The organism is Anabaena sp. AL09, assembly GCF_001672255.1.
GTDB lineage: Bacteria > Cyanobacteriota > Cyanobacteriia > Cyanobacteriales > Nostocaceae > Dolichospermum > Dolichospermum lemmermannii.
The window spans coordinates 1-41,841 of record NZ_LJOQ01000035.1 but is presented as its reverse complement, the minus strand read 5'-3'; the positions used below and the strand labels follow the sequence as shown (position 1 = coordinate 41,841).

36 protein-coding genes and 2 tRNA genes are annotated in these 41,841 nt (G+C 37.8%); 27 read left to right on the top strand and 11 right to left on the bottom strand.

All coding sequences use genetic code 11. The features are described 5' to 3' along the window. The first annotated feature begins 560 nt into the window (after window positions 1-560). The 4 genes from AN490_RS06015 (at window position 561) to AN490_RS06000 (ending at window position 4,271) form a co-directional block, all read left to right on the top strand. A complete protein-coding gene (locus AN490_RS06015; RefSeq protein ID WP_300000872.1) occupies window positions 561-1,130 on the top strand; it encodes a photosystem I assembly protein Ycf4 in 570 nt (189 codons plus the stop codon). 140 nt (window positions 1,131-1,270) lie between these two features. After that, the gene (locus tag AN490_RS06010) at window positions 1,271-2,050 is read left to right on the top strand and encodes a peptidylprolyl isomerase (RefSeq protein ID WP_300000876.1); all 780 of its coding nucleotides are present in this window, start codon (window positions 1,271-1,273) and stop codon (window positions 2,048-2,050) included. 253 nt (window positions 2,051-2,303) lie between these two features. Further along, on the top strand, window positions 2,304-3,440 hold the full coding sequence (locus tag AN490_RS06005; protein WP_300000870.1) for a beta-ketoacyl-ACP synthase: 1,137 nt from the start codon (window positions 2,304-2,306) through the stop codon (window positions 3,438-3,440). 9 nt (window positions 3,441-3,449) lie between these two features. Continuing rightward, window positions 3,450-4,271 (top strand): class I SAM-dependent methyltransferase, encoded by an 822-nt coding sequence (locus tag AN490_RS06000; RefSeq protein ID WP_300000868.1) that lies wholly within the window; start codon window positions 3,450-3,452, stop codon window positions 4,269-4,271. A 134-nt stretch (window positions 4,272-4,405) separates the two neighbouring features. Here AN490_RS06000 and gcvH read toward each other — a convergent pair whose 3' ends face one another. Next, entirely contained in the window at window positions 4,406-4,795 is a 390-nt protein-coding gene (gene gcvH / locus AN490_RS05995) for a glycine cleavage system protein GcvH (RefSeq protein ID WP_300000866.1), read from the bottom strand. Window positions 4,796-4,871: 76 nt separating this feature from the next. After that, window positions 4,872-6,032: a glycine cleavage system aminomethyltransferase GcvT gene (gene gcvT, locus AN490_RS05990; protein ID WP_256380207.1), complete on the bottom strand. Its 1,161-nt coding sequence runs from the start codon at window positions 6,030-6,032 to the stop codon at window positions 4,872-4,874. A gap of 172 nt (window positions 6,033-6,204) precedes the next feature. On the opposite strand from gcvT, the gene AN490_RS05985 reads away from it, so the two are divergent. The 4 genes from AN490_RS05985 (at window position 6,205) to phnE (ending at window position 9,995) form a co-directional block, all read left to right on the top strand. Further along, the gene (locus AN490_RS05985) at window positions 6,205-6,702 is read left to right on the top strand and encodes a pentapeptide repeat-containing protein (protein WP_148760357.1); all 498 of its coding nucleotides are present in this window, start codon (window positions 6,205-6,207) and stop codon (window positions 6,700-6,702) included. A gap of 482 nt (window positions 6,703-7,184) precedes the next feature. Continuing rightward, a complete protein-coding gene (locus AN490_RS05980) occupies window positions 7,185-8,156 on the top strand; it encodes a phosphate/phosphite/phosphonate ABC transporter substrate-binding protein (RefSeq protein ID WP_300000864.1) in 972 nt (323 codons plus the stop codon). A gap of 234 nt (window positions 8,157-8,390) precedes the next feature. Next, window positions 8,391-9,167: a phosphonate ABC transporter ATP-binding protein gene (locus AN490_RS05975; RefSeq protein WP_300000862.1), complete on the top strand. Its 777-nt coding sequence runs from the start codon at window positions 8,391-8,393 to the stop codon at window positions 9,165-9,167. A gap of 33 nt (window positions 9,168-9,200) precedes the next feature. Beyond that, window positions 9,201-9,995 carry a phosphonate ABC transporter, permease protein PhnE gene (gene phnE / locus AN490_RS05970; protein ID WP_300000860.1) on the top strand — a complete coding sequence of 265 codons (795 nt, stop codon included), beginning with the start codon at window positions 9,201-9,203 and terminating at the stop codon, window positions 9,993-9,995. Between the two features lie 96 nt (window positions 9,996-10,091). On the opposite strand, the gene AN490_RS05965 is transcribed toward phnE, so the two are convergent. The 7 genes from AN490_RS05965 to alr form a co-directional block, all read right to left on the bottom strand. Beyond that, a complete protein-coding gene (locus AN490_RS05965) occupies window positions 10,092-10,901 on the bottom strand; it encodes an alpha/beta hydrolase (RefSeq protein ID WP_300000858.1) in 810 nt (269 codons plus the stop codon). A 94-nt stretch (window positions 10,902-10,995) separates the two neighbouring features. Continuing rightward, entirely contained in the window at window positions 10,996-11,490 is a 495-nt protein-coding gene (locus AN490_RS05960) for an NUDIX hydrolase (RefSeq protein WP_300000856.1), read from the bottom strand. 42 nt (window positions 11,491-11,532) lie between these two features. Further along, window positions 11,533-14,442, bottom strand: a complete 2,910-nt coding sequence (locus AN490_RS05955; RefSeq protein ID WP_300000854.1) for a hybrid sensor histidine kinase/response regulator — start codon at window positions 14,440-14,442, stop codon at window positions 11,533-11,535. A 50-nt stretch (window positions 14,443-14,492) separates the two neighbouring features. Beyond that, window positions 14,493-17,117: a methyl-accepting chemotaxis protein gene (locus AN490_RS05950; RefSeq protein WP_300000852.1), complete on the bottom strand. Its 2,625-nt coding sequence runs from the start codon at window positions 17,115-17,117 to the stop codon at window positions 14,493-14,495. 60 nt (window positions 17,118-17,177) lie between these two features. After that, window positions 17,178-17,678, bottom strand: coding sequence for a chemotaxis protein CheW (locus tag AN490_RS05945; protein WP_300000850.1), 501 nt, complete (start codon window positions 17,676-17,678; stop codon window positions 17,178-17,180). A 189-nt stretch (window positions 17,679-17,867) separates the two neighbouring features. Then, window positions 17,868-17,949: transfer RNA gene (locus AN490_RS05940), tRNA-Leu, on the bottom strand. An 84-nt stretch (window positions 17,950-18,033) separates the two neighbouring features. After that, the gene (gene alr, locus AN490_RS05935) at window positions 18,034-19,221 is read right to left on the bottom strand and encodes an alanine racemase (protein WP_148760343.1); all 1,188 of its coding nucleotides are present in this window, start codon (window positions 19,219-19,221) and stop codon (window positions 18,034-18,036) included. Between the two features lie 379 nt (window positions 19,222-19,600). Between alr and AN490_RS05930 the strand changes: the two genes are divergently transcribed. The 11 genes from AN490_RS05930 to AN490_RS05880 all read left to right on the top strand — a co-directional run bounded on the left by AN490_RS05930 (window position 19,601) and on the right by AN490_RS05880 (window position 30,072). Beyond that, a complete protein-coding gene (locus tag AN490_RS05930) occupies window positions 19,601-20,098 on the top strand; it encodes an HNH endonuclease (protein WP_168632120.1) in 498 nt (165 codons plus the stop codon). Window positions 20,099-20,752: 654 nt separating this feature from the next. Next, entirely contained in the window at window positions 20,753-22,066 is a 1,314-nt protein-coding gene (locus AN490_RS05925; protein WP_300000847.1) for a bifunctional oligoribonuclease/PAP phosphatase NrnA, read from the top strand. A 194-nt stretch (window positions 22,067-22,260) separates the two neighbouring features. Next, window positions 22,261-22,671, top strand: a complete 411-nt coding sequence (locus AN490_RS05920; protein WP_300000846.1) for a RusA family crossover junction endodeoxyribonuclease — start codon at window positions 22,261-22,263, stop codon at window positions 22,669-22,671. Beyond that, window positions 22,668-23,894: a hypothetical protein gene (locus tag AN490_RS05915; RefSeq protein WP_300000844.1), complete on the top strand. Its 1,227-nt coding sequence runs from the start codon at window positions 22,668-22,670 to the stop codon at window positions 23,892-23,894. The genes AN490_RS05920 and AN490_RS05915 overlap by 4 nt, the downstream gene beginning before the upstream one ends. A 125-nt stretch (window positions 23,895-24,019) precedes the next feature. After that, the gene (gene sixA, locus AN490_RS05910; RefSeq protein ID WP_300000842.1) at window positions 24,020-24,514 is read left to right on the top strand and encodes a phosphohistidine phosphatase SixA; all 495 of its coding nucleotides are present in this window, start codon (window positions 24,020-24,022) and stop codon (window positions 24,512-24,514) included. Between the two features lie 87 nt (window positions 24,515-24,601). Next, window positions 24,602-25,738, top strand: coding sequence for a citrate synthase (locus AN490_RS05905; RefSeq protein ID WP_148760335.1), 1,137 nt, complete (start codon window positions 24,602-24,604; stop codon window positions 25,736-25,738). Window positions 25,739-26,223: 485 nt separating this feature from the next. Beyond that, entirely contained in the window at window positions 26,224-27,342 is a 1,119-nt protein-coding gene (gene nuoH, locus AN490_RS05900; protein WP_015080283.1) for an NADH-quinone oxidoreductase subunit NuoH, read from the top strand. An 88-nt stretch (window positions 27,343-27,430) separates the two neighbouring features. Further along, window positions 27,431-28,006, top strand: coding sequence for an NAD(P)H-quinone oxidoreductase subunit I (ndhI, locus tag AN490_RS05895; RefSeq protein WP_015080282.1), 576 nt, complete (start codon window positions 27,431-27,433; stop codon window positions 28,004-28,006). A 117-nt stretch (window positions 28,007-28,123) separates the two neighbouring features. Beyond that, the gene (locus AN490_RS05890; RefSeq protein ID WP_015080281.1) at window positions 28,124-28,735 is read left to right on the top strand and encodes an NADH-quinone oxidoreductase subunit J; all 612 of its coding nucleotides are present in this window, start codon (window positions 28,124-28,126) and stop codon (window positions 28,733-28,735) included. Between the two features lie 104 nt (window positions 28,736-28,839). Further along, on the top strand, window positions 28,840-29,145 hold the full coding sequence (gene nuoK / locus AN490_RS05885; protein WP_015080280.1) for an NADH-quinone oxidoreductase subunit NuoK: 306 nt from the start codon (window positions 28,840-28,842) through the stop codon (window positions 29,143-29,145). A 6-nt stretch (window positions 29,146-29,151) separates the two neighbouring features. Beyond that, a complete protein-coding gene (locus tag AN490_RS05880; protein WP_015080279.1) occupies window positions 29,152-30,072 on the top strand; it encodes an NAD(+) kinase in 921 nt (306 codons plus the stop codon). 243 nt (window positions 30,073-30,315) lie between these two features. On the opposite strand, the gene gntT is transcribed toward AN490_RS05880, so the two are convergent. Continuing rightward, the gene (gene gntT, locus AN490_RS05875) at window positions 30,316-31,662 is read right to left on the bottom strand and encodes a guanitoxin biosynthesis MATE family efflux transporter GntT (protein WP_300000829.1); all 1,347 of its coding nucleotides are present in this window, start codon (window positions 31,660-31,662) and stop codon (window positions 30,316-30,318) included. A 658-nt stretch (window positions 31,663-32,320) separates the two neighbouring features. Here gntT and AN490_RS05870 point away from each other — a divergent pair. From AN490_RS05870 to AN490_RS05845, 6 genes are all read left to right on the top strand, one after another. After that, on the top strand, window positions 32,321-33,112 hold the full coding sequence (locus tag AN490_RS05870) for a GNAT family N-acyltransferase (protein WP_300000827.1): 792 nt from the start codon (window positions 32,321-32,323) through the stop codon (window positions 33,110-33,112). A gap of 233 nt (window positions 33,113-33,345) precedes the next feature. After that, entirely contained in the window at window positions 33,346-34,485 is a 1,140-nt protein-coding gene (gene gshA / locus AN490_RS05865) for a glutamate--cysteine ligase (protein WP_300000825.1), read from the top strand. A gap of 213 nt (window positions 34,486-34,698) precedes the next feature. After that, window positions 34,699-35,160 carry a tRNA (cytidine(34)-2'-O)-methyltransferase gene (locus tag AN490_RS05860; RefSeq protein ID WP_015080275.1) on the top strand — a complete coding sequence of 154 codons (462 nt, stop codon included), beginning with the start codon at window positions 34,699-34,701 and terminating at the stop codon, window positions 35,158-35,160. A gap of 765 nt (window positions 35,161-35,925) precedes the next feature. After that, entirely contained in the window at window positions 35,926-38,268 is a 2,343-nt protein-coding gene (locus AN490_RS05855) for a peptidoglycan DD-metalloendopeptidase family protein (protein ID WP_300000822.1), read from the top strand. Between the two features lie 146 nt (window positions 38,269-38,414). After that, window positions 38,415-38,488, top strand: a tRNA-Met gene (locus AN490_RS05850). Between the two features lie 134 nt (window positions 38,489-38,622). Next, the gene (locus AN490_RS05845; protein WP_300000820.1) at window positions 38,623-39,753 is read left to right on the top strand and encodes a tyrosine-type recombinase/integrase; all 1,131 of its coding nucleotides are present in this window, start codon (window positions 38,623-38,625) and stop codon (window positions 39,751-39,753) included. A 12-nt stretch (window positions 39,754-39,765) separates the two neighbouring features. On the opposite strand, the gene AN490_RS05840 is transcribed toward AN490_RS05845, so the two are convergent. Then, a complete protein-coding gene (locus AN490_RS05840; RefSeq protein ID WP_300000818.1) occupies window positions 39,766-40,014 on the bottom strand; it encodes a hypothetical protein in 249 nt (82 codons plus the stop codon). 94 nt (window positions 40,015-40,108) lie between these two features. Between AN490_RS05840 and AN490_RS05835 the strand changes: the two genes are divergently transcribed. Then, on the top strand, window positions 40,109-40,804 hold the full coding sequence (locus AN490_RS05835; protein ID WP_300000816.1) for a hypothetical protein: 696 nt from the start codon (window positions 40,109-40,111) through the stop codon (window positions 40,802-40,804). A 222-nt stretch (window positions 40,805-41,026) separates the two neighbouring features. Then, the gene (locus AN490_RS05830; protein WP_300000814.1) at window positions 41,027-41,563 is read left to right on the top strand and encodes a hypothetical protein; all 537 of its coding nucleotides are present in this window, start codon (window positions 41,027-41,029) and stop codon (window positions 41,561-41,563) included. Window positions 41,564-41,841 lie beyond the last annotated feature (278 nt).

Genomic DNA, 41,841 nt, shown 5'->3' with positions numbered 1-41,841 from the left:
AACCTACGAATACGAAGCGATCGCGCTTTAGCCAGTCGTCTAATACGTCAAACCACCCTCTACTGGGGGCGCGTCCAACTGCGATGGTCATTTAACTAAAATCCTCGTTTTTTACTAAAATTGCCCCGTTTTTTTAAGCAGTGTTTCCACAGTTTTACTGATTTATATCATCTGCCGTGAGGAATTCAACGTTTTTTTTGACAACCCCAGCAGCCTTGCAGAAGCTAAGATTGTGAGAACTGACTACTTGACAAAGTGATCATTTCTCATATGATCGGCTACCGTTAACTAGCAATCTAGATTGTGGTAACGCAATGATTCTTAACTTATCACATTCCTCAGAGTTTGGGCTGGATATGGAACAGGAAGTTAAATATTTTCTATCCATATCAGAATTTTAACAATTGGACATAGGTTTTCTCAGAAATCTTCCTAGGGGCGCAGGCCCTGCGGCCTAAAATCCTTCAAGTTCAGGATAAAATTTCTGCTCAATTCTTTGATAACTTGCAATCCAGACTGCTTCAGTGGCAGACTTGAGAAAGATAGTCCAAGGCAGTTTAATGACCGTATCAACAACAATTAACAAAAGCGAGAACCTCCTCTCTCAAAAGGTTCTTGGTTCACGTCGGTTTAGTAACTACTGGTGGGCAAGCATTGTAACTATGGGAGCCAGTGGTTTTTTCTTAGCTGGTATCTCTAGTTATCTCAAAGTTAATTTACTCATAGTTACTGATGCAACACAACTAATATTTGTCCCTCAAGGATTGGTGATGGGACTATATGGTTCTGCTGGCTTGCTATTAGCTACATATCTGTGGCTCGTGGTGCTGTGGGATTTAGGCGGCGGTTATAATCAGTTCAATCGGGAAACGGGGACATTAAAAATCTTTCGTTGGGGGTTTCCAGGGAAAAACCGTCAAATCCAAATTGATGGCCGGATTGCAGATGTACAATCTGTCAGGATTGTGATTAAAGAAGGTCTGAATCCTCAACGTGCTTTGTATCTTAGGGTTAAGGGTAGAAGAGATATTCCCCTCACACGAGTAGGTCAACCGTTATCTTTGGCAGATTTGGAAACCCAAGGTGCGGAATTAGCTCGTTTTTTAGGAGTATCTTTAGAAGGACTCTAGGAATTTTGGATTTTGGATTGGTGAACAATAAGATCCATAACATAAGATCCCCGACTTCTCTAAGAAGTCGGGGATCTGGGGATCTAAGGAATAATTGGCCAGAAAAGATGAAGATATTTTGTTTAATGCAGTCACTAACAATGCGGTTAAAATTTCCACAATTTTTTGTAGTTCTGTTGATGATTGGCTCTTTGACTTTGGGAGGATGTACTGGTAGTACAACATCTTCTAATTCATCCCCAACGGCAACGACTACCAGTGCTACTACTAGCGCACAAACAGTACCAGAAACTGTTAGTGAGAGTATTCCTGGAACCAAAGGTTTACCACGCCTTGAGGGTAAAGCTACGGTGGTGATGACGGTGAAGCGTGGAGAAGTCGTTAACCCCCAATCAATTACAATTGAAATAGATGGCACAAATGCACCAATTACTGCGGGTAATTTTGTGGATTTGGTTCAAAAAGGCGTTTATGACGGTTTAGCATTCCATCGTGTTGTGCGTGAACCTCAACCTTTTGTGGTTCAAGGTGGAGATCCCCAAGGTAAAGATCCGAAATTTCCCGAAAATAGACTGGGAACAGGTGGTTTTATTGATCCTAAAACTGGGAATGAGCGCCGGATACCGTTAGAAATTAAACCAAAAGGCGCAAAAGAGCCTATTTACAGTAAAACAATTACTGAGAAGCCTGTATTACAGCATAAGCAAGGGGCGATCGCTATGGCTAGATCACAACCAACTGATTCTGCTTCTGCTCAATTTTACTTTCCTTTAGCAGATTTATCGTTCTTGGATGGTAACTATGCCGTGTTTGGTAATGTTACCAAAGGTTTTGAGGTAGTGAACAAAATCGAGCAAGGCGATCGCATTGTATCGGCAAAAGTTACTCAAGGCGCGGAAAATCTAAAAACTGCTCCATAGTTTAGTTGTCAGTTGTCAGTTGTCAGTTGTCAGTTGTCAGTTGTCAAAATAATTGATAACTAGTACAATACGGCGTAAGTTAAGCAACCATTAAAAATCCATGAAAAGCTTATACCATCTACTTTTTAATTTTTAATTGTTAATTTTTAATTCCGCCCTGCGGTACTAGCCTAAAGTTGTTTCGTAATTTTACAAGTATTCTTACTCCTGACTTCTGACTCCTTCTTCATGTATTTTTATATAAAATCTAAAATTGGTTAGAGTTGTTGTGACTGGGATTGGTTTAGTTTCCGCTTTAGGTAAAAGCTTGGAGGCTAGTTGGCGAGATTTACTATTAGGAAAAACGGGAATTAAATTACATCAACTATTTCCAGAATTGGGAATAATTCCCCTGGGATTAATTGCTGAAAAACCCTCTTTATTAAATACACTCACGGAAATAGTTGTTAACTCAGCTTTACAAGATGCTCAATTAATAACACCTTTACCTGATTGCGCGGTCGTAATTGGTTCTAGTCGGAGTTATCAAGCATCTTGGGAGATCATGGCGCGACAGATGTATCAGGAAGAGGCAGAATTAAACTTAGATAATTGGTTAAATACTTTACCTCAGATGAATGCGATCGCTGTAGCGCGACAAATTGGGGCAACAGCAGCAGTTTTAGCCCCAATGGCGGCTTGTGCAACGGGAATTTGGGCGATCGCTCAAGCTACAATGTTGATCAAAACTGGGCAATACCAACGAGCAATTACAGGGGCAATAGAAGCACCCATAACCCCCCTGACAATTGCCGGATTTAGGCAAATGGGGGCTTTAGCCAAAACAGGAGCTTATCCCTTTGATTTGCAGCGAGAAGGCTTGGTACTAGGTGAAGGTGGTGCTGTTTTGATTCTCGAATCTGCGGAATTAGCCACCCAAAGACAAGCCAAGATTTATGGAGAAATATTAGGTTTTGGCTTGACAGCAGACGCATATCATGGAAATTCACCAGAACCATCAGGTAAAAGTGCAATCATGGCAATTAAGCAATGTTTAGAACGTAGTCACATTTCACCCACAGACATAGACTACATTCACGCTCATGGTACAGCTACCCAGTTAAATGACCGCATTGAAAGTAAAATTATTCAACATTTGTTTTCACCAAAATTAGCGATTAGTTCCACAAAAGGTAGCACAGGTCATACATTAGGAGCATCTGGAGCTTTAGGTGTAGCATTTTCACTTATGGCATTGCAAAATCAAATTTTACCTCCCTGTGTAGGACTTCAGCAACCAGAATTTAATTTAAATTTCATCACATCAGCACAAGAAAGTAAAATTCAGCAAGTGCTATGTTTTAGCTTTGGCTTTGGGGGACAAAATGCCGTGATAGCTTTGGGAAATTAAGGATTAATTATGAAAGAACTGGAACTACTAAAAAACTTATATTCTCAAGATTTAGAAACTAGAAAAAACTGGTATTCTCATGTAGCAGAAGTCTATAATAAATTCAGACCTCGCTATCCACAAGAAATTATTAATGGTGCTGTAGAAGTAGCTCAACTTTCCACCAAAGCCAATATTCTAGAATTAGGTTGTGGACCGGGAAATGCAACTTTAGCATTTGCTCAATTAGGTTTTTCTATGATTTGTTTAGAACCAAGTTTAGCAGCTTGTAATTTAGCAAAACAAAATTGTGTAATCTATCCACAGGTGGAAATTCAGCAAACAACCTTTGAAGAATGGGAACTAGAAACCGGAAAATTTGATGCTGTTTTAGCAGCAACTTCTTACCATTGGATTAATCCTGAATTTGGTAATAGCAAAATTTCTCAAGCTTTACGGAATCATGGTAATTTAATTTTGCTGTGGAATATGACACCGCAACCAGAATATGAAATATATCAAAATTTTCGGGAAGTTTATCAAAAGTATGCTCCACTTTTAGACAGATATGAAGATATAGAAACTCAAAAAGAGATAGTGCAAGCTTTAGGACAAAAAGCCATTGATTCAGGTAAATTCAAAAATTTAGTTTCCGAACAAGTTGTCTGTAGAGTTAATTATTATATGGATGACTTTTTACTGCTTTTAAGCACCTATACACAATACCTAAAACTAGATATAGAAACCAGAACTTGTTTATTTACAGCATTACGAAAAAAGATCGAAGATCATTATGGAGGAAATATCCAAATTACCTATATCTCAGCTTTTCAAGTTGCGAAAAAAGCCTAAGCAGACTGTAGCTAAAAACTTTATACAGATAAAAATCTTGATGCGTCTGGGTTGTAGGTTTATTCAGCAAACCCTATGTAGAGAAGTTACTGGGAAACATCTCTACATTTTGAGTAATATGAATGTTAAATTATTTACTCACCTTCTACCAAAGCGCGATATTCATCTGCTGTCATAGCGTCTTCTATTTCAGCAGCATCATTAGTACGTACTTTAATTAACCAACCTTCTCCATAGGGATCTTCTGCTATATCTTCAGGAGAGTCAATTACAGCTTGATTCCGTTCTATGACAGTACCGCTGATTGGTGAATTCAGGTGTTCTACGGCTTTTACTGATTCAATTGTACCAAATTGGTCATTTAGAGTGATAACATCATTAATTTCTGGCAGTTCCAAAAAAACAATATCACCTAATTGATCAACAGCAAATTCGGAAATACCGATAGTAGCAATGTCGCCATCTAGACGAACATATTCATGGGTGTCTAAGTATCGCAAATCCTGGGGATATTCAAAAGACATATCACTTTCTCTGTTAAAAAAATAGTGTTACAACAGTAACCTAAACCACATTATTCCTCAAAAACCGCAAAGATTATCAGTTAGGAACACGATTCTTTGAGCGATAAAATGGGCGTTTTACAACTACCGCAGGATAAGCCTTGCCGCGAATTTCCACATCTAGCTGCTGCTTGAGGGTTGCTAACTGGGTGGGAACATAAGCTAAGGCTATGGGATAACCAAGCGTAGGTGAGAGAGTACCACTTGTTACTTCGCCTACCACCTGATCTGATGATAATACGGGGTAGCCGTGGCGAGCAATATTTCGTCCTTGTGTTTGCAAACCTACGAGTTTACGGGACATTCCTTGGGCTTTCTGCTGTATTAAAACTTCCCGACCAATGAAATCACCTTTAGTATCTAAATGTACTAACCAACCCAAACCAGCTTCTAGCGGTGTGGTGGTATCATCAATATCTTGCCCATAAAGTGCCATTGCCGCTTCTAAACGCAATGTATCTCTACAACCAAGTCCGCAAGGCACAACACCAAGATCATATAAACTCTGCCACAAATCTATACCCACTGATGAATCTACCATCACCTCAAAACCATCTTCGCCAGTGTACCCTGTCCGGGCGAGGAATGCGTGTTTTCCGAAAATGGTTGTTTCTAAATGCCCAAAAGCCTTAATAGGTGATAAGTCTGCTGAAATTAAGGATTGCAGAGAATGAGTAGCTGTTGGGCCTTGAACAGCAATTAAGATTTTATCCTGTGACAGGTCTTGAAATTTAACTACATCAAGATCAAGATGTGCCAATAGCCATTGTTTGTCTTTGTCGGTAGTTGAGGCGTTAACAATGATGACTAAATTTTGCTTACCAGCACTGTCTGTATCCTGGTAATAAATAATGATGTCGTCAATGATTCCGCCCTGGGGGTTAAGTAAGACGGTATATTGCGCTTGTCCAGGCTGTAACCGACTTAAATCGGAAGGAACTAAATACTCAAGTTGGGAAATCAGGTTTTTACCTTGGAGGGTAAATTTGCCCATGTGAGAAATATCGAACATTCCCGCAGTATTTCTGACAGCGTGGTGTTCTTGGGTGATACCGCTGTATTGTATGGGCATTTCCCAGCCCCCAAAGCTGGTGAATCTGGCTTTGAGTTCTACACCCATTTGATATAAAGGGGTTCGCGTCAGAGATTGGGAGGCAGCGCGGTCTTGGGGGTTTCCTCCATGAGCGACTGCCGACAGGGGAGTATTTTCTTGATTAGCCACAGGTGGTTATTTATATTTACTTGGGATAGCACCTCAACATTTATCTATCCTACGGGATTGCTGGTAATTTAGCAGAGAATTACTTCTGCATCCTTCCTGCGGTTTAATGATTAATAGTGGAATTGTTGAGATTTATTAAGCAAAGATTATGAAGTATCGCTCAATATTAGCTAGTCTGATTTTAGCCTTAGTGTTGTTTGTGTTTCCCTTATCAGCGCAAGCTGCAAGCTCTTCGAGTGTAACTAATTCTCTTACTAACAAGGGAGTCGGAGGGAAGGACTTTTCTGGACAAAGTTTAATTGGGATTGAGTTTACAAGTGTGAAATTAGAGAATACTAATTTTAACAATGCTGATTTACGTGGTGCTGTATTTAACGGTACTTTACTGGATACTGTGAATTTTCACGGTGTAGATTTTAGTCAAGGTATTGCTTATTTATCAAGATTCAAAAATTCTGATTTAAGTGATGCAGTTTTTACAGAAGCCATGATGTTGCGTTCCACTTTTGATCAGGTTGATGTTACTGGTGCTGATTTTACCAATGCAATTCTAGATATGATACAGGTAAAAAAAATCTGTATTAATGCTAGTGGTGTAAATTCTAAAACAGGTGTAGATACTCGTGCATCTTTAGGATGTAAGTAAAACCCCAGGGTTATGAATTTTAGTCTCACGCCAAGGCGCAAAGGTAAGAGCTTTAAAGGTTAAACGTTTGAAAAAGCCTTGATTCGTAGGTTGGGTTGAACAAAGACCAAACCCAACTTCAGGCACTAAGTAGGTGAACAGAATAAAACCAATCTGTGTAAAGAAAAGTAAAATCGCCCAAAATCTCTTCACCCTTGCCTCAAGCCTAGTGCCATAACGACAATTTTCAATGCTAACCTACTTAAAACCAAAAAATGCGTTGGGTTGCGCTGTCGCTTAACCCAACCTACGAACAATGGCGAAGGTATTAATATTCAGTGCATTTTTAATAGAATTGGTATAAAAATCCGATAAAAAGATTTTTAACACTGTTATGAATAATTCTTTTTTTGCTTATTGACTTTTATTCTTAAAAAGGCTAAGGTTTTTCATGGCAATAATTGCCAGTAATTCGCAAAAATATTCTAATTGGAGTTAAAAAAATGACAATAAATAAAAAGGGATTTTGGGGGATTAGTGGAGGGCTGTTAGCCTTGACGGGAATGGCTTTGAGTGGTTTGGGTTCTATGCAAATAGCCATAGCTAACCCCTTGAAAAATCAACCAGCACCACGCTTAGTTGCTCAGAAAATGAACCCTTTAACTATAGTTTTTCCTAGTCGTTCTGATTCCACAGACTTGCAAAATAAAGCTAATAATGTGGCTGCTTTTTTATCTCAGGAGTTAGGGATACCTGTTAAAGCGCAAGTAGGTGATGAGACAGCCGCAGTAGAAGCTTTAAGAGCAAATCGGGCTGATGTAGCGTTTTTAAGTAGCCGTCCGGCTTTAAAGGCTGAACAATTAGCAAATTCTCGGTTATATTTGGCTGAAGTTCGCAAAAATTACTCTGGTAGGTATACTTATAATTCTATTTTTGTTGTTCCCAATAATAGCCAATTAAAAAGTAAAAATTCTCCAAAAGCAACTTTAGAACAACTCAGAGGAAAAACTATTGCTTTTACTTCTCCAACATCTGGTTCTGGGTTTCTTTTTCCTGTAAGTGAGTTAGTTAAACAGGGTTTTGTCCCTAACCGCGATCGCTTGGATAGCTTCTTTGGTAAAGTTAGTTATGGTGGAAATTATAGTAAAGCCTTAGATGCTGTAGTTAGAGGTCAAGCAGATGTAGCGGTAGTCTCAGAATATGCTCTTTTCCCTCCCTATTTGGCGGCTGAGAATAGAGATAAAGTCAGGATATTACATAAAATTTCTGGTGTTCCGGCTCATGGTATTGCGATTGATGATGATGTCCCAGTTATCATTAGAGAAAAGCTAATTAATGCTTTATTAAAGTTAAACAAATCCGAAAACAATCAATTACTAAGCAGTTTATATAATTCCACAGAATTGGTAAGAGTTGATCATAATCGTCATCTTCAACCAGTTAAAGAAGCGTTAAAAAATGTAGGGATTGAATAAGTAGGGGCCCAACCCCCTGTGGTTGCCCGAGTCCAACCCCCTGTGGTTGCCCCAAATACCGGGGTAGGCACGGGGGCGCTACCCCTACAGAGAACTCCAAATCTTTTATATAATTAATTTTGCCTGCCTACTTAATACTTTAAAGGTGAGCATTCAGAATTAAGAATATTGCCAATATAATTCTTAATTCTGACAAAATTATCATTTTCTGATGAAATTTTCACAAAACTAACCATGACTCCTTCCTCTGAAGTAATTACAAATTATCATTTATCTAAAAGTAACGTGAATTTTATTGAATGTTGTCATTTGGAAACAGGTTATATTGCATCTCTACACCGGCCAATTTTAAATAATATTAATTGCCAAATTAATCAAGGTGAATTTGTCGTATTGTTAGGATTGAATGGGGCAGGTAAATCAACATTATTGAAATCACTTGTGGGTTTAGTTCCCTTAGTTAAGGGAGAAATTACAATTAATGGTGTTTCTGTGGGTGATCAAAACTTACCGCAAATTCGTCGAGATGTGGGAATGTTATTTCAAGGAGGGGGATTAATTCGCCAATTATCAGCAATTGATAATGTTTTATGTGGAAAATTGGGAGTGAGAAAGACGAGACAAACTTTATGGGGATTTCCGCAATGCGATCGTACATTAGCCTTAGAATTATTAATACAATTAGGTTTAAAAGAACAAATATATCAAAAAACTAGTCAATTGAGTGGTGGACAACAACAAAAAGTAGCAATTGCTAGAGCATTAATGCAATCTCCACAAATACTTTTAGCCGATGAACCTACCACAGGTTTAGATGTGGTAGCCTCACAACAAGTCATGGCAACTTTATCAGAATTGCATCAACAAGGATTAACTATTATTACCGTTTTACATGATTTAGCACTAGCTACAGAATACGCTCAAAGGGCGATAATTCTAGATAGTGGAAAAGTAGTTTATGATGGTAAATGTGAAAATTTACAAGCGCAATTTTCATCACATATCATTTAAGAAAGTTGAATTTATATTTAGTTATTAAAAACAATGAAAAAAATTTCTAATTCACAAATTTTTCATCGTTATCCTTGGTTTATTCCCTCACTTGTATTTCTATTGATGATAGGAGTTTACATTTGGGCATTACAAGGATTAAAAGTTGATCTTAAATTATTAAAAGATAGCTTTCCTTTCATAATAGACTTTATTTCTCGGTTATTTCCTCCCAACTTACAAGTTTTAGATATTGCTATTAAAGGATTAATTGAAACCGTGCAAATGTCTGTCTGGGGAACATCCCTAGGTGCAGTTTTATCATTACCAATTGCCATAGCCAGTTCTAATAATATCGCCCCTTTATGGCTAAGATGGATAGCAAACCTACTGCAAAATGCTGTTCGTTCCGTACCTTCAATGATCTTAGGTTTAATCTTTGTTGCTGCTACAGGTTTAGGCGCACCTGCTGGAACATTGGCATTGGCAATATATACTATTGGTTATCTTGCTAAATTTTATCAACAAGCAATAGAATCTGTAGATCATCGTTCCTTAGAATCTTTACAGGTAATTGGGGCATCGAAAATACAAATTGTCCAGTATGGGATATTACCCCAAATATTACCTTTAGGATTAGGTTACACCCTATGGATGTTTGAATATAATATTCGTGCTGCTTCGGTTTTAGGAGTAGTTGGTGCTGGGGGAATAGGGTTTCAATTAAAAAGCTATATAGATGGTTTTGAATATACCAAAGCCACAACCATGATGTTAGTGCTATTAGTAGTAGTCACAGTTATTGACTGGTTTAGTAGTAAGTTACGCCGATATTTAGAGTCAATCTAGTCTTAATCTCAATGATCACTTTCCTAGATTTAAGACTATTCTTCCTTCTTTCTTCTTCTTTCTTCTTCCTCCTGACTCCTGACTCCTGACTCCTGACTACTTATTAATAAAATCCCAAATAGCTTCAGCAACAACCCCAGCACAAGTTTCTGGTAAATTACTTTCCCCATGAGCAATATTATGTAACTGAACTTGAGGAATTAATCGAGCATAAGTATTACTTTTTGATATAGCAGTTTTTGTATCTTGACTACCTTGTAAAATCAAACAGGGAACTTTAATTTCTGGTAAGTGGTTTTCTAATAATTCTGCTTCTATTTCTGGTTTCTTGCGGTTAAAAAGTAATTGACAAGCCGTAGAGGATTGTAATAATTCTCTTCTTAATTCTAAATCTTTAACAATTCTTTCTTCCCAACCAATCAATCTCATCAGCGGCAGAATGAAGCGTAAAAATTTAATTATCAATGGTGAACAGTTAAATAACCGCCGTCTTTTTTGCCATTCCTTTTTTTGTCCTTTTGCTGCGACACCCTCCGGCGCTAACAATATTAAACCAGATATTTGCTCTGGATATTTTAAAGCATAACTAGCCGCAATCCAACCACCAAGAGAATTACCAACTAAATAGACTTTTTCTAATTTCAAAGCTTCTAAAAAATCAGCTAAACACTGGACTTGCAAATCTATAGAATGGTGAATATTAGGATTTGCTGATTCACCAAAACCTAGCAAATCTGGTGAGAAGCAATGGATATTTTTAGCCAATAGTTCCATTATCGATACCCATTCACTGCCATCATTCCATGCACCATGTAGAAAAATCATGGGTATTCCTGTACCAACTTCACGCCAAAACAGTACCCCTTGACTAAGTTTGATTCGGGAGTTACGAAATAAAAGATTCATTTTAATTTACTAATTTAGTTGTCTAAGTTGGGCAATTTTTAATTATAGACTTTGGATTTAATTTTCAAACCCAAAATCTTTCATCTTTGATATTTTATGCAAGTGTTGTTAAGCCATTTAAATAGTCTTGCAACTGACGAAAATGATCATGAGACATATCTGGTTTTGGTAAAGAACTAGGAGGAAAAGCTTGAATTTCCATGACTTCTAAGGAATCTGTTATTGCCATTTTTCCCTGAACTTCGACTTCAACAGTAATACAGATAGAATGAATCCGAGGATCACGATTTGGTGAAGAGTAAACTCCCACTAAACGGCGAATTGTGACCACTTCTAGCCCTGTTTCCTCCATCAATTCCCGACGGACTGCATGAGGAACATCTTCTCCCCAATCCACCATACCACCAGGCAATGACCAACGACCATCATCCTTTCTTCTAATGAGAACAATCTGACCATCAGGTAAAATGGGGATAATACTTGTACCAGTAATGGGGTGGCGGAATATAATACCCAGTACCGTTTGTCCAAAGTGCCATAAGCCCCGTGTGGACTGAATTATTGGTTTAAAAACAGCCAAAATTTTCAAATTTAAAATTGCTTTATTGTATTTTATATATTTTTAATTCAATCATGTTGTTTCTGCAATCTGGAAAATTATTTCTTCTAATGTCCTTAATAATTCTTGCTCATTATATGGTTTGGAAAAATAGGCTTTTGCCCCTAATTGCATAGCTAACTGACGATGTTTACTACTACTACGGGAAGTTAACATGGCTACAGGAATATTTCTTAACTCTGTATTGTTATTAATCCGCTCTAAAAAGCTATAACCATCAATACGGGGCATTTCAATATCACAAATTACCGCTTGCACTTGTAAACCACTTTCCAGCTTTTCTAAAGCTTCTTGACCATCTTTAGCTTGTTCTACTTGATACCCACCTTTTTCGAGAGTTAGGGCGAGGTAACGGCGGACATTAATGGAATCATCAACAATTAAAATTACCCCTTTTTGGCGGCTAGGTTGTTTGACAGTTGCTACTTTTGGCGGTTTGAGGAATGCAGTTTGTAATCTAGTTGTTGGTAATTTATTACTGATATGGGGACGTTCACCTGTTGTAATCCATAAGACTAAATCATTAGTATTAATCAGGGGAACTACTCGACCATCACCAAGAATTGTACAGTTATTAAACCCACTGGGAAGGGGAATATTACCTTCTACTTGACGAATAGCTACCTCTTGCTCACCCCAGCAGCGTTCTACTTGAACTGCGACCTGTTGATGATCATGTTTGACTATCAATACACTTATAGCATTAATGATCGGCAAAGTTTCTAATTCCAGGTTATTGTAGCGGGAGCAGTTAAACTCAAAGTAACTATTTAGACGCAGCAATGGTAATTGATGGTTTTGCCAGTTAATAAATTCTTTGCCGTCTAGGAAGAAGATTTGCTCCTGTTCTAGGAGGAAAATTTCCTCGATTACGTCTGTAAAAAATGCTAACACTAAGCGATCGCTCTCAACCAATAAAACCCGCGCGACTGACAAGGTAAATGGTACTGATAAAGTAAATTTCGTCCCCACTCCGGCTTGGGTGTCAACATTCACATCTCCTCGCGCTAATTTCAGGTTATTACGGACTACATCCATGCCTACTCCCCGACCAGATAAAGCTGTTACCTGTTCCGAGGTGCTAAATCCTGGCTCAAAAATCAATGATAGTAGTTCTTCATCACTAGCGCTCGCCAATAAAGAATCATCCAAACCCATTTTTGAAGCGCGGTGACGAATTTTTTCTAAAGAAATACCTTGACCATCATCACGGACAGTAATAATTGTGCGATTACTATGATAAACTGCCTTCATTTCAATCAACCCTTGTTCGGGTTTTCCTTGAGTTCTACGAGTAGTAGAATCTTCAATTCCATGATCAAAAGCATTGCGTAACAAGTGCATTAAAGGCTCATTTAAAGCCTCTAAAATACCTCTTTCAATTAAAGTATTTCCACCTTCAATTTTCAACTGCACATTTTTTCCATATTCAACATTTAAATCTCTAATAGCTCTAGGAAAACGTTCCACTAAATCAGAAAAAGGACGCATTCTCACCTGAGTTAATTGTCTTTGCAATTGTTTAGAAGTTTTATTCAGTTTTCGCGCTATTTGGTCTGTATCATCCACACTTAATTGGATATCACTGGTAACTTCTGCAACTTGGACAATAGTTTCCATGACATTTTGAGATAAAAGATTCAATTTTTGATAGCTATCTTGTTCTATAAAATTATTTTCTGTTCCTTGATTACCATGATTAGCTGATTCCTCTACCAGATGATTATGAGTTATCATTTTTGCATAAGCTGTTCGCAGTTCTTGATTTTCTTGATCAAGAATTTGGACTCTTTGACTAAGATTACGCACCAATTTACGTAATCTTTCCATTTGCACATTTAACCCATTACGTTGAATAATCACTTCTCCAAACAAATCATTAATTTTCTCTAAATGTTTACTGGGAACTCTAACTGTATTTTCCTGATTTTCTCTTTCTTTAGGAAATAAATGAATATCAGTTTTGCGTTCGGTATATTTGTAATCTATTGGCAGATTCTCTGAAGCCAATCCGCTATCAGCACTAACAAAATCAGCACTTTCTGGAGATAATTCGACATTTTCTAATAATTGAAAATCAGAAATAGTTGATTTATTTAATAAATAATCCTGTTTATTTAATGGCTCAGAAAGATTATGATTAATAACTTCACCAAAATCAATTTTTGTTGGTAAATTACCTCGAAGATTGCTTAATACTAAAGTTTGAGATTGTCGCCATGCTTTTAATGCTAAATCAGCAATTTCCACAGCACTATCAGGATCAGTTTCTAAGTAATGACTAACTGATTGACATAGTTGGGTAAATTCCGTTAATTGCAGCATTTCTCCTAACCCACCTAACTCAGTTGCCATCATTACTAACTCTGCTCTTAAACCCGATTTGTTACTATTTTTTAATCTAGCTTCTAGGTGTCGTAAATACTCTTCAACTTCAGTTTCAAATAATAAAGGAATAATTTCTGGATCATCTTCTGATGATAGTAAAGTTGTGATATCTTCTGGGGTAGGTTCACCTAAACGCTCATAAAGTTCGTCAAAAATTGGGTAACAAAATTTTCCTAACCAACTATCATCTAAATCATTACCCTTGGCCAGTAATTCCACAATCTGTCGCAACCAATCAACACTAGATAGTAATAAACTTTGTAAATGAGTATCAAGTTCCAAGGAATCTTTCTGAGTCTTTAAAACTTTAAAAGCATCTTCCAATTTATGAGCTAAATCACTTAATACCCGAAATCCCATCATAGCTGCTCCACCTTTAATAGAATGAGCGGCTCGCATAGCAGCATTAATATGTTCTAGTTCGATGCGTTTACTGGTGTCAATTTCCAGTAATATTCCTTCTAAAGTATTGAGATAATCAGTTGCTTCTTCCAGAAATTGCATCTGGATTTCTAATTCTTTATCTTTCGTCATTAGTCATTAGTCCTTAGTCATTAGTTATTAATTCAGAACAAATGAGAATATCAATTAGGTGGAAAAGTCTCAATAGTATCTTTTAACTCCTGAGAAATATCTACTACTTTTTGTAAAGATTGGGAAACCTCAAGAGAATTATCACTATTACGGGCTGATATAATAGTAATATCCTTAATAGTTTGACTAACAATTTGTGATGTTTGGACTTGAGATGTAGTAGAAATCAAAATTGACTGAACTAAGGTATTTATTTGCTGTGATCCATTAACAATTTGTTGTAAACTATGTTTGGCATCTTCGATAATATGGCTACTTTGGGTAACTTGATTAGTTCCCATGATCATTGTTTTTAATACTTCACCAGTTTCTCGTTGAATTTTCTCAATTATTTCCTCAATTTCTTGAGTTGCGGCTGCACTTCTGGCGGCTAATTCTCCTACTTCTTCAGCTACTACCGCAAACCCTTGACCCTCTTCCCCAGCTCTTGCAGCTTCAATTCCGGCATTAATTGCTAATAGATTAGTTTGCATAGCAATTTGATTAATTACAGAAACTACACGGGAAATTTGTTGGGAAGATTCTCCTAACCGTCTGACTTTTTTAGCTATTTCATCAACTGTTTCTTGGACAGAGAAAATATTTTGCAATGTTAAATCCATCGCTGCTTCAGTTTTAGTAGCCCTATGGTTAACATCATTAACAATGGTAACAGCTTGTTGTGCTATATCAGCTATAGATTGAATAGCAATAGTCATATTGTCAATGGTTTCTAAGCTTAGGTGTATTTTTTCAGGTTCGATAATTGCTTCTGTTGTGAATTTTTCCAAATAAACATTTACTTCACCAATAGCTTGTTGAATTTGATTGACAATTTGCTGAATACTATTCTGAAAATTCTGGAGTTCTGAAGTGTCTTGATTAGTGTTTGTCTGACTATGTGCTTTTAATCTTTTTATCTCTACTAGTAAATGGGATTGTTCTAAAGCATAGCCAATTTGTGTAGCAATTTGGGTCAAAAAATTAATTTCTTCAGATTGCCAAATATGAGAATTATGGCAATGATGAGCAATCAAAAATCCTTGAATTTCTCCATGACTTAAAATTGGTGCTGTTAAACTGCTTTGCACAGAAAATTTCTTTAACCACTCGATATAACTACTCGTTAAACTTGACTCTTGTTCAATATTTGATATTGCCTCAAATTGACTATTTTTACCAAGTTCTCGCCAGTGGGAATCATTGTTATATCCACCGAGCATTTTTTGGCAATCATCAATTACTGATTCAGCAATTACCTTAACAGCTTGGGTTTTTCGATGCAGTTTATAAACGATGACTCTGTCTGTTTTTAGAACTTGACTAACTTCGGAAATGGCAGTTTGATAAATAACCTCAGACTGAAGATCTAGACGAATTTTTCTAGTAATTTCTAGGAGTAATTTTAGCCATTCAATTTCTTCTTCTTGTTCCTCTTCTTTATTAAATACATCTAAATGTATTTGCTCTTGAATTTCCTTAGAGGATGTTATAGATGTACTAAAAATTTTAGAATTAATCCACTGACTTAACCAAGCTATAAACAACGTCATCAATAATGCAATTAATGGTGTTGTACTAGCAATTAATGTCAAAAATTCTCTCTGCGGCTTAAAGGCAATTGCTGCATCTTTCGCCACAAGTAACTGCCAATTGATATTCGGTAAACCTGATAATATTGGCAATGGTACATAACTAATTAGTTCATGCTTTTGATTATTTTTGGATCTGGCTGTAAATGTATCAATATTTTTCGCATTCAAAACATTAGTTAAACTAGGATATATACCTATCAACTTCTCACCAAATAAATTTTGATCGGAACTAATTAAAATTCTTCCTGTTCCATCTAAAAAATAATATTGATTAGTCTCATCTATATAACCTTTTATTACTGGTTCTAAAGCCTTTACAGGCATACGGGTTCTGACTATACCAATAGTATTACCCCGCACTGGATCTTTAATTGGTGCAGCTATATAAATTACTGCGCCTATATTTTTAACTATTTCTGCTTGACTAATAATAGGAGTATTTTGTTTGATTACTTCTTGAAAATAGATCCGTTGTTTTTCGGAAATTAAAGATTCTCCGGCTGATTGAATAATCACTTTTCCATTAAGATCAAATACAGCGACACTATCATAAACCTTAACAGTTTTCATCAAGCGATCCAAGGATGCTTGTGTTTCTATATTAATGATGCTGACATCAACTTTACTTGTTTTGCTAGATTTTTCTGATCCGGCTTTGTTTCCGGAATTAGGAGGACTTAAAAAAGATATACCAGATAATACTTGAATATCTCCATAACGTTGTCCAATAAAATTATTAACTTTATCACTCAAGTTAATTGCTTTAGTTTCTTGGGATGTAATAATTTGCTTTGTAATTAATTTGCTCCCAAAAAGATAAGCGATCGCCCCAATTCCCAAAACTGGTAAAGTACCAATAGCTATGGATAAAATTATAGCTTTTGTACTCAATTTAAATTGTCGTAAATATCCTATTCCCTGATGCCACACCCTATTATAACTAGAATTTTCTCCTCTAATATCAACAACTTTTGCTGAAGAAATTAAAGATGCGTTATTTTGAGAATTGCCACTTTGTTTGATATCAGTTTTATTCAACATATATTCCTCACACCACATCTATAAAATAAAAAAATTACCCCTTCTTCCGAGTATTAATTATTAGTTAATACCAAGAATATCCGAACGTAAAATATGCAGTGCATCTAATACCAATAAAATTTCTTCCTGTTGCACCACACAACCACACAAGTAAGGTACTAAACTAGATGCTACTTGTCCTACGGGAGAACGAATATCATCAGCAATAAACTTAGTTGTGCCTTTAATTTCTTGGACAACTAAACCCAAAATCATTGATTCTATTTGAATAACAATGATATTATACTGACGCAACCGATGATCGAGACATTCTAAATTAAACATCTTAGGTAAATCAACTACCCAAATTATATGACTGCGCCAATTCATCAATCCTAATATACAAGCGGGCATATTCGGAATAGCTGTAACCGATGTCACAGGTACAACAACTGCTTCTTGAGTATGAGCAATGGATAAAACAGCACCAGTTTGTTGATTAAGTTGAAATTTAAGATAGCCATTTTCTCGGCTGTTGTATACGGCTGCTTGATGATTAAAGTCAATGTGTAATTCTTTCATGGGCGAGTATTATGAACATTAATTTATGGGGTTATATAGCAATACCTTTGCTGTTTTTTTGTAAAATATGTAAAATATATGTCTAAAATCACTCTGCTATGTTTTGATCAATGAGTATAATATACACAAAAAAGCACTATCAGGATTTAATTTTCCTGAGTGCTTTTAATTTGGCTATTTATTTAAAAGTGCGGATAAAAGGACTTGAACCTTCACTCCTTTCGGAACTAGAACCTAAATCTAGCGCGTCTGCCAATTTCGCCATATCCGCATCAATACCTTACCTTAGCACAATAAAATATTTATGGCAATAGGTAAAAATACAAAATTTAAAATCAGGGTATGGGGTATTGCTCTACATCACAGCTACACGAGGTAGACGGTGCTTGAAGCCGCAAAGAATTTCCCAAGAAATGGTATTGAGGCAATTTGCCCAATCATCAGCGGATATTTGTTCTTTTCCCTGTTCTCCTAGCAAAGTGACGATTTCCCCTTCTTGCAAATCGGGGATGGAACTCACATCTAACATAATTTGATCCATGGTAATTGCGCCAATTTGTGGCACACGCTGTCCACGGATTAACACCTGCATTTGGTTAGAAAGATGACGAGGAACTCCATCGGCATAACCAATGCCAACTACAGCCAGACGCATTTCTTGAGGAGCAATAAAATGATGACCATAACTAACTCCAGTTCCTGCGGCTATGGTTTTAACTTGGGTAACTCTAGCTTTGAGTTGTAAAACGGGTTGCAGTTTGATGTGATTTTGTAAGTGATTAGCAGGATAAAGCCCATAAATGGCTAAACCTACCCGCACCATATCATAGTGTAATCTTGAATCTGCCAGGGTAGCGGCTGAGTTGGCTAAATGTAAACTGGGAATTGTGATCCCTTTAGCTTTGATGTGGGCGATCGCCTCTTCAAATCTGCTATGCTGTTCCATCATCACCGTAGCGTCGGGACTATCTGCTGTTGCTAAGTGAGAATAAATACTGGCAATATCTAAATGGGGTAATCCTTGTACCAACTGCACAAACTCCGCCGCTTGTTGCCAATTAGTGCCTAATCTAGACATTCCCGTATCTAATTTGATATGGACAGATAAAGAAGAATTATAGTTAATAGTTTCTAATGTGTTGGAAAATTCTAAAGCTTGCTTAGGACTACACAGTGTGGGCTGAAGTTGCCAATGAGCGATCGCCTGAATTTGCTCTGGCGTGTTGGTTGCCCCTAAAATTAAAATCGGGGCTTTAATGCCATCTTCCCGCAATTGAATACCTTCAGGAACAGTCGCCACACCTAACCAACCAGCACCCGCTTCTAAGGCAGTTTTAGCAACTGCTACCGCCCCATGTCCATAGGCATCCGCTTTGACAACTGCCATTAATTGGGTGCGTGGTGATAAAAACTTGACCAACTGCTTGACATTATCAGACAACGCCCCTAAATCAATTTCTACCCAAGCCCGCTGAGAAAACCAAGCATAAGTATCACATTCCTGATTGTCAGCAAAAATCGGGGTTTGCTTGCGACTTAACATTGCACTTCACTCCTATCACACCACCGAAAAGCTTCTCACATCCCCTAGAAGCTATATCACTTTAATCAGGAAGTTTAACTTTGATCCGGTAATTTATACAAGATAGTAGCACGAGCAATATTATTAGTGTGTCTGAATACTCAATAATTTTTGTAATTATTATAAGATAGTTCTTCCTTATCAGTTTCATCATAACAAATTTGAAATCAAAAGTCAACCCCTAAATCCTCTTTTATGGCGATTTTAGGTAAATAAGATCCCGGACTTCTTTAAGAAGCTCAGATTCTCAGTCAAGCATCAAAGTATAAATTATTCTCATATCCCCAGCGGAGTATATTTGTGTTAATATGTGTAAAACTAATACCTTGAGCGCAGATTCATGAGGAAGGTTTTAGTCCTGAACGCCTCTTACGAACCGCTCAACATCACCAGTTGGCGACGTGCCACCGTGTTGTTGATTAAAGGCAAAGCTGAACGCTTAGAATACAACGGTAAATTCCTTTACTCGGATTTTCCCATGCCGACCGTGATCCGGTTGCGCCACTATGTCCGCGTTCCTTATATGGAAATTCCTCTCACTCGGCGAAATATCCTGCATCGTGATAGCCATACCTGTCAATACTGTGGTCACACAGGGGACGGGTTAACTCTAGATCATGTGATACCGAGATCACGAGGAGGTGGAGATACCTGGGAGAATATTACTACTGCTTGTGTACGCTGCAATATCAAAAAAGGCTGTCGTACACCTCAAGAAGCCCGAATGCCTTTACGTCATTTACCCCGTCAACCTTACAGTAGTCTCTACTTTGAGGTAACGAAGCATCTGAAAAGTGGACTTCACCAGGAGTGGCAAAAGTATGTCATAGGTCTTTGACATTACCCAAAATTAACTACAAAAGTTCAGGTCAAAATTCACCTGTAGATATATCCGTTTGACTAAATAAAGTCAATGATAGTGACTACAAGTAGGGGTTTCACTTGCTTTTGATGAGTATTTATTACAGCTTATGGCAAGTTTCCACTAAGCTGATATTTTCATGTCCGCAGCATCAAACAACCTTAATTTCCAGAATTGGCGTTTTGTTCTTTAAAAAACGATATATAGATAGATTTTGTTCTTAACTGATAATTTGTTACAATTATAAGTGGATGACTTGCCAGCTAGAAATTGAGATGTCAATTTGCACACGGAATGTCCAAGATAACACAAGTCAAATAAATATTCAAGATAATTATCAAATTTTTTTCATAAAAATCTGCATATTTGTTTAGACAAAATCACAAATTATGAGGTTGTATATAACCCAAGAGGTAAAGCATACCTGATTTTCAGCATCTCTGTAGCACTTGAGGTAGATGTAATAGATCCTTGACTCATGCTATTGACAAAAATAAACCGCCCGACAAAGTGCCAAGACAATTAATTTTAGATTTTTGCCAAGTCTCATGTAGCTTTACAAGCGCATTATTGCTTGGATTATGCCTGAATGGATAACCCCACTTTCCCCGCTTAAAAATACAGTTACTTATGTACGTGAATTATCCGGCTTCTCAATTTGAGAGTTTATCATTGACCACAGATCCGCATCCAGAGGAAATAGAGAAAGAGAAAGAGAAAGAGAAAGAGAAAGAGAAAGAGAAGGAGAAAGAGCTAATTGAGCTTCCACCTTTAACCCGGACTTCCTTATCATCCTCTAATGGTGATGGAGGTATCTATTTAGTTCAGCGTGGCAATTCTCTAGCATCTCAAAAATCAGAAGAGTTACAGAAAACGCTGCTTGCACATCGCCATGAACGTCAATTAGTGATTTTACAGGATTTTCCCGATCCTGATGCTCTTTCTTGTGCTTGGTCTTACCAACTAATTGCCCAACAGTATGATATTAAGTGTGATATTGTTTACGCGGGAACTTTAAGCCATCAGGAAAATATTGCTTTAGTTAAGCTAACTAATTTACCTGCTCAACGCTGGACGATGCAAACTTTAAAAAATAAAGATTTGTCGTCTTATCAAGGGTTTGTGTTAATTGACAACCAGGGAACTACATCTCAATTATTACCAGCAATCCAACAAGCGGGAATTCCCCTGATAGTGCTGGTGGATCATCATAGTTTACAAGGGGAACTCAAGTCAGAATTTGTTGATGTTCGTCCTTACGTACGAGCTACAGCCACAATTTTTACTCAATACTTACAAGCAGGATTATTAACTTTAGATAACAGCATTAGCCAGCACGTTAAATGTGCTACAGCGTTAATGCACGGTTTGCGCTCAGATACAAATCGGTTGATGCAAGCCCAAGAAGAAGATTTTATGGCTGCTGGGTATTTGAGCAGGTTTTATGATGCTCAGTTACTAAATGCTATTTTGCAAGCAAATCGTTCTAAGCGGGTGATGGATGTGATCGAGCGATCGCTTAAAAACCGCATCGTTCAAAATAACTTTTCCATAGCTGGTGTTGGTTACTTGCGCTATGATGACCGGGATGCAATTCCCCAAGCGGCTGATTTTCTGGTGACGGAAGAAAATGTGCATACCGCAGTAGTTTATGGAATCGTTCATGATGAAGATGACGAACTAGAAGTAGTGATAGGTTCTCTGAGAACCACAAAACTTACTTTAGATCCTGATGAATTTATTAAAGAAGCCTTTGGACAGGATAGCACTGGGCGATTTTTTGGTGGTGGAAGAACAGGTGCGGGAGGCTTTGAAATTCCCATGGGTTTCTTATCTGGTGGTAATGAAAATTCGGCTTATGCCAAAATCAAATGGGAAGTTTTCGACGCACAAATCAAACAGAAATTATTGAGATTGGTGAATCCTAGAGATAATCCAATTTAGTCTTGAAACCGGATTAAAAGACTTGATTGATTTAGGGTTTAGCAGTGCTGAACCCATGCAAATGAATTTAGCTTTTGCTGTCAAAGAAGCAGGTATAAATTTGGTACAATTTAGAAATATGCCAAAGACTTGAGGAGTAAGTTTTGGAAAGTGCTTATAAGTTTGTTAAGTTATAATCAAGAGATGCACTGGGAATGCCAATAATACCTTTTGAATTTCTCATTTCCAGACGGCCTGTTTCATTACAAGCAAAACCAAAAGGACTGAATGAATGGAAAAATTTTGTTCGTTCTGAAGCCGAAAAGTTTTGGAAAGGTGACAGTCCAATTAAAGGATCTTATCTACAGCTTACGCTAGTTTACATTTGTAGTGATGATTCTCCACCTGATACTGATAACATTATCAAACCAATACAGGATGCACTTATAGGCTTAGTTTATGAAGATGATAATTTAGTATTAGATGTAGATAGTCATCGTCGGTTTATGTCAGATCCGATTGATATAACAAATTTACCTTTATTATTGCGGGAAGGTGCCATCATTGGCGAAGAGTGTGTTTATGTCAAAGTAAGTGAATCTCAACCATTGGAACAATACTTATGATAGACAATACTAAAAGTTTACGTGATGATAAAGTTGAATCTTTGATCAAAAAGTATCGTGATGAAGGATTTACAGTTATACAAAACCCGAAGGCGGATCAATTACCCTTTGATTTGGATAACTATCAACCCGATATTCTTGCTACTAAAAATCAAAATGAATCTGGTTTAATAATTGAAGTAAAAACCAGCATTAGTCCAGTTTCAGTTGAGCGTTTACAATCTGTAGCGGAAGAAATTAGTAGACATCCGGGCTGGCGTTTTTTATTGGTAACACTTGAAGATATAGAAGCCGAATCATTACCTGGAACATCGGAAGAACTACCTTCCTGGGAAGAACTAATTGACCATTTTAGTCAAGTTAGCAAGCTTATTGAAAATAATAATATTGAACCTGCTTTTCTTTTTCTCTGGAGTGTTTTTGAGGGAGCATTAAGAAAAAGAGCAGTTGATGTATCAATTCCTGTTGAACGTTTACCAGTCATAAGATTGCTAAGAACAATGTACTCTTTAGGAGAGTTATCAATTTCTGAATTTGATAGTATTCAAGCTTGTCTTGAACAGCGCAACCGACTTGCTCACGGATACATTCAAAAGCTAAATTCACAGGTTTTACTTACGTTTATAATGTTAGCTGTTAAGTTATTGATAGAATGGATTCCTAATACATCTGCAACCCAAAAAATAGCAGTTCTAGCGGTTTTCAGGCAAATTATGGCTAGTATTCGGGAAACTGCATCACAAGAATATCATAAAGTTATGGAAATAGTTGCTTCTAACTTAAACAACGTACCAACAGAAATAAAGGATAGAACACTGGCAGTTATTAAGGAGATTTCGGAACAAGAAGGATTAACTAATAATTTCAATGATTTTCAACACTTAATTTATGAGTCTTGCGATCTTTCTACTGAATCTAAAAATCAACAGGTAAACAAAAATGAAATAATTTTAGATGATAACGCACAAATAGCACTTGATGCTTTACCAACTCAAGAAAAAGAAAAGATTAGTCATGCTATTAGTTATCTAGAAAAATTTCCTGATTGTTCAGAAATTGAAGTTTCTAAACTAAATTCAAGCTCAGATAATGATTTTATTGCGAAGGTAGGCATATATCGAATCATTTTTGAAGTTCAACCTGAAAAAGTAACTATTATTGATATAGTTAATTACAAACGGATTGAAATGTTATATGGATTATTAGCAAAGGCTAAAATATGAGAGATCTAGATTCTTTTGATATAGATATTAATATGAAATTACTAATTTTACCCTCTTCTTTGCGCCTTTGCTCCTTTGCGTCTTTGCGCGAAACAAAAATCATATAAAAACACCCAACTAAAAACATGGAACTATACTTAATTCGTCATGGTATCGCCGAAGAACATCAACCGAACCTAAAAGACGAAGAACGACAACTCACCCCAGAAGGACGACAAAAAACCGAGAAAATAGCTCAAAAATTACTAAAGCTAGAATTACACTTTGATCTAATTCTCACCAGTCCCCTAGTCCGCGCTTACCAAACAGCAGAAATACTCATTACTGCTGGACTAAGTTCCCAATTAGAAGCATCAGATCATCTTAGCTTTGATGGTAATATTCAAAATTGGCTGCAAGAATGGCTTAAACCTAGAAATTATCCCCAAAAAACCCGACTAGCATTAGTCGGTCACGAGCCTAATTTAAGCCATTGGGCAGAAATTCTCCTGTGGGGAGAAGCAAAAGAGAGCCTCATCCTCAAAAAAGCAGGTATGATGGGAATAAAACTACCAGATGATGGTTCAGCTTGGGGTCGTAGTCAAATGTTTTGGTTGACACCACCCAAGTACCTGCTGTAATAGTTGTTACATCTGCAACTTTTGTGGTGAAAATAGTCTCTGGTGAGTTAGCGTGAGCAGATATTTTACAAAGTAAATGGTGTTGCCATGACGGTATGCGAATACAAGCCTGGTTTAGAAGGTATTCCCGCAGCCCAGTCGAGTATTAGTTATGTAGACGGGCAGAAAGGAATTCTAGAATATCGTGGTATCAGGATTGAGGAATTAGCCGAAAAAAGCACATTCCTAGAAACTGCATATCTGTTAATTTGGGGTGAGTTACCAACTCAGGAAGAACTGAAAGAATTTGAGCATGAAGTTCTCTTCCACAGACGCATCAAATACCGCATTCGGGATATGATGAAATGCTTTCCTGAAAGTGGTCATCCGATGGATGCTCTTCAAGCTTCTGCTGCTGCTTTAGGTTTATTTTATTCTCTTAGGGACTTACATAATCCGGTCTACATTCGTACCGCCGCTGTCCGTTTAATAGCGACTATTCCCACGATGGTAGCAGCGTTCCAGTTAATGCGGGAAGGTAATGATCCAGTTAAGCCCAGAGATGATTTAGGCTATGCGGCTAACTTCCTGTATATGCTCAACGAGAAAGAGCCTGATCCTTTAGCCGCTAAAATCTTTGATATCTGCTTAATTCTTCATGTTGAGCATACAATGAATGCTTCTACCTTTAGTGCTAGAGTAACAGCGTCAACCTTAACCGATCCTTATGCAGTAGTTGCCAGTGCTGTAGGTACTTTAGGTGGACCATTGCATGGTGGAGCGAATGAAGAAGTAATTCAGATGTTAGAAGAAATCGGTTCTGTAGAAAATGTTGTCCCTTATGTGGATAATCTTCTGCAACGCAAAGCTAAAATTATGGGTTTTGGACATCGAGTTTACAAAGTCAAAGACCCCCGCGCTACAATCTTACAAGGCTTGGCAGAGCAGTTGTTTGAGAAGTTTGGCTATGACGAATACTATGAAATTGCCGTGGAAATGGAACGGGTAGTTTCGGAAAAACTGGGTGACAGAGGGATTTATCCTAATGTTGACTTTTATTCCGGTTTAGTGTATAGGAAAATGGGAATTCCTACAGACTTGTTTACACCAGTATTTGCGATCGCTCGTGTAGCAGGTTGGTTAGCACACTGGAAAGAACAACTGGTAGAAAACCGGATTTTCCGTCCTACCCAAATCTACAACGGTCTTCACGAAATCGCCTACACTCCCATTGACCAACGTTAACTAACAAATAAATTAACTCTAGATTTTGGATGTTCAATTCAAGTCCTCTAGTGGGCAGATTGATAACTGTCCTATCTACCATTGAGGCTTGTCGTCCAAAATCAAAACCCGCTAAAATTGGCAACTTGACAACAGCAGCCAGTGTGGGAAAATCAGACAATTTGTAGACCATAGACAACCGTTACCAACTCGGAAGCGGCTAATTTGTCTTGTTTAACGACTTAATGGGGAAACTTTTGCCCATTTCCTCAGCCACCAATCATCAATTCCCAATCCCAACCATAAGTAGAAGTTGTCTTGTGGAGTCTCATGGTGAAAACCATCCAAGGATATACTAGACTCATGAATTGGCAAATGTATTGAACTTCAATCGGTCATCATCTCAGCAGAGATTATTACTAAAGCTGAAGACAAAAGATGAAAATTAGAATAACTGATTTCATCCTTCACAGTTCATCAGCACGTTGACTTAAAGAGCAGCAAACATGAATCCAGGAATTGACCTCCAAGGAACTTTTATTCAATCTGTCAAGGACTTAGGCGTACCCCCAGGAGCGGCCAAAGCCCTATGGATGCCATTACCAATGGTATTGATGCTGATTGGGGCTACAGTAGGTGTCCTAGTGGCCACATGGCTAGAACGGAAAATTTCTGCGGCAGCACAGCAACGGATTGGTCCTGAATACCAAGGACCATTTGGATTGTTAGTGCCGGTGGCAGATGGTCTGAAGCTGGTATTTAAAGAAGATATCATCCCCGCTAAAGCAGATCCTTGGCTATTTACCATTGGTCCAATTATTGTCGTTTTACCAGTATTTCTGTCCTATTTAATTGTGCCATTTGGACAGAATATTATCATTGCTAACGTCGGCATGGGCGTATTCTTGTGGATTGCATTATCGAGTATTCAGCCCATTGGCTTATTAATGGCGGGTTATGCCTCCAATAATAAATATGCCTTGTTGGGAGGTTTACGGGCAGCAGCGCAGTCCATCAGTTATGAAATTCCCTTAGCATTGAGTGTACTAGCGATCGCTATGATGTCCAACAGTCTCAGCACCGTTGACATCGTGAATCAGCAATCTAACTTTGGCATTTTGGGCTGGAACATTTGGCGACAACCATTAGGTTTCGTGATCTTTTGGATAGCCGCCCTAGCAGAATGCGAGCGCTTACCCTTTGACTTACCAGAAGCAGAAGAAGAACTAGTTGCAGGGTATCAAACCGAATATTCAGGCATGAAATTCGCCCTCTTCTACCTCAGTTCCTACATTAACCTGGTACTTTCTGCCTTACTAGTAGCAATTTTGTACCTTGGTGGTTGGCATTGTCCTATACCCCTGGAGATGATCACTGGTTGGTTAGGAGTCAGCGAAAGTGACCCAGCAATTCAGGTAGTCACAGCGGTTATAGGCATTACCATGACCGTAATCAAAGCCTACTTACTAGTATTTTTCGCCATCCTCATTCGTTGGACAGTACCACGGGTACGGATTGACCAATTGCTAGACCTAGGATGGAAATTTCTCTTACCAATAGGCTTGGTAAATCTCCTATTAACCGCAGCCTTCAAACTAGCCTTTCCCTTCGCCTTCGGTGGGTAAGGCAATTTTAGATTTTAGATTTTGGATTGAATCTGAAATCTAAAATCCAAAATCCAAAATCCAAAATTGTAAAGAGAGAGACACAAAAATGCTCAAATTCCTCAAACAAGTTGGTGATTACGCCAAAGAAGCAGTCCAAGCAGGTCGTTATATTGGTCAAGGATTATCTGTTACTTTTGACCACATGAGACGGCGACCTGTTACCGTTCAATATCCCTACGAAAAATTGATTCCTGGGGAAAGATTTCGCGGTCGCATTCACTATGAATTTGACAAGTGTATTGCTTGTGAAGTCTGTGTGCGTGTTTGTCCCATTAATCTCCCTGTAGTTGATTGGGAAATGGACAAAGGCACTAAAAAGAAAAAGCTCAAACACTACAGTATTGATTTTGGAGTTTGTATCTTCTGCGGTAACTGTGTGGAATATTGTCCCACCAACTGTTTATCCATGACAGAAGAATATGAACTAGCTACTTATGATCGCCATGAACTTAATTACGATAGCGTAGCCCTGGGACGTTTGCCCTATAAAGTTACAAACGATCCAATGGTGACACCATTACGAGAACTTGTTTACCTACCTAAAGGCGTAATGGACCCCCACGGAGTCCCCGCCGATGCCCCCCGTGCAGGTTCTCGTCCAGAAGACCTAGTAGAAAAATAATTGACAACTAACAACTAACAAATGACAAATGACAACTGACAACTAACAACTAACAAATGACAAATGACAACTAACAACTGACAACTAACAACTAACAACTAACTAAGGACAAAAACAGTGAATCTAGCCGAAGGAGTACAGTCTGTATCACTTGGCATTCTTGGTGTAATGATGATTGGGACAGCACTAGGTGTGGTGCTATTCTCTAACATTGTTTATTCCGCCTTTTTGCTGGGAGGTGTATTCATCAGCATGGCGGGAATATACCTATTGCTAAATGGTGATTTTGTCGCATCAGCACAAATCCTAATTTATGTTGGTGCAATTAACGTTTTAATTCTGTTTGCCATTATGTTGGTAAACAAAAGACAGGATTTTTCACCATTACCTAGTGCGGGATTACGGAAAGTATTTACAGCTTTAGTGAGTTTTGGACTATTTGCGCTTTTAAGTACAATGGTATTAGCTACGCCTTGGGCTTATACAACTAATCCCGTAGTTAGTCAAAATTCCATCATTGTCATTGGTGAGCATTTCTTCAGCGACTTTTTGCTACCCTTTGAATTAGCTTCCGTTCTGTTGCTAATAGCAATGGTAGGAGCAATTATTTTGGCACGTCGGGAATATTTACCTGACCAAGTACCAACTTCTGACCTACAACAAACAATTTTAACCCTACCAGAACGCCCCAAAGAACTCATCGGCACTGGTAGAAGTTCTGACAACTGACAACCGTACGGGCGAAGCATTTGGAAGATAAATTATCGGTAGTTGCGAAAAATGCTTCTCCAAATGCTTCGCCCCTACCAACTAACAACTGACAACTGACAATCATGCAACTCCAATACTTTTTATTACTAGCCGCAGCTTTGTTTTGCATTGGGATTTATGGTTTAATTACCAGTCGCAACGCAGTGCGGGTACTGATGTCAATTGAGTTATTGCTGAATGCCGTTAATCTAAATTTAATGGCATTTTCCAACTTCCTTGATTCAACCTTAATTAAAGGTCAAGTTTTCACAGTTTTTGTGATTACAGTCGCAGCCGCAGAAGCGGCAGTGGGTTTAGCGATTGTGCTGACGATTTATCGCAACCGCGATACCGTTGATATGGAGCAGTTTAATCTTCTGAAGTGGTAATAGTGCGTGCAACTCAAGCAGGTAATCATTGCTTATAAAGCACGAGATCCCCAGAGTAAAAGCTGGGCTGAACTTTGTGCTAAACAACTAGAAAATCGTCATTGCCAAGTATTGATGGGACCTAGTGGGCCAAAAGATAACCCCTATCCGGTTTTTTTGGCCTCTGCTAATCAACCAATTGATCTCGCTTTGGTACTTGGTGGTGATGGTACTGTTCTCACAAGTGCCAGACATTTAGCCCCAGCCGGCATCCCCATTCTCGGAGTGAATGTGGGAGGCCATTTGGGGTTTTTAACTGAGTCAGTAGATGAGTTTCAAGATCCAGAAATAGTTTGGGACAGGCTGTTAGAAGATCGTTATGCTATCCAACGGCGCATGATGTTACAAGCAGCGGTATATGAAGGGACTGGCTCAAATTTAGAACCAGTAACAGAAAGTTACTTGGCTTTAAATGAGTTTTGTGTCAAACCCGCTTCTGCTGACAGAATGATTACCTCAATTTTGGAAATGGAAATTGATGGTGAAATAGTAGATCAGTATGTGGGAGATGGGTTAATTATCTCTACTCCCACAGGTTCTACTGGTTATACTGTTTCTGCCAGTGGACCAATTATGCACGATGGGATGGAAGCAATTACCATCACTCCCATTTGTCCCATGAGTCTTTCTAGTCGTCCTCTGGTTTTACCCCCTGGTTCTGTGGTCAGTATTTGGCCTTTGGGCGATTATGATTTAAGTACCAAACTCTGGATGGATGGTGTGTTATCTACTTCCATTTGGCCAGGACATCGTGTTGATGTCCGAATGGCTGATTGTCGCGCTAAGTTTATTGTGTTACGGGCAAATAATTCATATTATCAAACACTGCGGGAGAAGTTACTTTGGGCTGGAACGAGAGTTCGCTACAACAATAATCACCGCAATTGATTTTTATGTTTATTTTCTAAATATTGTCCCGTTAAGTCCGTCATAGTAAATTCAACTTCGCCCCCAATTTTAAGATATTTGGGGGTTTTTAATATCTATTCTTACTGACAATTGAAAGTATGAACTATAGCAGGAGTCAGAATTTACCGAATCAGAATTCAGAAGTTAAAAGTAGTTGTCAACGAAGTTTCATCAACACCTAATAACTCTCTTTTGTAAGTTTTTGTAATTAGGTGTATTGATTCAATTTAATATGGTCTCGATTTTTAACTCTTTGCTTTTCACTAGATATACTCCAAGAATCACCATTCTAATCACCATAAACATAGACATAGCCAACCACAACATATGGTTATTGTGATAAAACCATGTTGATATAGCTAGAGGGATAAATCCCACCAAGGTACTGATTAAGAAAGTATTGCGGAGAACAACCCCTTCCGCTAGACCCGTAAAGTATCCCTCCAGAACTAAACAAATTGAGGCACATCCCAGAACCACTAATAACCAAGGAACATAGGTTTTAATTAGCTCTATGATTTCGCTGTGGTTGGTTAACAACCCAAATATGGTTTGTGGAAAAAGCACACAAAGACCAGCGCAGGTAAGTCCTATGGAAAGACTAGTTCCTATTGCTATTTGCAATAAAGGCAAATACTTATTAGTTGCCTGTTCACCTTTAAATGTTCCAGTTAAAGCAGTGGTAGAAATTCCTACACCATTAAAAATATCTATAGTCAGCAGTAACACCTGTAAAAGTAAGGCATTGCCAGCAAATATCATTGTATCCATTGTTGCGCTCAAACAGGAAAAAATGACGTAGGTGAATGCAATAGTTAAAGACCTCACAAATAGATTTCCATTCAACCGAGCAATGGATTTGAAACCTGACGATTCCAAAATTTGCTCCTTTAATGCTGCTACCTCTTTTAAAGGGACATCACGGAGTAAGAAAATTAACCCCGTCAACAACATTAAATATTGGCTGATTCCGGCAGACATTCCGGCTCCGGTACTTGCCCAATGCCACTGGTTAATATATAGGTAGTCTTGCAGTATATTAACCACATTGTAAACAATGGTCATTAGCAATACCCTACTACTTTTTTCCTGTCCAATAAACCAGCCAATTAGTACATAGTTGAGTAAAACTGCTGGTGCGCCCCAAATACGGGCATTAAAGTAGGCAAGACCAGCATCCTTGACCTCTGGAGAAGTAGTAAACAGTGCAAACCCCAAATTCCCTAAGGGTTCATGTATAACCAGAATGAGTATCCCCAAACCTAAAGCGATCGCGCTATTCCGTATTCCTACTAGTAACATAGCCTCTCGGTCATCTTCACCAACAGCTATTGCTGTCATGCCTGTAGTTACTAAACGTAAAAAACCTACACTAAAGTATATATAATCAAAAAGAATTGCACCCAGAGAAGCACCTGCAAAATAGCGGATATCTGTCAAATGACCTAGAAAAACTGTACTGGTAAAACCAGCTAACGGTATAATAGTACAAGATAAAATATTAGTAAGGGTAATTAGATAAAAGCGAGAGATAAATTGATATTTACCTGACAAGGGGAATAATAGCATCGTATAAAAAGCCCGAATGGAAGAGGTTGCTCTACAGAAAATTTCCTAAATAACCACAAATATGAAATTACATGATTACGATTCTTTGACTACAGCAGAATTTTGCAGTAAAATCCTATTTTAGCACCTTATTATTTACAGTATTTCCGTCTAAAATATCACATCTACAACGACAAGTCAATATTTCAAAAAGTATTTAACAGGTTTTAGGAGAATATAATAGAGCCTACTGCTCCTATAAGAGATACACTAACTACTAAAAGACCAAGACCTCTTCTCTATTGCATGATTGCCTTTTGTCTTGTTATAAGAGAACTCCATAAAAAGATGAACTGCTTGCAGCAGCGCTAGTTCCCTCCGGGACGCTCTCGCGTTCGCTATCCAATCTTGTGGGATGGGCATCTTGCCCATCCTAATATTATTAGCAGGCAAGATGCCTGCACCACAAGAAATTTTGGGGTATTTTTTTATTTGGAAGTCTCTAACGCCAAATTTTAACGCTAATCTACTTGTATAACTAAATTTGTATCTTATTACCAGATTTTTTGAGCAGTTAAGCTCATAATGAAAAAAAGATAATAACCAGATCCCCAACTTCTTTAACAAGTCGGGGATGTATCTTCTATCAAATATTTTACAAATCTATGTAGGAAAATAGATGAAAGTTTCTGATCGCTACAATAATTATCAACTCCATCTTTCTGATTTTCCCATTTTGCAAACTGATAAATATATCCTGCGTCTAGCTGCAAATCCTCAAGAACTAGAATCTATTTTTCAATTGCGATTTGAAGTATTTAATTTAGAACTTGGTTTAGGATTATCTAATTCTAATATTGCCCAAATGGATCAAGATAAGTTTGATCAAGTTTGTCATCATTTATTACTCATTGCTAAAAATACGGGTGAAACGATTGGTACTTATAGAATGCAAACTTATACAATGGCTGCTCAATATCTAGGATTTGATGCGGCTGATATATTTGATCTTCATGGTATTCCTGATGCTGTTCTTCAATCTTCTGTTGAGGTGGGACGTGCTTGTATAGCTAAGAAGTACCGCAATAGTCATACTCTATTATTACTGTGGAAAGGATTAGCTAATTATTTACTTTGGACTAAACAACAATATTTTTTTGGCTGTGCATCTTTACTTACACAATCTCATCGAGAAGCAGCTTGTACTGTTAATTATTTAAAACAAAATAATTTCATCCATCCTCATATTTTAGTATGTCCTCATGCAAAATACTTGATAGAAATTCCGCAAAGTTATCCAGAAAAGTCTAATATATCAATTCCTAATATTTTTCAGGCATATCTAAATATTGGGGCTAAAGTATGCAGTTTACCAGCTATTGATCAGCAATTTAAAACTATTGACTTTTTAGTTATTTCTAATATTGCTGATTTTACTAGATGGCATTATGATGGCATGAGATTGAAATAATGACACTGTTTTTTTCGGGCTACGCATCTTTTAAAAACATCTTTTTTTTGACTGAAGCTCTAAACTGATGAAAATGAGTGTTTCTTATCTGTTCCCTATTCCCTATTCCCTGTTCCCTTTTTTGTAATTCTTATGACTTTTTCCTTACCTAAATTTATATATACATAAAAAATGCAAAAAATCGTCTAATTAGATACAATTTATGAACATTAGAAGAAGTTTTGGAGAATAATATGGTCTTATTAAAAGGCTTTGAGATTGAGATGTACACTGGTACGCCTCAAGGTGATATTGTCGGACTATCGGATCAAATTACTACAAATTTAGATGGATTTATGCGTGAGCCGGATAGCCGGAATGTGGAGTATATAACTCAACCATCTATGAATTATGACAATTTATTGTGCGCTTTACTACGTCCTAGAAAAGAGTTGCGGAACTATCTCCAAAGCTTGGATAATTATACTTTGATCCCGGGTAGTACATTATCTTTGCAAGGAAGCGATCTCTTTTTGCGTTCTGACCCCACCAATCCCTATCATGATTACATTGAACAAACCTATGGCACAAAGGTAGTTACTGCCAGCGTCCATATCAATGTTGGTATCAGTGACCCAGAGGTATTAATGCGTGCCTGTCGGATCATGAGAATGGAAGCACCTCTATTCCTAGCTATGAGTGCCTCATCTCCTTTCCTAAATAGTAAAACTACTGGTTATCATTCCACCCGCTGGGGACTATTTCCCCAAACTCCCAATCATGTCCCCTTATTTGCTAGTCATGCGGATCATATTCAATGGGTAAATGAACAGTTAGCATCTGGGACAATGCAAAACGTCCGGCATTTGTGGGTATCAGTGCGTCCAAATGGCGATCGCCGTCCTTATGATTTAAATCGCTTAGAACTGCGAATTTGTGACTTGGTAACAGATCCCATTGCTTTGTTAGCAATGACAGCTTTATTAGAAGCGCGGTTAATCCAAATTATCAATAACCCAGCTATTGATCCTTTAACTCAAAGTCCGTTTTCTCCCGAAGAATTGATCACCTTAACCATGAAAAACGAAATGGCCGCTGCTACTGACAGTCTTGATGGAAGATTGCAGCGATGGCAAGATGGTAGGAGTATTCTTGCCAGAGATTGGATAGCAGAAATATATGATGAAGTTTGGAGTATTGCTAAAAAACAGGGCTTTAGTTGTTTCCTCACCCCCTTGCAAAAAATTCTCCGAGAAGGTAATGAAGCTCAACAATGGTTACAACTACACAAAATAGGCGTTGATATTCAGCGTGTAATTGCCCAAGCCATTATTTCTACCCAAGAACGGGAAACCGAACTAGAAAGTAAACTATGTTCATCTGTGCGGGAATAGACACTAGACAAGAGGGAATAGGCAAGAGGGAATAGGCAAACATACATATTCTCCTCACTCAGATTCTTATTTCCTCTCGCTGAAATGATTAAAAAAAATAATCAATGGAAAATACTTCGTAACATATTAAAAAAAACTATATATCGCCTCTACATTTTGGTAGATTTTTAGACAGCAAGAAATTTCCTAATATACAATTTAGATTTGCAAAAGATGCCCCAGATAGTTTTAGTGAACCCACAAATTCCTCCGAATACTGGCAATATTGCCCGGACTTGTGCCGCTACAGGCACGGAATTACATTTGGTCGGTCCTTTGGGATTTGAAATTAGCGATCGCTATCTGAAACGAGCCGGGTTAGATTATTGGCCTTACGTTAAATTCCATTATCATGACTCCATAGAAGTATTTCAAAGCGTACAAAAACAACGTGGGGGTAGATGCTTAGGTTTTAGTGTTCGTGGTGATTTTAACTACATTAATTTTGAATTTCAAGCGGATGATTGGCTGCTTTTTGGCAGTGAAACAGCAGGTTTACCAGCAGCTACTCTCTCAACTTGTGACTCTACCTTATATATTCCCATGTATGAACCTGGTGTTCGTAGCCTGAATCTATCAGTCAGTGTGGCCATAGGTTTATTTGAATGTCGTCGTCAGTTAGGCTATTTACAATAATTCATATTCACCAACAAAAATTTAGGATTAAGTGTGATAGAAACATATCTATCAGATCAATCACACCAAAACTTGCTATAATAATGTTGTATAACATACATAAGCAAAAGGTGAATAGTGATAAATACTGATAAGCTCCGCTAACATGACATAAGAAATTTGTATAGATATTTTCAGGGTGATCTAACCACCAAGGATAGAATTTAGTTAATTCTCAGATGATGACTCGAAACAGGAAAATTACCGAAAACCATTACTCTCAATGATTTGGATAACTTCGTATCCAGAAATACAACAAAATAATGCGAAAATTGCAGATGTTGTATACGGTTGTTTTTTAGGGAAGAATAAAAGTAAAGTGTCCTATTGATAAAACGGATTTAGTCAAAAAATCTTGAAACCGTCTACAGCGGGATCATTGCTATTGCAGAAGTTGTCCAAGCTCATGAACTAATAAAGACAATAGACCTAGCCAAGTTATGATATTTATTTAGTTCAGTGGTTTTGTAGCAAAATGAGTGGAGATAACTCTCAAGAGTGAGAATTTTTAGGTTGTGAGGAGTGACTTAGACAAGACAGCACCAAAAACTTGAGAGTTTAGTCAGGTGTAGAACTTGTTTAAATCAGAGAAGCACGTTAATCTTGCGTAAGTGTCTCTGGTGAATGTGATCTTGATATATGGTTTGATGTGAGATCAATCATGAATTAATATCCAACTTAAAAATCGAGATCAGTTAAACGCTAGTGATCATTAGGAGGTCGTCTTTGAAACGAGCATTGAAAAAAAGAGATAAGGCTGTGTTGAACAATACCCCCAGCGGCGATGATGCCCCGGTAGAGCAAACAAATTATGAGATCAATCCCAAAATGACCCGCCGGGCGGGGACTCATCGGGCAGCTATGATTGGCTTGGCAATATCAATGGGAGCAACCAGCCTTTTGGTGACTCGACAAAGCGATCAAGCCCAAGCAGCGGCTCCTGTTGGCAGTCAAAAAGCAGCTTCAACAATGCCAGTTGTTTCCGAGACTGAGATGAAATTTGCCACCTCCAAACTGGAGTCCCCAAGCATCTCACCAACAGGCGCGGTAGCAAATCCCGTTATATTAGAACCAACAGTGGTTTCACAAGTACCTGGGCTTGAAGCTAAATGGCAAATTGCCACCAAAAACATAGCCGTCGAAGGCACTGCATCCAATGTAATTTCCCCAGCCAATCCCGCTGATAGAAATTCTGTTCAACTAGGGCAGGAAGTGAGCTATCGTCCAGTTCAAGCGACATTACCAATAAATAACCAACTGCCTGAGACAGCGCCACAGTTGTCTAAAGTGGAAGCGGTAACTGGCAGTACCCAAAATTTGCCAGCAGGGGAGTTAGCCAGCGGTAATGTTAATGCTCAACTGAAAGCACAGCAAGAGTTTGCCCTGAATCGTTTACAGGAAAAATCAACTCGGTTAAGAAATAGTTTGGCAGATTTGCGGTCTGAACAAACCCAAGATTTATTAAAAACTGGGATTAAGGAAGCACAACCAACCACTGTAGCTAATAAATCCGTACCAGAACAATCGGAAAATTTGACTGATTCTCAACAATCCGAGCTTATTTCTCGGTTGAAACCGAATAAACAAACAAGTCCGACGATACAGGAAATACCCATACCTGCATCAGCCTCAACAAAAGTTGTCGCCCAATTGTCTCCCTCAACATATCAAGTTAAGCCTGGAGACACCTTAGCAGAAATTGCTAACAATTACGGTACTTCAGTTTCTGAGCTAGTTAGAGCTAATGATCTAAGTGATCCTAATCAACTGCAAATTAATCAAAGGTTAATTATTCCTCCGAACAAGATATTAGAAACCTCTGGCCGGGTAGATAATTCTTCTTTAAATAATCCTAGTTTTAACCCCAGATCATTTGTTTCTAACAATACCAGCGTTCCCGTTCCTGCACCAAGAGTAATAGAGCCGCTAGAACAGACGGAAACTCCTGGTGTGACTATCCCAGTCCCAGTGGTGACAGGTGAGCCAGAACGGAAAAATTATCCTAGTATCGCTAACCGGATTAATGTTCCTGCACCAATAGAGACAGACAGCCAAGGACAGACTGCTATTTCTATTGTTGTCCCACAGGCTTTACCTACACCCAGTGACTCTTATGGCTTAGGTGGTGATGCTCCATTACCAAGAACTTCTTACCAAAAGCATGGGTCACAAAAACCAGTGCAAAAGGTATCTAAAGCCAAAGGTAATGAACGTATCCGCAGCTTGCAAGCAGAAATTGAGAGATTGCGATATAAATACCGCGCTCAACAAGCTGGTGTGGCTGTTACAGGATCTGAAAATAATAGTCAGTCTGTACCTGTTGCTATTGAATCATCCAATAATTCGGTAGTGTCTCAAGCCAATGCCATCCAGATTGCTGTACCTCAAGCAATATTGCCAAGTTATAGTCATCAACCGCTCAAGACTCTAGTAACAGCATCTGCTCCCACCAATGAGCCGATTAACCCAGAATTCCTGCCCGGTAAAACTGGTGCGAGATGGAATTCTCCCCGCAATTCATCTGGTATTAAGTTGACAGTGCCTCCTGCTGGTGCTAATGCGTCTGACTCTTTAGGAAAATTGCGAGGAACTTCTGTTTCTCCAGCTTTACCACCTATAGCAGCAGTGGATATACACTTGCCTCAAACCACTGAAGACAATCCCAGTTTCCCTGCTAATTCTGCCGCTACAGGCTACATTTGGCCAGCTAAGGGAGTTCTGACCTCTGGCTATGGCTGGCGCTGGGGAAGAATGCACAGAGGGATTGATATTGCTAACTCAACAGGCACACCCATTTATGCTGCATCTGCTGGTACAGTCGAGAAGGCTGGCTGGAATAGCGGTGGTTACGGTAACGTTGTGGATATCCGCCATGAGGATGGTAGTTTAACTCGCTATGGACACAATAGCCGGATTTTGGTGCAACCTGGTCAACGAGTGCAACAAGGTCAGACAATTGCGGCTATGGGTAGCACTGGTTTTAGCACTGGTCCTCACAGTCATTTTGAAGTTCATCCATCTGGCAAGGGTGCTGTTAACCCTATCGCTTTCTTACCAAATCGGATTTAATTGCAGATAATCTGGAATTAAGTGATTCTCTGGTTAATGGAGGGAGGTAAACTCCCTCTTTTTATTCTTGGGGCAAAAATTTGGAAATTGATAGTTGTCAGATGCAAATTTCTATGCTATCTTAATATAAGTTGATAAAACAACGTGGCTCAGTAGCTCAGTTGGTTAGAGTACGGGACTCATAAGCCTGGGGTCGTCAGTTCAAATCTGACCTGAGCCATTTAATAAAGCTTACTATGTAAGAGTTTCAGCTCCTAGTCATCAATAGTTGTAGGGGGCTGATTTTGCTATTTAACACCCTTTTGACTATTTTTTGACTATGCTCTGCAAACCTAAAATAGTCAAGGATAGTCAGTGAAAATTGGAATTGAAACCCTTGAAGGTCGTCTTAGATTAAGATTTCCTAGAGCCTTGTTTGCTGGTAATCAGAAATACTTGTCTCTGAATCTAGCTGACACTGCTGAGAATAAACTGCTTGCAGAGATGAAAGCAAGGCAGATAGAGCTAGATATCATAGCTGGCTATTTTGACCCTACTCTGGCTAAATACAAGTCTCACTATCAGCCTACTAAGAAGGAAAAAATACACACTTTACTGGACTTATGGTGTGATTATGTTCAGTTTAAGAGTAATCAAGTGGAACAGTCTACTGTTATCAGGGATTACTCACTAATAGAGAAAAGAATTAAAGCACTACCTACTAGCGACATTAAAGATGCAATCCTCATTAGGAATCATTTACTCAGTAATTATTCTGCTGAAACAACCAAGCGTACTCTTAAACAACTTAATGCTTGCTGTAATTGGGCTACTACATCTAAGCTAATAGAAATCAATCCCTTCAAAGATTTAGCTAAAACTATTAAAACCAAGAGGAAAAATAATACTATTCTTACTTTTAGTCAAGAAGAGATAGCTATTATTATTGATTCTTTTGCTAGTAACAAGTATTGCCCTAAATACTCTCCCTTGGCACATTCTTACTACACTAACTATGTCAGGCTTTTATTTTGTACTGGGTGCAGACCTGAAGAAGCTGTAGCCTTGAAATGGAAACATATTAGTTCAACACATATCACATTTGCTGAAGCTGTACCTTCTGATGTCAGGATAAGGAAAGACACAAAAACTCACCAAATTAGATTGTTTCCTATCAATAGTCAACTGAGAGAACTTTTGAATGATATTGGGTATGAAGAAGCTGAGAAATTACTTTTCTATAATCGCAATGGTAGAGAGCTAAATACTCATAACTTTCTCAATAGAGTATGGAAACCAGTATTAACTAATTTAGTCAATGATAAGTTGATTAGATATTATTTACCTCAATATAATTGTCGTCACACTTTTATCACCCTATGCTTGGAGGCAGGTATTAGTGTTAAACAAGTTGCTGATATGGTGGGTAATTCTCCTGAAGTAATCTACAAGCATTATTCAGGAGTAATCAAACAACTTGAAGTTCCAGAAATATTTTACAAATAAATTATTACTGGCTTATACACTACTTCTTTTCTTTTTCTCCTTTGCTATTTCTTTTTTAATTTTCTTGCTTAGTTTATCAATTTCTGAATCAAACTTTTCTTTCATATCAGGTAAAGAATTAAGGATAGCTTCTAAAACTTCTACCTTTTGACCTTCTTGCTCCTCTGCAAATGCTTTTTGCATTGCAGTATTCCAAGCAGTTATCAAGTCTGGTAGGGTTGAAAATACTATGTTAATTTCATTTTTGATTGGTATTGGCATTGTTGAATACCTAAATAATAAAGGTTGATTATTTCCATTATAGAACTAAAAACTTAATTGGAATAACCTGACTTAAATAATTTAAAAAATCACCATGACTAACTCAATAGATATAACTCAGTTGATTTTAGAGAAACATCCTAATGCAGATAAATCAATTTTAAATAGGTTGAGATTATTAATTGAAAAGCATAACCTTAAATGGATTATCTTTGAAGAAGAAGTAACTTTTGTTATGAAACATATTTGTGAAGCTAAGGGGGTAGAATTAAATGACTTTGCCAAAAACTATGTTATTGGTAGGGAGTATTATCTTCATGGAAAGGTTACTAAATTAGAGGGGAAAAGTCTAAAAATCTTTAAAGATAGCTTTAATAAAAAGTATGGAAGATATTTTCATAAAGCTGGAATCTTATGGGTGGCTAATTATTTAGGAGCTTATATTTATCTGGATGATTGTTGCTTGGATAATCCTAAAATGTATTTTATAGAAATTGATATTGAGCGAGAGTACAGAGCTAGGTATGGTGGAAATAGGCAGCAGAAATTAAGAAAAGGTAGAGTTGATCTAGTTAGTGGAGATGAGATAATAGAATTTAAAAAAGATATTATAGACTGTAATGCGGTAGGACAATTACTAAGATACCTGAAGAGTTGTAATAAAATTAAAGGTAAATTAGTGGCTCTACAAATTCATTCAGATGCGTTAGGTTTAATAGCAACATTAAATAATTCAGGCTTTAATATTAGTTATGAAAAAGTTATTTTATATCTTGATAAAAGCAACTGAATAAAATATAAATCTTGTTTATACTGAAGAAGGAGAACCTGTTATATTTCACTATTTTGGTTGTGACAGCTACCACTTACAGTTGCCAGATGAAGGGTAGGTGGATAAATGAGAGGGGGTAATTTTCATATCACCCACTTTATTCTCTATATACATAATAGTTTACCAGTATAGGTAACAGATGTGTAAACTTAAGAAAGGAGATTTACCCTTAACTAACTTATGAAATCTTTAATTCAGTCTTGTCTACTTCTTAGTTTATTGTTAGTTGGCTGTAGTGAGGAGGCGATCGCCAAACCAGGAAAGCAAAAGATATGTAGCTATCCTATAGAAGAAGATTCTAATACTAACAAAGTATATGTTTACAAGAAGTTTGGTATTTCTATGGAGATGCCAGATAACCTAGCTTCTATGCTGCTTCAAGATGGCAGTATTGATATTATAGATAGAGGTACTTACAAGTTACTTCAATGCCCTGTTCATGAAAGGGTAGGAAGAGGTGCTCCTGGTACTAGAATTAGCTGGGCTGATGATACTGTTTACTTTAAATCTTTTAATATAAAAGAAAATGTTGACCTATATATTAGAAATGAAGGGGGAGACTATCCTACTTACTTAATTATCCTTAGATTGGTTAACAAGAAAGGTCAGCTTATAGATGTTAATATCTATGATGAAGGACTTATTACTGAAGATAGTGTGAAGGGATACATTAAAGAATATATTGAGTTGGGTAAGAAGATAGAGTTTCTTGATTAGTTACTGATTCACTGCGAAGTGTTAAATCCTCTAAATCCCTACCTGCAAAGGGGTCTAGAATTGGGGAAGGTGATTTAGGTCACTACAGTGCGATCGCTCCCTATTGAGAACTCTAATGATAAATAGTGAATTGATAAGTCAGCTAATCTAATAGTTGATTTATCGAGTCCTGGCTAAATGTCTTAATTAGGGGGTAGAAACAGCTTGATAATTTCTACCCATAACTATCCATATATTACTGTTTGTCCAAGTCTTCAATAAGTTGATCAACAAATTCC

Bases quoted from the DNA above. Each gene is read 5' to 3' on its own strand.
- AN490_RS05915 (WP_300000844.1), top strand. From the start codon at position 22,668: ATGATAGACAATACTAAAAGTTTACGTGATGATAAAGTTGAATCTTTG.
- alr (WP_148760343.1), bottom strand. From the start codon at position 19,221: ATGTTAAGTCGCAAGCAAACCCCGATTTTTGCTGACAATCAGGAATGT.
- gshA (WP_300000825.1), top strand. From the start codon at position 33,346: ATGGTCTTATTAAAAGGCTTTGAGATTGAGATGTACACTGGTACGCCT.
- AN490_RS05860 (WP_015080275.1), top strand. From the start codon at position 34,699: ATGCCCCAGATAGTTTTAGTGAACCCACAAATTCCTCCGAATACTGGC.
- AN490_RS05905 (WP_148760335.1), top strand. From the start codon at position 24,602: ATGACGGTATGCGAATACAAGCCTGGTTTAGAAGGTATTCCCGCAGCC.
- AN490_RS05870 (WP_300000827.1), top strand. From the start codon at position 32,321: ATGAAAGTTTCTGATCGCTACAATAATTATCAACTCCATCTTTCTGAT.
- AN490_RS05950 (WP_300000852.1), bottom strand. From the start codon at position 17,117: ATGTTGAATAAAACTGATATCAAACAAAGTGGCAATTCTCAAAATAAC.
- AN490_RS05930 (WP_168632120.1), top strand. From the start codon at position 19,601: ATGAGGAAGGTTTTAGTCCTGAACGCCTCTTACGAACCGCTCAACATC.
- AN490_RS05840 (WP_300000818.1), bottom strand. From the start codon at position 40,014: ATGCCAATACCAATCAAAAATGAAATTAACATAGTATTTTCAACCCTA.
- AN490_RS05945 (WP_300000850.1), bottom strand. From the start codon at position 17,678: ATGAAAGAATTACACATTGACTTTAATCATCAAGCAGCCGTATACAAC.
- AN490_RS05955 (WP_300000854.1), bottom strand. From the start codon at position 14,442: ATGACGAAAGATAAAGAATTAGAAATCCAGATGCAATTTCTGGAAGAA.
- AN490_RS05920 (WP_300000846.1), top strand. From the start codon at position 22,261: ATGCCAATAATACCTTTTGAATTTCTCATTTCCAGACGGCCTGTTTCA.
- AN490_RS05835 (WP_300000816.1), top strand. From the start codon at position 40,109: ATGACTAACTCAATAGATATAACTCAGTTGATTTTAGAGAAACATCCT.
- AN490_RS05985 (WP_148760357.1), top strand. From the start codon at position 6,205: ATGAAGTATCGCTCAATATTAGCTAGTCTGATTTTAGCCTTAGTGTTG.
- AN490_RS05980 (WP_300000864.1), top strand. From the start codon at position 7,185: ATGACAATAAATAAAAAGGGATTTTGGGGGATTAGTGGAGGGCTGTTA.
- AN490_RS06000 (WP_300000868.1), top strand. From the start codon at position 3,450: ATGAAAGAACTGGAACTACTAAAAAACTTATATTCTCAAGATTTAGAA.
- phnE (WP_300000860.1), top strand. From the start codon at position 9,201: ATGAAAAAAATTTCTAATTCACAAATTTTTCATCGTTATCCTTGGTTT.
- ndhI (WP_015080282.1), top strand. From the start codon at position 27,431: ATGCTCAAATTCCTCAAACAAGTTGGTGATTACGCCAAAGAAGCAGTC.
- AN490_RS05830 (WP_300000814.1), top strand. From the start codon at position 41,027: ATGAAATCTTTAATTCAGTCTTGTCTACTTCTTAGTTTATTGTTAGTT.
- nuoK (WP_015080280.1), top strand. From the start codon at position 28,840: ATGCAACTCCAATACTTTTTATTACTAGCCGCAGCTTTGTTTTGCATT.
- AN490_RS05925 (WP_300000847.1), top strand. From the start codon at position 20,753: ATGTACGTGAATTATCCGGCTTCTCAATTTGAGAGTTTATCATTGACC.
- gcvH (WP_300000866.1), bottom strand. From the start codon at position 4,795: ATGTCTTTTGAATATCCCCAGGATTTGCGATACTTAGACACCCATGAA.
- AN490_RS05965 (WP_300000858.1), bottom strand. From the start codon at position 10,901: ATGAATCTTTTATTTCGTAACTCCCGAATCAAACTTAGTCAAGGGGTA.
- gntT (WP_300000829.1), bottom strand. From the start codon at position 31,662: ATGCTATTATTCCCCTTGTCAGGTAAATATCAATTTATCTCTCGCTTT.
- AN490_RS05975 (WP_300000862.1), top strand. From the start codon at position 8,391: ATGACTCCTTCCTCTGAAGTAATTACAAATTATCATTTATCTAAAAGT.
- AN490_RS06010 (WP_300000876.1), top strand. From the start codon at position 1,271: ATGCGGTTAAAATTTCCACAATTTTTTGTAGTTCTGTTGATGATTGGC.
- AN490_RS06015 (WP_300000872.1), top strand. From the start codon at position 561: ATGACCGTATCAACAACAATTAACAAAAGCGAGAACCTCCTCTCTCAA.
- nuoH (WP_015080283.1), top strand. From the start codon at position 26,224: ATGAATCCAGGAATTGACCTCCAAGGAACTTTTATTCAATCTGTCAAG.
- sixA (WP_300000842.1), top strand. From the start codon at position 24,020: ATGGAACTATACTTAATTCGTCATGGTATCGCCGAAGAACATCAACCG.